The sequence below is a fragment of the Streptomyces sp. JJ38 genome (genome assembly GCF_019303475.1).
Lineage (GTDB): Bacteria > Actinomycetota > Actinomycetes > Streptomycetales > Streptomycetaceae > Streptomyces.
Genome location: NZ_JABLSI010000002.1, coordinates 1 through 56,482 on the forward strand (window position 1 = coordinate 1; position 56,482 = coordinate 56,482).

Annotated in this window: 54 protein-coding genes (1 of these 54 cut by a window edge); 23 read left to right on the top strand and 31 right to left on the bottom strand. The window is 72.7% G+C overall.

The genetic code is table 11. The features are described from left to right. Positions 1-246: 246 nt before the first annotated feature. Positions 247-1,251 (bottom strand): stage II sporulation protein M, encoded by a 1,005-nt coding sequence (locus HPT28_RS01185; RefSeq protein WP_219088325.1) that lies wholly within the window; start codon positions 1,249-1,251, stop codon positions 247-249. Between the two features lie 109 nt (positions 1,252-1,360). On the opposite strand from HPT28_RS01185, the gene HPT28_RS01190 reads away from it, so the two are divergent. Beyond that, positions 1,361-2,305, top strand: coding sequence for an RDD family protein (locus HPT28_RS01190; RefSeq protein ID WP_219088326.1), 945 nt, complete (start codon positions 1,361-1,363; stop codon positions 2,303-2,305). A gap of 33 nt (positions 2,306-2,338) precedes the next feature. Here HPT28_RS01190 and HPT28_RS01195 read toward each other — a convergent pair whose 3' ends face one another. The 8 genes from HPT28_RS01195 to HPT28_RS01230 all read right to left on the bottom strand — a co-directional run bounded on the left by HPT28_RS01195 (position 2,339) and on the right by HPT28_RS01230 (position 10,528). Then, positions 2,339-2,980, bottom strand: a complete 642-nt coding sequence (locus HPT28_RS01195; protein WP_219088327.1) for a hypothetical protein — start codon at positions 2,978-2,980, stop codon at positions 2,339-2,341. Between the two features lie 110 nt (positions 2,981-3,090). Continuing rightward, positions 3,091-4,548 (bottom strand): adenosylhomocysteinase, encoded by a 1,458-nt coding sequence (gene ahcY / locus HPT28_RS01200; RefSeq protein ID WP_219088328.1) that lies wholly within the window; start codon positions 4,546-4,548, stop codon positions 3,091-3,093. Positions 4,549-4,863: 315 nt separating this feature from the next. Further along, entirely contained in the window at positions 4,864-5,808 is a 945-nt protein-coding gene (locus HPT28_RS01205; protein ID WP_219088329.1) for a cation diffusion facilitator family transporter, read from the bottom strand. A 50-nt stretch (positions 5,809-5,858) separates the two neighbouring features. Beyond that, positions 5,859-7,067 (bottom strand): mannose-6-phosphate isomerase, class I, encoded by a 1,209-nt coding sequence (manA, locus tag HPT28_RS01210; RefSeq protein WP_219088330.1) that lies wholly within the window; start codon positions 7,065-7,067, stop codon positions 5,859-5,861. A 65-nt stretch (positions 7,068-7,132) separates the two neighbouring features. Further along, positions 7,133-8,269: an SIS domain-containing protein gene (locus tag HPT28_RS01215; RefSeq protein ID WP_219088331.1), complete on the bottom strand. Its 1,137-nt coding sequence runs from the start codon at positions 8,267-8,269 to the stop codon at positions 7,133-7,135. A gap of 14 nt (positions 8,270-8,283) precedes the next feature. Then, positions 8,284-8,496, bottom strand: a complete 213-nt coding sequence (locus HPT28_RS01220) for a Trm112 family protein (protein ID WP_219088332.1) — start codon at positions 8,494-8,496, stop codon at positions 8,284-8,286. Between the two features lie 118 nt (positions 8,497-8,614). Then, on the bottom strand, positions 8,615-9,964 hold the full coding sequence (locus tag HPT28_RS01225; RefSeq protein ID WP_219088521.1) for a phosphomannomutase/phosphoglucomutase: 1,350 nt from the start codon (positions 9,962-9,964) through the stop codon (positions 8,615-8,617). Between the two features lie 135 nt (positions 9,965-10,099). Further along, the gene (locus tag HPT28_RS01230) at positions 10,100-10,528 is read right to left on the bottom strand and encodes a DUF3499 domain-containing protein (protein ID WP_219088333.1); all 429 of its coding nucleotides are present in this window, start codon (positions 10,526-10,528) and stop codon (positions 10,100-10,102) included. 381 nt (positions 10,529-10,909) lie between these two features. On the opposite strand from HPT28_RS01230, the gene HPT28_RS01235 reads away from it, so the two are divergent. After that, entirely contained in the window at positions 10,910-11,374 is a 465-nt protein-coding gene (locus HPT28_RS01235) for a metallopeptidase family protein (RefSeq protein WP_219088334.1), read from the top strand. Between the two features lie 24 nt (positions 11,375-11,398). Here the strand turns inward: HPT28_RS01235 and HPT28_RS01240 are convergent, their stop codons facing one another. The 3 genes from HPT28_RS01240 to HPT28_RS01250 all read right to left on the bottom strand — a co-directional run bounded on the left by HPT28_RS01240 (position 11,399) and on the right by HPT28_RS01250 (position 17,289). Further along, complete coding sequence (locus HPT28_RS01240; protein WP_219088335.1) at positions 11,399-12,991, bottom strand: DUF5719 family protein; 1,593 nt, start codon at positions 12,989-12,991, stop codon at positions 11,399-11,401. Then, on the bottom strand, positions 12,988-16,566 hold the full coding sequence (locus tag HPT28_RS01245) for a glycosyltransferase family 2 protein (RefSeq protein WP_219088336.1): 3,579 nt from the start codon (positions 16,564-16,566) through the stop codon (positions 12,988-12,990). The genes HPT28_RS01240 and HPT28_RS01245 overlap by 4 nt, the downstream gene beginning before the upstream one ends. A gap of 459 nt (positions 16,567-17,025) precedes the next feature. After that, positions 17,026-17,289, bottom strand: coding sequence for a WhiB family transcriptional regulator (locus HPT28_RS01250; RefSeq protein ID WP_191211831.1), 264 nt, complete (start codon positions 17,287-17,289; stop codon positions 17,026-17,028). A 638-nt stretch (positions 17,290-17,927) separates the two neighbouring features. On the opposite strand from HPT28_RS01250, the gene HPT28_RS01255 reads away from it, so the two are divergent. From HPT28_RS01255 to HPT28_RS01265, 3 genes are read left to right on the top strand one after another with little or no spacing between them, the layout of a single operon-like run. Continuing rightward, positions 17,928-18,533 carry a cysteine dioxygenase gene (locus HPT28_RS01255; protein WP_219088337.1) on the top strand — a complete coding sequence of 202 codons (606 nt, stop codon included), beginning with the start codon at positions 17,928-17,930 and terminating at the stop codon, positions 18,531-18,533. Between the two features lie 13 nt (positions 18,534-18,546). Continuing rightward, the gene (gene cofD / locus HPT28_RS01260) at positions 18,547-19,503 is read left to right on the top strand and encodes a 2-phospho-L-lactate transferase (protein ID WP_219088338.1); all 957 of its coding nucleotides are present in this window, start codon (positions 18,547-18,549) and stop codon (positions 19,501-19,503) included. Next, positions 19,500-20,882, top strand: coding sequence for a coenzyme F420-0:L-glutamate ligase (locus HPT28_RS01265; protein ID WP_219088339.1), 1,383 nt, complete (start codon positions 19,500-19,502; stop codon positions 20,880-20,882). The genes cofD and HPT28_RS01265 overlap by 4 nt, the downstream gene beginning before the upstream one ends. A 30-nt stretch (positions 20,883-20,912) precedes the next feature. Here HPT28_RS01265 and HPT28_RS01270 read toward each other — a convergent pair whose 3' ends face one another. From HPT28_RS01270 to HPT28_RS01280, 3 genes are all read right to left on the bottom strand, one after another. Next, entirely contained in the window at positions 20,913-21,827 is a 915-nt protein-coding gene (locus HPT28_RS01270) for a DNA-3-methyladenine glycosylase (protein ID WP_219088340.1), read from the bottom strand. A gap of 124 nt (positions 21,828-21,951) precedes the next feature. Then, the gene (locus HPT28_RS01275) at positions 21,952-23,037 is read right to left on the bottom strand and encodes a sugar phosphate nucleotidyltransferase (RefSeq protein WP_219088341.1); all 1,086 of its coding nucleotides are present in this window, start codon (positions 23,035-23,037) and stop codon (positions 21,952-21,954) included. Between the two features lie 311 nt (positions 23,038-23,348). Continuing rightward, entirely contained in the window at positions 23,349-24,998 is a 1,650-nt protein-coding gene (locus HPT28_RS01280; RefSeq protein ID WP_219088342.1) for a peptidoglycan recognition protein, read from the bottom strand. A 139-nt stretch (positions 24,999-25,137) separates the two neighbouring features. Between HPT28_RS01280 and HPT28_RS01285 the strand changes: the two genes are divergently transcribed. From HPT28_RS01285 to HPT28_RS01305, 5 genes are all read left to right on the top strand, one after another. Further along, entirely contained in the window at positions 25,138-25,890 is a 753-nt protein-coding gene (locus HPT28_RS01285; protein WP_219088343.1) for a TIGR03089 family protein, read from the top strand. 169 nt (positions 25,891-26,059) lie between these two features. Next, positions 26,060-27,370 (top strand): LCP family protein, encoded by a 1,311-nt coding sequence (locus HPT28_RS01290; RefSeq protein ID WP_219088344.1) that lies wholly within the window; start codon positions 26,060-26,062, stop codon positions 27,368-27,370. 190 nt (positions 27,371-27,560) lie between these two features. Next, positions 27,561-29,336 (top strand): LCP family protein, encoded by a 1,776-nt coding sequence (locus HPT28_RS01295; protein WP_219088345.1) that lies wholly within the window; start codon positions 27,561-27,563, stop codon positions 29,334-29,336. 31 nt (positions 29,337-29,367) lie between these two features. After that, positions 29,368-31,071, top strand: coding sequence for an LCP family protein (locus HPT28_RS01300; RefSeq protein WP_219088346.1), 1,704 nt, complete (start codon positions 29,368-29,370; stop codon positions 31,069-31,071). Between the two features lie 176 nt (positions 31,072-31,247). Continuing rightward, positions 31,248-31,694, top strand: coding sequence for a hypothetical protein (locus tag HPT28_RS01305; RefSeq protein WP_219088347.1), 447 nt, complete (start codon positions 31,248-31,250; stop codon positions 31,692-31,694). A gap of 360 nt (positions 31,695-32,054) precedes the next feature. On the opposite strand, the gene HPT28_RS01310 is transcribed toward HPT28_RS01305, so the two are convergent. After that, entirely contained in the window at positions 32,055-32,282 is a 228-nt protein-coding gene (locus HPT28_RS01310) for a DUF397 domain-containing protein (protein ID WP_219088348.1), read from the bottom strand. After that, positions 32,279-33,103 (bottom strand): helix-turn-helix transcriptional regulator, encoded by an 825-nt coding sequence (locus HPT28_RS01315; protein ID WP_219088349.1) that lies wholly within the window; start codon positions 33,101-33,103, stop codon positions 32,279-32,281. Before HPT28_RS01315 ends, HPT28_RS01310 begins: the two co-directional genes overlap by 4 nt. Before the next feature lie 144 nt (positions 33,104-33,247). Here HPT28_RS01315 and HPT28_RS01320 point away from each other — a divergent pair, with 144 nt between their 5' ends. The 4 genes from HPT28_RS01320 (at position 33,248) to HPT28_RS01335 (ending at position 36,019) form a co-directional block, all read left to right on the top strand. Beyond that, positions 33,248-33,502, top strand: coding sequence for a hypothetical protein (locus tag HPT28_RS01320; RefSeq protein WP_219088350.1), 255 nt, complete (start codon positions 33,248-33,250; stop codon positions 33,500-33,502). A 320-nt stretch (positions 33,503-33,822) separates the two neighbouring features. Then, complete coding sequence (locus HPT28_RS01325; protein WP_219088351.1) at positions 33,823-34,956, top strand: radical SAM protein; 1,134 nt, start codon at positions 33,823-33,825, stop codon at positions 34,954-34,956. Beyond that, entirely contained in the window at positions 34,953-35,117 is a 165-nt protein-coding gene (locus HPT28_RS01330; RefSeq protein WP_219088352.1) for a hypothetical protein, read from the top strand. Before HPT28_RS01325 ends, HPT28_RS01330 begins: the two co-directional genes overlap by 4 nt. A gap of 95 nt (positions 35,118-35,212) precedes the next feature. After that, a complete protein-coding gene (locus HPT28_RS01335; RefSeq protein ID WP_219088353.1) occupies positions 35,213-36,019 on the top strand; it encodes an aminoglycoside phosphotransferase in 807 nt (268 codons plus the stop codon). A gap of 391 nt (positions 36,020-36,410) precedes the next feature. Here the strand turns inward: HPT28_RS01335 and HPT28_RS01340 are convergent, their stop codons facing one another. Next, positions 36,411-37,586, bottom strand: a complete 1,176-nt coding sequence (locus HPT28_RS01340; RefSeq protein ID WP_219088354.1) for an acyl-CoA dehydrogenase family protein — start codon at positions 37,584-37,586, stop codon at positions 36,411-36,413. Positions 37,587-37,762: 176 nt separating this feature from the next. On the opposite strand from HPT28_RS01340, the gene HPT28_RS01345 reads away from it, so the two are divergent. Next, positions 37,763-39,103, top strand: a complete 1,341-nt coding sequence (locus HPT28_RS01345) for a UDP-glucose/GDP-mannose dehydrogenase family protein (protein ID WP_219088355.1) — start codon at positions 37,763-37,765, stop codon at positions 39,101-39,103. A gap of 103 nt (positions 39,104-39,206) precedes the next feature. On the opposite strand, the gene HPT28_RS01350 is transcribed toward HPT28_RS01345, so the two are convergent. The 4 genes from HPT28_RS01350 to HPT28_RS01365 form a co-directional block, all read right to left on the bottom strand. After that, positions 39,207-39,617: a DUF3224 domain-containing protein gene (locus tag HPT28_RS01350; RefSeq protein WP_219088356.1), complete on the bottom strand. Its 411-nt coding sequence runs from the start codon at positions 39,615-39,617 to the stop codon at positions 39,207-39,209. Between the two features lie 135 nt (positions 39,618-39,752). Further along, positions 39,753-40,124, bottom strand: a complete 372-nt coding sequence (locus tag HPT28_RS01355; protein ID WP_219088357.1) for a hypothetical protein — start codon at positions 40,122-40,124, stop codon at positions 39,753-39,755. Then, positions 40,121-40,402: a hypothetical protein gene (locus HPT28_RS01360; RefSeq protein ID WP_219088358.1), complete on the bottom strand. Its 282-nt coding sequence runs from the start codon at positions 40,400-40,402 to the stop codon at positions 40,121-40,123. Before HPT28_RS01360 ends, HPT28_RS01355 begins: the two co-directional genes overlap by 4 nt. Then, on the bottom strand, positions 40,399-40,620 hold the full coding sequence (locus HPT28_RS01365; protein ID WP_219088545.1) for a hypothetical protein: 222 nt from the start codon (positions 40,618-40,620) through the stop codon (positions 40,399-40,401). Before HPT28_RS01365 ends, HPT28_RS01360 begins: the two co-directional genes overlap by 4 nt. 107 nt (positions 40,621-40,727) lie before the next feature. On the opposite strand from HPT28_RS01365, the gene HPT28_RS01370 reads away from it, so the two are divergent. The 4 genes from HPT28_RS01370 (at position 40,728) to HPT28_RS01385 (ending at position 42,576) form a co-directional block, all read left to right on the top strand. After that, positions 40,728-41,555, top strand: coding sequence for a helix-turn-helix transcriptional regulator (locus HPT28_RS01370; RefSeq protein WP_219088359.1), 828 nt, complete (start codon positions 40,728-40,730; stop codon positions 41,553-41,555). Next, positions 41,552-41,761, top strand: a complete 210-nt coding sequence (locus HPT28_RS01375; protein ID WP_219088360.1) for a DUF397 domain-containing protein — start codon at positions 41,552-41,554, stop codon at positions 41,759-41,761. The genes HPT28_RS01370 and HPT28_RS01375 overlap by 4 nt, the downstream gene beginning before the upstream one ends. A gap of 91 nt (positions 41,762-41,852) precedes the next feature. Then, positions 41,853-42,062, top strand: a complete 210-nt coding sequence (locus HPT28_RS01380) for a DUF397 domain-containing protein (RefSeq protein WP_219088361.1) — start codon at positions 41,853-41,855, stop codon at positions 42,060-42,062. Positions 42,063-42,198: 136 nt separating this feature from the next. Further along, positions 42,199-42,576 (top strand): VOC family protein, encoded by a 378-nt coding sequence (locus HPT28_RS01385; RefSeq protein ID WP_219088362.1) that lies wholly within the window; start codon positions 42,199-42,201, stop codon positions 42,574-42,576. A gap of 77 nt (positions 42,577-42,653) precedes the next feature. On the opposite strand, the gene HPT28_RS01390 is transcribed toward HPT28_RS01385, so the two are convergent. Next, positions 42,654-43,988 (bottom strand): LCP family protein, encoded by a 1,335-nt coding sequence (locus HPT28_RS01390; protein ID WP_219088363.1) that lies wholly within the window; start codon positions 43,986-43,988, stop codon positions 42,654-42,656. Positions 43,989-44,117: 129 nt separating this feature from the next. On the opposite strand from HPT28_RS01390, the gene HPT28_RS01395 reads away from it, so the two are divergent. Continuing rightward, positions 44,118-44,672 carry an acyl-CoA thioesterase gene (locus tag HPT28_RS01395; protein ID WP_219088364.1) on the top strand — a complete coding sequence of 185 codons (555 nt, stop codon included), beginning with the start codon at positions 44,118-44,120 and terminating at the stop codon, positions 44,670-44,672. Positions 44,673-44,705: 33 nt separating this feature from the next. On the opposite strand, the gene HPT28_RS01400 is transcribed toward HPT28_RS01395, so the two are convergent. Further along, a complete protein-coding gene (locus HPT28_RS01400) occupies positions 44,706-46,223 on the bottom strand; it encodes an LCP family protein (RefSeq protein ID WP_219088365.1) in 1,518 nt (505 codons plus the stop codon). A 108-nt stretch (positions 46,224-46,331) separates the two neighbouring features. Here HPT28_RS01400 and HPT28_RS01405 point away from each other — a divergent pair, with 108 nt between their 5' ends. After that, positions 46,332-47,372, top strand: a complete 1,041-nt coding sequence (locus tag HPT28_RS01405; RefSeq protein WP_308119035.1) for a glycosyltransferase family 2 protein — start codon at positions 46,332-46,334, stop codon at positions 47,370-47,372. A 45-nt stretch (positions 47,373-47,417) separates the two neighbouring features. Here HPT28_RS01405 and HPT28_RS01410 read toward each other — a convergent pair whose 3' ends face one another. The 5 genes from HPT28_RS01410 to HPT28_RS01430 form a co-directional block, all read right to left on the bottom strand. Next, on the bottom strand, positions 47,418-48,881 hold the full coding sequence (locus HPT28_RS01410) for an ATP-binding protein (RefSeq protein WP_219088366.1): 1,464 nt from the start codon (positions 48,879-48,881) through the stop codon (positions 47,418-47,420). Positions 48,882-48,989: 108 nt separating this feature from the next. After that, the gene (locus HPT28_RS01415; RefSeq protein WP_219088367.1) at positions 48,990-49,589 is read right to left on the bottom strand and encodes a hypothetical protein; all 600 of its coding nucleotides are present in this window, start codon (positions 49,587-49,589) and stop codon (positions 48,990-48,992) included. 45 nt (positions 49,590-49,634) lie between these two features. Continuing rightward, the gene (locus tag HPT28_RS01420; protein ID WP_219088368.1) at positions 49,635-50,822 is read right to left on the bottom strand and encodes a dipeptidase; all 1,188 of its coding nucleotides are present in this window, start codon (positions 50,820-50,822) and stop codon (positions 49,635-49,637) included. A 15-nt stretch (positions 50,823-50,837) separates the two neighbouring features. Beyond that, complete coding sequence (gene purE / locus HPT28_RS01425; RefSeq protein ID WP_219088369.1) at positions 50,838-51,374, bottom strand: 5-(carboxyamino)imidazole ribonucleotide mutase; 537 nt, start codon at positions 51,372-51,374, stop codon at positions 50,838-50,840. Then, positions 51,371-52,510, bottom strand: a complete 1,140-nt coding sequence (locus tag HPT28_RS01430) for a 5-(carboxyamino)imidazole ribonucleotide synthase (protein WP_219088370.1) — start codon at positions 52,508-52,510, stop codon at positions 51,371-51,373. Before HPT28_RS01430 ends, purE begins: the two co-directional genes overlap by 4 nt. 154 nt (positions 52,511-52,664) lie before the next feature. On the opposite strand from HPT28_RS01430, the gene HPT28_RS01435 reads away from it, so the two are divergent. Then, positions 52,665-53,180: a GtrA family protein gene (locus HPT28_RS01435; RefSeq protein WP_219088372.1), complete on the top strand. Its 516-nt coding sequence runs from the start codon at positions 52,665-52,667 to the stop codon at positions 53,178-53,180. Here the strand turns inward: HPT28_RS01435 and HPT28_RS01440 are convergent. Both HPT28_RS01440 and HPT28_RS01445 read right to left on the bottom strand, forming a co-directional pair. Beyond that, positions 53,109-54,371: an ATP-binding protein gene (locus HPT28_RS01440; RefSeq protein ID WP_219088373.1), complete on the bottom strand. Its 1,263-nt coding sequence runs from the start codon at positions 54,369-54,371 to the stop codon at positions 53,109-53,111. The two genes, HPT28_RS01435 and HPT28_RS01440, sit on opposite strands and share 72 nt — an antisense overlap. Positions 54,372-54,391: 20 nt before the next feature. Then, positions 54,392-55,069 (bottom strand): response regulator transcription factor, encoded by a 678-nt coding sequence (locus tag HPT28_RS01445; RefSeq protein ID WP_219088375.1) that lies wholly within the window; start codon positions 55,067-55,069, stop codon positions 54,392-54,394. A gap of 414 nt (positions 55,070-55,483) precedes the next feature. Here HPT28_RS01445 and HPT28_RS01450 point away from each other — a divergent pair, with 414 nt between their 5' ends. Beyond that, positions 55,484-56,482, top strand: the 5' portion of a protein-coding gene (locus tag HPT28_RS01450) for a peptide MFS transporter (RefSeq protein ID WP_219088377.1). It continues 501 nt past the right edge of the window; only the first 999 of its 1,500 coding nucleotides appear in the window; it begins with the start codon at positions 55,484-55,486; its stop codon lies beyond the right edge, outside the window.

The window sequence follows — 56,482 nt, forward strand, 5'->3', positions numbered from 1 at the left end:
CCTTCGGATTCCCTTCCGGGCTTCCTCCGGGCGCTTCCCTTCGGTGTCTCCGACACTATCAGAATCATTTTGGCCGACCTAATCGGCGTGGATTCCAACAGGAATTCGGAAGAAGAAGATTTTCCTCGCTGCTCTGGAGCCTACTGACTTCCAGGCAACTTCTCAAATCTACCTCTGTGCCCGACCCCCGTCAAGGGGTCCGGCAGGTGAAGATGACCTTAGCAGGCCACGGACCCCCGATGCACATCAGGCGGCGGTCGGCACCGCTGCGGGACGGTCGGTCGCCTCGACGTCGCCGGTTTCCCCGGCGCGAACCGCTCGACGGCCGAGCCCGACGACGTAGGCGAGGAAGACCAGCTCCGCGGCGACGCCCACCGTGACACGGGCCCAGGTCGGCAGGCCGGAGGGCGTGACGAAGCCTTCGATGGCTCCCGAGACGAGCAGGACGAGGGCCAGCCCGATCGCCATGCCGAGAGCGCTGCGGCCCTCCTGGGCCAGAGCGTCGCGGCGGGTGCGTGGGCCGGGGTCGACCACCGTCCACCCGAGCCGGAGCCCCGTGCCCGCGGCGACGAAGACCGCTGTGAGTTCGAGGAGGCCGTGGGGCAGGACGAGGCCGAGGAAGACGTCCAGGCGCCCGGCGGCCGCCATGAGGCCGATGCCCACGCCCAGGTTGGCCATGTTGAGGAGCAGCACCCACAGCACCGGGATGCCGAGGAAGGCGCCGAAGATGAGGCAGACGGCGGCGGCCTGGGCGTTGTTGGTCCAGACCCTGGCGGCGAACGAGGCGGCGGGATCGCTGGAGTAGTAGGTCTCGTACCGGCCTCCGGGACGGGTCATCTCCCGCAGCTCCTCGGGGGCGCCGATGGCCGCCTGGACTTCGGGCGTCACGCCGATCCACCAGCCGATCACGGCGGCGAGGCAGAGCGAGAGGACGGCCGTCGGGGCCCACCAGTGCAGCGTGCGGTAGACGGCGGCCGGGAAGCCCGCGGCCAGGAAGTGGCCGACGTCGCGCCAGGACGAGCGGCGCGGGCTGGTGACAGCGCTGCGGGCCCGGGCGACGAGCCCGGTGAGCCTGGCCGTCAGCACGGGGTCGGGTGCGCTGGACCGGATCTGCGACAGATGCGTGGCGGTGCGCTGGTAGAGGCTGACGAGTTCGTCCGCCTCGGCCCCGGAGCGGGGACGGCGGCGCAGCAGCTCCTCCAACCGGTCCCACTCGGGGCGGTGCGCGGAGACGAAGACGTCGAGATCCATGGTGCGAGCTTCGCAGACCGCCGTGGCGGTACGCAGCGCCCGGTCGGCAGACTGTGCGTAGGCGGAGACGCGACCGGGGAGCCGGTCGGCGGAGCAGAGGGGACGCGCTGTGAGCGAGCTGGTGACGGGCGACGCGGTGGTGCTCGGGCTACGGCCCGCGAGGGTGCCGAGCCGGGCGCTGGCCGTCGCCATCGACCTGCTGGTCCTGTGGACCGTCTACCTGCTGTTGTCCGTCTTCCTGACGACGGCGGTGCTCGGGCTGGACGGTGCCGCGGTGGCGGCCGTGTCGGGCGCGCTCGTGATCGTGGTGCTCATGGGTGGCCCGGTGGCCGTGGAGACGCTGACCCGTGGTCGTTCGCTGGGCAAGCTCGTGTGCGGGCTGCGGGTCGTGCGGGTGGACGGCGGCCCCATACGCTTCCGGCACGCGCTGGTGCGCGGGCTGCTGGGTTTCTTCGAGATCCAGCTGACCCTGGGCACGGTGGCCTGCATCGCCTCTCTGGTCTCGGCCCGGGGACGTCGGCTGGGGGACGTCTTCGCCGGGACACTCGTCGTCTCGGAGCGGGTGCCCGCACCGAAGTCGGGCCCGGTGCCGGCTCCCCCGCCGTGGCTGGCCGGGTACTTCGGCGGGCTGGACCTCTCCCGCGTGCCGGACTCGCTGTGGCTGGCGGTGCGGCAGTACCTGACGCGGGCGGGGCAGCTCGATCCGCGGGTCGGTGCCTCGCTGGCGGAGCGGCTGGCCGGTGATGTCGTGGCCGCGACCGGTACGCCGCCGCCCGAGGGGGTCTCCCCCGTCGGCTACCTCTCGGGCGTGCTGAGCGAGCGGCAGCGGCGGGAGGCCAGAAGGCTCTGGGGAGACGGGACCGGGCCCGCCGCGGGATCGGCCGTGCGGGCGGCCTCCGCTGCGGCAGCGGCGCCCGGGGACACCGTCGCACGGCAGCCGGCGACCGCGGCGGGGTGGCACGGCTCGGGGCGTCAGGCGCCGGAGGACACCGGCCCGAAACCCACGAGCCCCGAGCGGTCCGCGGGGGGCGGCGGGTTCGTGCCGCCCGCCTGACGCACCGGGTGTCGCCCCGCGCGGGAGCCGCCGTCAGCCGAAGGACTCAAAGGAGCCCGGGGCCTCGAAGGTGGAGGGCGGGGACTCCAGATCCTCCAGCTCGATCCCCGGTGCCGACAGGACGACGTCGCCCGCGATGTGCACGGTGTGCTGCTCGCCCGTCTCCAGGTCGCCGACCCGGTACTCGTCGACGACGAGTGGGGCGCTGTCGGTGGGGTGTGTTTGGCTGCCGACGAGGGCCCAGGTCTGGTCGAGGGTGCGCGGGGCGAGGACGGGAGGGCTGAAGGCGACGAGGCGCACCCGGGTCCCGGGCGCTCCGGTGGCCGGGCGCAGCAGCCGGGCCGTGGCGACGAGGAAGGCGGGCGAGGCGCCGGTGAAGCCGTGGGCGCGGACGTTGCCCTCCTCCGCGTGCTCGCCCCGGGGGTCGGCGCGGACCCAGGTGACGCCGTCGAGGGCCGCGCCGCGGACGTGCCAGTCGCCCGCGCGGAGTTCCAGCCGGAGGGGGCGGCCGAGTTCGTCCAGGGTGAGGTCGAGGGAGCCGGCCTCCGCTCCCGAGGGCGTGGTGGTCCGTGAGACGTAGCGCCAGCCGGAGGGGCCGGTGGCGCACTGGAAGTGCTCCTCGCCGAGGGGGGTGTGGTCGTGCGGGTCGTGCAGGGAGTAGCGGCCGCGGGGCATGGTGGGTCCTTGATACGGCGAGCCCCCGTCGCCCGGCGGGGCGACGGGGGCCGACGTCCGGCGGAGCCGGCCGCCGTGGGTGATCGGTGCCGGTCGGTCGGTGAGTACCGTCAGTAGCGGTAGTGGTCGGGCTTGTACGGGCCCTCGACCTGGACGCCGATGTAGGCGGCCTGCTCCGGACGCAGCTCGGTGAGGCGCGCGCCGAGGGCGTCGAGGTGGAGGCGTGCCACCTTCTCGTCCAGCAGCTTGGGCAGGACGTACACGCCGGTGGGGTACTCCTCGGTCTTGGTGAACAGCTCGATCTGCGCGATCGTCTGGTTGGCGAAGGAGTTGGACATCACGAACGACGGGTGGCCCGTCGCGTTGCCCAGGTTCAGCAGGCGGCCCTCGGACAGGACGATGATCTTCTTGCCGTCGGCGAAGGTCCAGGTGTGCACCTGGGGCTTCACCTCGTCGCGCACGACGCCCTCGATCTTGGCGAGGCCCGCCATGTCGATCTCGTTGTCGAAGTGGCCGATGTTGCCGACGATCGCCTGGTGCTTCATCCGCGCCATGTCCGAGGCCAGGATGATGTCCTTGTTCCCCGTGGTGGTGATGAAGATGTCGGCGGTCTCGACGAAGTCCTCGAGGCGGGCGACCTGGTAGCCGTCCATCGCCGCCTGGAGGGCGCAGATCGGGTCGATCTCGGTGACGATGACGCGGGCGCCCTGGCCGCGCAGGGACTCCGCGCAGCCCTTGCCCACGTCGCCGTAGCCGCACACGACCGCGACCTTGCCGCCGATCAGCACGTCGGTGGCACGGTTGATCCCGTCCACGAGCGAGTGGCGGCAGCCGTACTTGTTGTCGAACTTGGACTTCGTCACCGCGTCGTTCACGTTGATCGCGGGGAACAGCAGTACACCGTCCTGCTGCATCTCGTACAGGCGGTGGACGCCCGTCGTGGTCTCCTCGGTCACACCGCGGATCTCGGAGGCGAGCCGGGTCCACTTCTGCGGCGACTCGCCGAGCGTGCGGTGGAGCAGTTCCAGGATCACGCGGTGCTCGTCGCTCTCCGCGGTCTCCACGGCCGGGACCTCACCGGCCTTCTCGTACTCCACGCCCTTGTGGACGAGCAGGGTGGCGTCCCCTCCGTCGTCCAGGATCATGTTCGGGCCGCCGGTCTCGGTGCCCGGCCAGGTGAGCGCCTGCTCCGTGCACCACCAGTACTCCTCCAGCGTCTCGCCCTTCCAGGCGAAGACCGGCACGCCCTTCGGGTTCTCGACGGTCCCGTTCGGGCCGACCGCCACGGCGGCCGCCGCGTGGTCCTGGGTGGAGAAGATGTTGCAGGACGCCCAGCGCACCTGCGCGCCCAGCGCCACGAGCGTCTCGATCAGAACCGCCGTCTGCACGGTCATGTGCAGCGAGCCGGTGATCCGCGCGCCGGCCAGCGGCTGCTGTGCGGCGTACTCCTCGCGGATGGCCATCAGACCGGGCATCTCGTGCTCGGCCAGCGAGATCTCCTTGCGGCCGAACTCGGCCAGCGAGAGGTCGGCGACCTTGAAGTCACGCGTGCTGTCGGTCGTCGTCATGGTGTGCTGCTCCTCGGTTGTCGGTCGAGGTACGTGGGCTGGTCTGCGGCAGCGGGCAGGGTACGCGACAGGGTGCGACGCGTTACCGGGTGGCGCTGTGCGCCCGCCCCGGTGCACCCTACGGACCCTCTGGTCCCCTGGCCGCAGCGCAGTCCGTCGGAGGCCCTCTCTCCCTCGACCGCCCCGCGGTGCGGGACGCCCGACCGCCATCAGCAGCGACGTCTGTGCGCTGACGAATCTACACGTTCGGCGCGCTCGTCCCAATGGTGCGTGCTGGGGAGGAGGGCCTGAGCGACGGGTGTCACACCGTCCCGGTCAGGCTCCGACGGTGGCGTCCGCCTCCGGCGTCGGCGAACGCAGCAGGTCGGGTTCGAGGTAGATCACGCGGGCCGCCGGGACGGCGGCGCGGACGCGCTCCTCGGCGGCGTCGATGGCCTCGGCGATCCGCGCGGCGGTGTCGTCGTGCCGGACGGCGATCTTCGCGGCGACGAGGAGCTCCTCGGGGCCGAGGTGCTGGGTGCGCATGTGGATGATGGACGTGACGCCCTCGCCGTCCACCAGCGCGGAGCGGATCTTCCTCAGGTCCTCGGGGCCGACGGCCTCACCGAGCAGCAGGGACTTGGTCTCGACGGCGAGCACGATGGCGATGGCCACCAGCAGCACGCCGATGCAGATCGTGCCGACGCCGTCCCACACGCCGTCGCCCGTGAGCAGGGCGAGTCCGACGCCGCCGAGCGCCAGCACGAGCCCGACGAGGGCGCCGAGGTCCTCCAGCAGGATGACGGGCAGCTCCGGCGCCTTGGCGTGCCGGACGAACTCGCTCCAGGAGCGGTCGCCGCGGACGGCGTTCGCCTCCTGGATGGCGGTGCGGAACGAGAAGGTCTCGGCGATGATGCCGAAGACGAGGACGCCGACGGGCCAGTACCAGTGCTCGATCGGGTGCGGGTCGGAGATCTTGTGGTAGCCCTCGTAGAGGGCGAAGACGCCGCCCAGGCTGAACAGCACGATCGCGACGAGGAAGCTGTAGATGTAGCGCTCCCGGCCGTAGCCGAAGGGGTGTTCCTCCGTCGCCGCCCGCTTGGCCTTCTTGCCGCCGAGGAGCAGCAGGCCCTGGTTGCCGGAGTCGGCGAGGGAGTGCACGCCCTCGGCCAGCATCGAGGACGATCCGCTGAACGCCCAGGCGACGAACTTGGCGACGGCGATGGCCAGGTTGGCGCAGAGGGCGGCCAGGATGGCCTTCGTGCCGCTGTGGGCGCTCATGCGGACGTCCTTCCGGGGTACGGGTCTGCCGCTGCCGTCGGCCGGTTCGCTCAGCGCGGTGTGACGGCCGCCGCAGCGCGGAAGAGCGTACCCTCACCCTCCGCCCGTACCGTGACGTCCGCCCGGATGTAGGCCGACTGGCCGGAAGCGAGCCGGAGTTCGGCCCCGTCGGCGTCCCGCAGCGTGACCTCGCCCTGGGTGCAGAGCAGGATCTGGGCGACGTGCGCGGGCAGGGTGCGGGGGGCCGCGGCGGCCGGGATGACGTGCCGGGAGAGCTGGAACTCGTCGACGGGCGTCGTGTAGACCTCGACCTCGTCCTCCCCGGCCTCGGGGCGCAGCACGGCCGGGTCGCCGGGCTCGAAGCGCACGACGCGCAGGAGCTCGGGGACGTCGACGTGCTTGGGGGTGAAGCCGCAGCGCAGCACGTTGTCGGAGTTGGCCATGAGCTCGACGCCGAGGCCGCTGAGGTAGACGTGCGGTACGCCCGCCCCGAGGTAGAGCGCCTCGCCGGGCTGGAGCACGACGTGGTGGAGCAGCAGGACGGCGAGGAGGCCCGGGTCGCCGGGATGGTGGTGCGCGGCGCGGGCGGCGGCGGCGTAGGCGGCGGCGTGGGGCCCGTCCCCGGCGCCGAGGCGTTCGGCGGCGACGGCGGCCTCGGAGACGGTCTCGGCGATCTCGTGCCGGTCGGCGGTGAGGACGGCGGTCAGCACCTCGCGCAGGGCATCGCCCTCGGGGTGGGCGTGCAGGAGGTCCGCGTAGGGCTTGAGGCCGTCGACCTCCAGCCCGGCGAAGATCTCGGCGGCCTCGTCCGCGTGCCGGAAGCCGCAGAATCCCTCGAAGGGGGTGAGGGCGCAGAGGAGTTCGGGCTTGTGGTTGTCGTCCTTGTAGTTGCGGTGCCGGGCGCCGAGGGGGATGCCCGCGGCCTCCTCGGCCGCGAACCCGTCGCGCGCCTGCTGTCGGTCGGGGTGCACCTGCACGGAGAGCGGGACGGCGGCGGCGAGGACCTTGAACAGGAACGGCAGTGTGGGCCCGAAGGCCTCGACGCTGGGCGCGCCCAGCTCTCCGGCGGGGTCGGCCGCGATGACGTCGGTGAGCGGCCGCGGGCCGTCTCCGCGGTCGATGCGGGAGGGGGCGCCGGGATGGGCGCCCATCCACAGCTCCGCCTGGGGGCTGCCGGTGGGTTCCTCGCCGAGGAGCTCGGGGATGGCCGTGGTGGAGCCCCAGGCGTAGGGACGCACGGTGTTGACGAGCCGGTCCATCGGGCTTCCTCCACGAGGTGTCGAACGGACTCCCGCCTGGCTGTCGGCTGGAGCGGCTGACAGGTCTACGCCTCAGGGGTGAGCGTCAGGTAAACCGTAGCGAAATCCGTTGTGGCGATGAGCTCGGCGGCGCTTTCCAACACGCTGCTGCCGGGGGTGGGTTCCAGTTCGCTGAGACCGGTGTCGTGGGTGAAGGCCAGCTCCCGGGCCGGCTCGGCCGCGCTCTCCGTGCCGCCCGTCAGGTCGCGCAGCAGGACGACGCGGGCCTGGAGTCTGGCCGGCTCCTCGACGCGGTCCCGGAAGAAGTCGTCCTCGTCGGCGCCGGCGGCGAACACGCCGTTGAGGAGCGCCCGGTGGACGGTGAGGGCCTCCGGCAGCTCGGCGGCCAGAGCCGGGCGGCCGGACAGTGCGGCCAGGACGGTGGTGAAGTGCCGGGCGGCCGCGCCCGCGACGGGCCCCTCGCTCCACAGCACGGGCAGTGACTCGGCGAGCTCGGCGGCGAGTGTCTTGGCCGGGTTCGCGTAGGTCTCGTGTGCCGGGCCGCAGCGCTGGGCGACGGCGTCGAGCCGGTCGGCCAGGCCCTGCAGGGCGTGCGGCGGGGCGTGGCCGAGGCCGAGCCGGTCGGTGAGGACCAGCAGCGGCGTGAGCAGCGCCCACAGGGAGCCGGGGACGATGGGCGCCGCCTCGCCCCGCGGCGCGGCGGCGGGCGGGGGCAGGCTGACCGGAACGGTGAGCCCGTGCAGGTCGTGGACGGTCCCCGCGACGGGGGTGCCCTCCCGGGTCACGGCGACGACGGTGCAGCCCCGCCGGTAGGCCTGCTCGGCGAGGGCGCTGAGCCCGGGCTCGGCGCCGTCCGGGGTGACGATGATCAGCAGGTCCAGCGGGCCGGCCCAGCCGGGCAGGGCCCATCGCAGCGCCTGCGGTGCCGCCGCCGCGCCGAAGGGGCGCAGGAGGGACACGGGCAGGACGCCGTGGCTGAAGGCGGCGAGCAGGTCCGTGAGGCAGCCTGCCGCGGGAGCCGGGCCCGCGACGAGGAGGCCGCGCGGGCGGCCGTCGGGGCGGAGTTCGGTCAGGCCCGCGTCGGTCGCGTCGCGGATGGCGGTGCGCACCCGGGCCCCGGCTTCGGCGGTGGCGCGGAGAAGGGCGGCCCGGTCGGCGTCGGCGAGGGCTCGCGGGTCGTCCAGAAGCGGCTCGTCCAGCATGGCGTGCCCCCGTCTCAGGCCGGTCGGCGGGCCTCGTCGACCAGGAGCACCGGGATGCCGTCGCGGACGGGGTAGGCGAGCCCGCAGGCGGCGTCGGTGCACACCAGCTCGGCGTCGGCGGCCGGCGCGGAGCCGGCGGCCTCCCCGGTGGGCGCGGGCTCCTCCCGGAGGGGTGCGTGGCACGCCGGGCAGGCGAGGATCTCCAGGAGGCCGGCTTCGAGCGGCATGACGTCCCTCCAGACGTTGGGCAACTGGCCTCAGCCTACCGCCGCTGGTCAGGGGTGCGCCTGTGCGGCGGAGGCGTCGCTTCCGGTCCGGGCCGGTCCGGAAGCGGGCTGTCGCGGGTCAGGCCCTGACGATGGCGAGGACCTCGTCGCGGATCGCGGCGCAGGTCGTGGCGGACCGGGCCTCCACGTTGAGCCGGAGGAGCGGCTCGGTGTTGGAGGCGCGCAGGTTGAACCACCAGTCCGGCGCGGTGACGGTGAGCCCGTCCAGGTGGTCGAGGGTCACGTCGTCGCGCTGGGCGTAGGCGGCCTCGACGGCGGCGGCGCGGCCCGCCTGGTCGGCGACGCGGCTGTTGATCTCGCCGGAGGCGGCGTAGCGGTCGTAGGCGGTGAAGAGCCGCGAGAGCGGCCCGTCCTGCTCGCCGAGGGCCGCCAGGACGTGCAGCGCGGCCAGCATGCCGGTGTCGGCGTTCCAGAAGTCGCGGAAGTAGTAGTGCGCGGAGTGCTCGCCGCCGAAGATGGCGCCGGTCTTGGCCATCTCCTCCTTGATGAAGGAGTGGCCGACGCGGGTGCGGACGGGTGTGCCCCCGGCCTCCTTGACGACCTCGGGCACGGACCACGAGGTGATGCAGTTGTGGATGATCGTGCCGCCCCCGTGCTTGGCCAGCTCGCGCGAGGCCACCAGGGCGGTGACGGCCGACGGGGAGACGGGCTCGCCGCGCTCGTCCACGACGAAGCAGCGGTCGGCGTCGCCGTCGAAGGCGAGCCCCAGGTCGGCGCCGGTCTCCCGGACGCGGCGCTGGAGGTCGACGATGTTGGCCGGGTCCAGCGGGTTGGCCTCGTGGTTGGGGAACGTGCCGTCGAGCTCGAAGTAGAGGCGGTCCAGCTCGACGGGCAGCCCGGCCAGCACGCTCGGGACGGTGTGGCCGCCCATGCCGTTGCCCGCGTCGACGACGACCCTCAGCGGCCGGATGGCCCTCAGGTCGACGAGGGTGCGCAGGTGGGCGGCGTAGTCGGCGAGGACGTCCCGCTCGGTGACGGTGCCGGGGGCGGCGGCCGGCTCGGGCGGCCCGGTGCGCAGCCACTCCTCGACCAGCGCGCGGATCTCCCCGAGCCCGGTGTCCTGGCCGACGGGGGCGGCTCCGGCCCGGCACAGCTTGATGCCGTTGTACTGGGCCGGGTTGTGGCTGGCGGTGAACATGGCGCCGGGGCGGTCGAGGTGCCCGCTGGCGAAGTAGAGCTGGTCGGTCGAGCACAGCCCGATGAGGGTGACGTCGGCTCCGCGGGCGGCGGCGCCGCGGGCGAAGCTCGCGGCCAGGCCCGGGGACGAGGGCCGCATGTCGTGGCCGACGACGATGGGGGCGGCGCCCGTGATCTCGGCGAAGGCGGCGCCGAACAGGCTGACGAGCTCCTCGTCGAGCTGGTCGGGAACGACACCGCGCACGTCGTACGCCTTGATGATCTGCGACATGTCAGGCACAGCCCGCCCCTTCGTCCGTCGTTTCAGGCGGGCCAATCTACCGCTCCGCGGGGCGGGGCCCGGGCAGCCGGGGTCGGGTTCCGGCCGGTCGGGCCGGCCCGGTGCGCGGGCGGGCCGGGGCGCCGGTCAGGGGTCGGGCGAGCGCAGGACGCGCAGGTGCCCCCGGCGGGCGACCTCCATCGGGTCGGCCTCCTGGCCGGAGACGGCGGGGCGCGGCCGATCCCGTTCGGTGCGCGGGGCGCGGGCCGCCTCACGGACGGCGTCGGCCAGGGCCTCCAGGTCGTCCCCGGAGTGCCGGGCGGGGCCGGTGGGAACGGCGAGCCGGACGACCTCCCAGCCGCGCGGTGCGGTGAGCCGGTCCGAGTGGTCGGAGCACAGGTCGTAGCAGTGCGGCTCGGCATAGGTCGCGAGCGGGCCGAGGACGGCCGTGGAGTCCGCGTAGACGTACGTCAGCGTCGCGACGGCGGGACGACCGCACGCGGTGCGCGAACAGCGACGTACAGGGCTCACGATGTTGGACGGTACCGCACTCCTGAGCGGGCTGCGACGACTCACCCCGGGGTCACCCGGCCGTGTCGTCCCGCTTCGCCGGGAAAGGGTGGCCGGGAGGGACGGACACTGAGCTGGGCAAAGGCCCGGACCCTCTGAAGAATCGTCACTGCAAGAGGCGCGGCGGCGGTCACCCGCAGCCCGGACGGCGCCACCCGCGAGCGGCAAACGGTCGGCCAACTGTCGGAAAACCGCCAGGAACCTCGCCCGACCGGTCATCAGCCGACAGCCGGCGGCCCCCGCGCCTCCTCCGTCCACCGCTTCCCGGTCCACCGCGCCGTTCCGGCCCCCGGGGGAACCGGCGCCCCGCACCCTCCGTCACACCCGCCACGGCACGGCCGCCCGCACCCGGGTGCGGGCGGCCGCCTCCGGATACGCTCAGGGGTGATGAGCAACGCCGTACCGCCGCATCGGCCACCGAACCGGGCGCGCCACCGGGACCGCCACGGCCGGGGCATGCGCGGCCCTCTCGCGCCGCCGCAGGTCCCGCTCGCCGTCAGCCGTGCCGCCTCGTTCGACGACCTCGTGCGCGACTCGGCGGAACGGCTGGAGCGGCAGTGGCCCCAGCTCTCCTCGGTGCGCTTCGGGGTGCAGGACGTGCCGGCGCTCGACGGCCCCGGGCAGGCCCAGGACGTCTGGGAGGGCCTCGGCCACCCCGTGCCGCTCGGCCGGCTGGTCCCGGCGCACGGCGACCGGCCCGACCAGGTGATCGTCTACCGCCGGCCCGTGGAGCTGCGCAGCCGGACCCGCGAGGAACGGGCGCTCCTCGTGCACGAGGTCGTCGTCGAGCAGGTGGCCGAGCTGCTCGGCCTCGCCCCCGAGTCCGTCGACCCCCGGTACGGCCAGGACTGACCGACGGCCCGGCCCCGGCCGGGGCTACCGGCCCAGGACGGCGAGGTCCTGGTTGGCCGGAGGAACGGTCACGGTGCCACCGTCGTCCGACAGCGCCTGCACCGTGAACATCGGGATGCCGTCCTCCTCGCGCTCCAGCATCCGCGACACGTACACCGGGCCGCCCGAGAGGGGTTCGACGGTGAGCGCGAAGCGCCCTTCCCCGTCCTCGGGCAGCAGGTCGTCGACCGCCGTCGTCGATCCCGGCTTCAGGGTGACCGTGCGCTCGGCCGGCGTGCCGCCCTCGCTCCCCGCCGAGGCCGTGACCTTCACCTTCGCGCCGTCCTGCGGTGCCGTCAGGTGGAGGGTGCTGCCCTTCCGCTCGTTCCCCGCGGCCGTGGCGCGCCACTCGACCGGGCCGGTCGACGGGATGAAGGCGACCTCACGCTCGCCCGCGGCCTCCTCGCCGTCGCCGTTTTCGCCGTCCCCGCCGCCGTCCTGGTCGCCGGAGCCGTCCGTGCCGCCCCGGACCACGCGCGCCGCGGCCACCACCGGGGCCTTGCCGTCCCCCTCCTCCGGGGTGAGGACCAGGGACGCCGGCTCCCCGCGGGTGAGTTCCCGGAGGTCCACGGACGTCGTCATACCGCTCTTGACGTGCAGGGTCTCCTGGCCCGCCGGGGTGAAGGAGCCGGACGGGCCGGCCAGCTCGACCGTGAACGTCACGTCCGAGTCGCCGGGCGTGAAGGCGCTGAGCCGCACCTCGGTGGCGTCCCCGGGAAGGCCCGGGATCACCACCTGGCCGGGGCTCTCGGCAGCCGGGGTGAGCCAGTCGGAACCGAGCTTCTCGTCCACGGCCTGAAGCTGCGCGCCGACCCGGCCCGAGCGGACGGCGACGTGCAGCGTCGCGCTCTGGACCGGTTCCGGGGTGAGCGCCGACAGCAGCACCGGCACCGTCGAGTGGGCGGGAACGTTGATGCCCGAGCCGCTCTCGGCCTCGATCGCGCCCTCGGGGCCGTACAGCTTCAGGTCGACGGTGGCCGAGGCCTCGTCGGGGTTGGTGAGGTGGATGTAGTCGTGGCGCTTCTCCGCGGTGCTGACCCCGGGGAACCAGAAGCGGGTGTCGGGCACCGAGCACTGCAGCCCGAGCAGGCCGCGGCCGCCGCCCACGGCGACGAGGGTCGTCTGCTGCACGGTCCAGCCGGGGGCGAGCGCGCCCGTCGCGGTGCCGCTGAGCGCGGGGATGTCGATGCTGTCCGCGGTGTGGGTGGCGGGCCGACCGGGCTGGGTGAGGGCGAGCAGCGGCTTCGCGTCCTCGGGCCGCTTCTCGGAACCGCCGTTGTCGAGGGTCGAGACGGCGGGCAGCAGCCCGGCGCGGCCCTCGGCGTCCTCCTCGCCGCTCTCCGCCGCACCGCTGCCCGGGGCGCCCGGGGAGAAGGCCGTGAAGGTCGTCTCGGCCAGGTCGGAGGGCGCGGGCTGGGGGCAGACGAGGGTGGAGCGCTGGACGGGCCGGCGCTCGGCGTCCGCCAGGGAGCCGGTGCCGGGTTCGGCTCCGGACGTCGTCACCGTGGCGGCCCCGGTGAGGGCGGCGAGCGCGGCGACGGCCGCGGCGAGGGCGGTGACGGGGCGGTTGAGGCTCACTGCTGGCTCCGGTGGTCGTACGTCGTGCCGTCGTGGTGGCCCCGGCCGTCGTCGCGGGCGGCGTGGGCGTCGTGGGTGCCGTACGCGCTGTACGCGTCGTAGGAGCCGTCGTACCCGTGCTGCGGGCCGGGGACGGAGGGCTGGGCCTGCGCCTCCCACCCCGGGTCGCCACCCCAGCCGGAGCCCGCGGGCACCTCGGGAGCCGCGGGCCCCTCGGGAGCCGGGGGCACGCCGGGGGCCGCCGGGTCGGCGGACGGGGTGCGCTCCGCGGCGGCGGCGCGGAGCCGCCGGGCCCGGCGGCCCTCCCCGTCGAAGGGCTGGGCGGGTACGGCCGCGGCCTCCGCCTCGGGCAGGTCGTCGTCGTTGTGCTGCTTGCGGCCCGGCAGGGCCAGCACCAGGACGACGAGCAGCCCGAAGACCTGGGTCCACACCCACACGGTGCGGCTGGTCGGCGTCTCGTACTCGACGGTGACGCGCCCGGCCGACGGGAGCAGCTCGAAGCCCTGGGCCCAGCCGTCCAGCGTGACGGGTTCGAGCTCCCGGCCGTTCTGGGTGGCGCGCCAGCCGTCCGAGGCGGCGTCCGCGAGGCGCAGCACCCGCCCCTCGGGGCCCACCGGGATCTCGGCGGCCACGTCGACCGGCCCGGCGGCCACGGCGACCGGGTCCTCGCCCTCGGCCACGATCGTCACGCGCGCGATGTCCACGCCGGTACCGTCGTCCACACGCCACAGGTGGCCGCCGTGCTGGTCGCTGAGGCGCTGGAGTCCCGGCGTACCGCCCAGGACGCGGACGAGGTCGCGGGAGGCGTCGCCGCGCACGAAGACGTAGCGGACGCCGTATCCGGCCAGCTGGTCGCGCTGGTCGGCTCCGGACCCGGCGACGAGGTTGGCCACGGTGTCCGCGAGGTGCTCGGGCTCCTCGGCGCCCCGGAGGACGTCGCCGTCGCCGAGCCGGGCACCGGAGCCGCGGACGAGCATGTAGCGGACCTCCTCGCCGCCGCCCTCCAGGACGAGCGTGCGGGGGCGGTCGGCCGTGGCCGCCTCCTCCGCGACGAAGGCCGGCACCTGCACGGGGCTGCGCCGCTGGAGTGGTCCGTCGGCGCCGTGCACCATCCAGCCGACCGCCGAGACGGCGGGCGCGAGCGCGGCCAGCGCGGCGACCAGCACGGCCACCGGCTGCCGCCAGCCGAAGGACTGGGCGGCGACGCGGGTGCGGGCGCCCTCCGCGCCCAGCAGGGCGGCCGCGATCAGGGCGAGGCCGTAGACGAGCGACGCGGGCCCGGCCCAGCCGGAACCGGCCGAGAGGACGGCGAACAGCAGCCCGGTGAGGGCCACGCCCCACAGCCCGCGGACGGCCGGCTGCCGCTCGGGGCGCAGCAGGGCCGCCAGGGCGGCCAGGAGCAGTCCGACGAGGACCAGCCCGCCGTACGTGCCGGGGCCGCCCGGGTCCAGGGTGAGCAGGCCGAGCGCGGAGGCGGTACCGCCGTCGTAGGGCAGACCGGCCTCGTCGAGCAGCGATCCAGGGCTGGTCAGCAGCGTCAGCGACCAGGGGGCGAGCAGCAGGAGCGGGGTGCCCAGGAGCAGCAGCGCCCGCGGCCCGAGCGTGCCGACCCCGGCGCCCTGTCGCAGCCTGGCACCGAGGAGAGCCAGGGCCAGGACGGCGGCGACGGCCCAGACGACGGGCGTGAACGCGGTGACGAGCGTCAGCAGGAGCACGCAGGCCCACAGGGCACGCCAGGTGGGCCGTCCCGTCCGCCCGATCCCGGCGGCGGCCACGGCCGTGCGGGCGAGCGGTGGCAGCAGCACGGCGAGCACGGCCGTGCCGACCCGGCCCGAGGCCAGCGCGCCGGTGGCGGCGGGCAGGAAGGCGTAGGCGACGGCGCCCCAGGCGCGCAGCAGCCGGGAGTCGACGAGCGGGCGGGAGACGAAGTACGCGGAGAAGCCGGCGAGCGGGACGGAGCACACGAGCAGCAGCGTCATGGCGAGCCCGGGGCTGCCGAAGAGGAGTGCGGCCAGCCCGGCGAGGAGCGCGAGGTAGGGCGGCGCGGTCTCGGTGCCGCCGATGCCGACGGGCTGCCAGGCGTCGGCGTAGCGCGACCACAGCCCAAAGACGTCTCCGGGGGCGGGCAGCAGCGCGCCCCCGGCGAGGGCGCCGGAGTCCAGCAGCGCCCGGCAGGCGACGAGCGAGACGAGCAGCAGGGCGGCGAAGAGCATGGGCCCGGGGCGGCGGGCGATGCGCTTGACCCGGGCGAACTGTTCGACTTCCAGGAAGTCGGCGTCCTCGGCGCCGGGGCCCGACTCGACGGCACCGTGCCGGCCGCCGCCTCCGGGCGGCGTCTCGGTGCCGGCGCGCCGGGAGATGCTGGACGCGGCCTGTTCCAGGGTGGCCCGCACGGTGGCGCCGGGCGGCGGGAACAGGGGCCGCAGCTCCTTCGGTTCGGGTGGGGACTCTCCCGGCGGCAGGGCCGGGTTCCGCTTCCCGCGCCGCCGCCGGGCCGCGAGGATCAGTCCGGGGCGCAGCAGCGTGCGGGAGAGGCCGGTGATCTCTTCGAGCGCCTGTCCCGGCACCTTGCCGACGACGTAGGCGAGGGTGCGCACGAGCGTGCCGAGGACGAGCCGCAGGAACACCCACGGCAACGCCCGTCCGGGGGCGTTGACGAGCAGCGTGTAGACGGCACCCGCCTTGTCCACCCGGTGCGGCCCGGCCACGGTGCGGCCCGCGCAGTCGATGGGACGCCGTTCCCGGGACGCCGCCTCGGCATGCCGCAGCACGGCCTGCGGGGCGATGAGCACGGAGTGTCCGGCGGCGTTGGCGCGCCAGCACAGGTCGACGTCGTCCCGCATGAGGGGCAGGCGCCGGTCGAAGCCGCCGAGCCGCTCGAAGACGTCGCGCCGGATGAGCATGCCCGCGGTGGACACGGCGAGCACCTGGCGTACCTGGTCGTGCTGGCCCTGGTCCTGTTCCCGGCGGTCCAGGCCGGTCCACCGGCGGCCGCTGGGGGCGATCGTGACGCCGGTCTCCAGGAGTTGGCGGCGGTTGTACCAGCTGCGCAGTTTGGGGCCGACGACGCAGGCCGAGGGGCTGGAGTCGGCGACGCGCAGCAGTTCGAGCAGGGCGTCGGGCTCGGGAGCGCAGTCGTCGTGCAGGAGCCACAGCCAGTGCACCGGCTCCCCGTAGGGGAGTTCGGGCATGTCGTAGGCATCCATGCGCCAGGTGCGGGTGGCCGGGTCCCAGGCGCTGGGGCGCTTCAGGTACGGCAGGTCGTCGGGGGTCAGGACGGGCGCGGTGCGGGCCGCCTCGCCCACGGCGTTGCCGAAGCCGGTGCGACGGGCGAGGTGCAGGACGCGGTCGGGTCCGAAGGCGTCCGCGAGAAGCTCGGCGGAGCCGTCGGCGCTGCCGGTGTCGGCCGCGATGACGTCCTGCGGAGGGCGCGTCTGGCCGGTGACTCCGGCCAGGGCGTCGGGAAGCCAGCGCTCACCGTCGTGGGAGACGAGCACGGCGGTGACGACATGCTGGGGGAACTCGGGCGCGGCCTGCTCGTACTGGGCCGCCGACGACTGGCTGTGCACGGACATCGAGCTGTGGGCCCCGGTCGGTGGGTGCGGTCGACGCGGCTGCGTCGTGGACGGTGGCCCACACTAGCGCTGCGCCGCGTCGCGGCACCCCGTGCGGGGTTCCCCGCCCGCACGGCCGTTCGCCCCGCCGCTCCCCGGGTGACCTCCGGTCGCTCTCCGGTTCGTTCGCACCCGGTCGTTCGCCCGGTCGTTGCCCGGTCGCTCTCCGGTTCGTTCGCCGAGGGGAACGGCCCGGGCCCGGCCCGCCCGCGTGCAGCGCGCGGCCCCGGGCACGCGCGGGGCCGCGGAGGCCGGTCCAGGTTCCCGGCTCCCGCGGCCCCGGGCACGCACCCCGTCGGCGGGACGTGCGGCGCCGCCGGACCGGCGTCCGACGGCCTGCCCTCGCCCGTCGTCCCGCGGCCGCGGCCGGCGCCCCACAGCGGGCGGCCGACGCCGCCCGTCCGACCCCGGCGCCCGCCGTCAGACGGCGGCCTTCTTCAGGCGGCGGCGTTCCCGCTCGGAAAGTCCGCCCCAGATCCCGAAGCGCTCGTCATTGGCGAGTGCGTACTCGAGGCATTCGGATCGCACCTCGCAGGCGAGGCAGACCTTCTTGGCCTCGCGGGTGGAGCCGCCTTTCTCCGGGAAGAAGGACTCGGGATCCGTCTGCGCGCACAAGGCGCGCTCCTGCCAGCCGAGCTCCTCGTCTGCCTCCTGCACCAGCAGCTGCTGGAACGGCTCGGTCATGTGCGCGCCCCTTGTCGTCTTAATGTCCCCGTGATGCCGTCGTTATCTCCCGCGAACGACACGAGTGAAATTACAAGTGTGCCGATCCGGACCAGTCAAGCCGGGTTCTGCTAGCGGGCCCGTTATTCACTCTGCGGAACCAAGCCCCCGCAGTAAGTGTTGAAATCGCCCCAAACGATGACAACCGAATCCGGCCTCCCCCGCTTGTACCCGCCACCGGAGGAGGTCGCGACGGACCCCGGCCGCAGCGCGCGACGACACCCGAAGCGACCAAGATCACAGATCGGTCACGGATCGACAACGCCACCCGCGTGCGTGGTTGCTGCGGCATGTATCCCCCAACGAGGGGCACAAACCTTTCCTCACGGCCCCTCACCGGATGGAGTGACAGCGGCCACCAAACGGGCGGAGTCGGTTGACAAGGGAACGAACGACACGCTGTTCTTGCTCCCATGGCCGAGCCGACAGCGAGCGCTGCGAACCGCCCGCCCCGCAGCCGTGGGGCCCTTCGCGCTGCCCTGGCTCCCTGCCGCTGTTGTTCCTGTCGCTGTTGTTGAGACGTTCCGTCTCCTCCTCCAGCCCGCCCGTCGCCCGCCGCCCGGGCGGCCTTCGCACCGCACCCACAGGAACCGCACACCGTGAACAGCGACGTCGAGATCGCCGGCGACATCCTCGCCGTACCCCACCTGCTGCCGCCCGCCCCGAAGCACCCCCGCACCGTCGCCGACCTGGCCGGGCTCGCCGCACGCTTCGCGGCCGACCGCGAGAGCTGGGAGCCGCTCGTCCGCTATGACGCCGGCTCCCGCCGGTACCGCCGCCTGCGCAGCGGGCCCAGCCACGAGGTGTGGCTGCTCAGCTGGGTGCCGGGGCAGGGCACCACCCCGAACGCGCCCGGGGACGAGCCCGTGGGCCCGGTCGCGGACGATGCCGCCGGAGCCGCGCCCGGGGCGGCCGCCACCGGAGCCGGGGACGTGCCCGCGCTCAGCGCCGGCGTCCTGGCCGTGCTCGCCGGCCGACTGACCGAGCGCACCGGCCCGTTGACGCGGACGCTGACGCCGGGCACGCGGCGGGTGTTCGCGGCCGGCCCCGCCCGCGAACTCGTCAACGACGCGCTGGAGCCCGCCGTCGCCCTGCTCGTCGTCCCGCGGCCCACGCCGGGGGCGGACCCCCTCCCCGGCCGGGGTGCGGCGTCAGCGTACGCACCGCACCGCTCGCCCGCGGCCCGGGACCTCGCCCTCGGCTGACAGACTGGGCCGCATGCGCATTGTGGTTCTGGCCGGAGGCATCGGTGGCGCCCGGTTCCTGCGCGGCCTCAGACAGGCCGCGCCTGACGCGGACATCACCGTCATCGGCAACACCGGGGACGATATTCACCTGTTCGGCTTGAAGGTGTGCCCGGATCTCGACACCGTCATGTACACCCTCGGTGGCGGCATCCACGAGGAGCAGGGTTGGGGCCGGGCGGACGAGACCTTCGCGGTGAAGGAGGAGCTGGCCGCCTACGGCGTCGGCCCCGAGTGGTTCGGCCTGGGCGACCGCGACGTCGCCACCCACATCGTGCGCACCCAGATGCTCGGCGCCGGGTACCCCCTCAGCGCCGTCACCGAGGCCCTGTGCGAGCGGTGGCAGCCGGGCGTGCGGCTGCTGCCGATGACGGACGACCGGGTGGAGACGCATGTCGTCGTCGACACCGAGGAGGGCCGCAAGGCCGTCCACTTCCAGGAGTACTGGGTCGGGATGCGGGCCGAGCCGAAGGCGCACGCCGTGGTCCCGGTCGGTGCCGAACAGGCCACGCCCGCCCCCGGAGTGGTGGAGGCCGTCGCCGCGGCCGACGTCATCCTCTTCCCGCCGTCGAACCCCGTCGTGAGCATCGGCACCATCCTGGCCGTGCCCGGCGTGCGTGAGGCCATCGCGGACGCCGGGGTCCCGGTCGTCGGGCTCTCCCCGATCATCGGGGGCGCACCCGTGCGCGGGATGGCCGACAAGGTGCTGGCCGCCATCGGGGTCGAGTCCAGCGCCGCCGCCGTGGCCGCGCACTACGGCTCCGGGCTGCTGGACGGCTGGCTGGTGGACGAGTCCGACGCGGGAGCCGTGGCCGAGGTCGAGTCGGCGGGGATCCGCTGCCGCGCGGTGCCCCTGCTGATGTCGGACGCCGAGGCCACCGCGGCCATGGCACGGGCCGCCCTGACCGTGGCCGAGGAGGTCCGCGCGTGACGCCCCGGCCGGGCACGTCCGGGGCGGACGTGCCCGCCTATCAGGTGTGGGCCCCGCCCGGAATCCCCGAAGTCCGGCCCGGCGACGACCTGGTGAAGCTCATCGCCGACGCCGTGACCGGGAACGGGCTGCCCGGCCTCGCCGACGGCGACGTCCTCGTCGTCACGTCCAAGATCGTCAGCAAGGCCGAGGGCCGGGTGGTCAGGGCCGCCGACCGGGAAGCGGCCATCGACGCCGAGACCGTGCGCGTCGTGGCCCGGCGCGGGGCCGCCCGCATCGTGCAGAGCCGCCTCGGGTTCGTCATGGCCGCCGCCGGGGTCGACGCCTCCAACACTCCCTCGGGCACCGTGCTGTTGCTGCCCGAGGACCCGGACGCCTCGGCGCGCCGCATCCGCCGGGGCCTGCGGGACGTGCTCGGCGTCGAGGTCGGCGTCGTCGTCACCGACACCTTCGGCCGGCCCTGGCGCGAGGGGCAGACGGATGTGGCCGTCGGTGCCTCGGGCGTCCGCGTCCTGGACGACCTGCGCGGCGGGACCGACTCCCACGGGAATCCGCTGGGGGTGACGGTCACCGCCGTCGCCGACGAACTGGCGGCCGCCGCGGAGCTGGTGAAGGGCAAGGCGGACGGCCGCCCCGTCGCCGTCGTGCGCGGGCTGCCCCAGCACGTCCACGGGCTCCTTCCCGCCGCGGGCGGCGGTCCGCACACAGACGCGCACCCCGACCTCGGCGCCGCCGCCCTCGTCAGGACGCCGGAGAACGACATGTTCCGGCTCGGCACCTCCGAGGCGGTGCGGCAGGCCGTCGCGCAGCGGCGCACGGTCCGTGAGTTCGCCGACGCCCCCGTCGACGCCGCCGCGGTGCGCCGTGCCGTGGACCTCGCCGTCACCGCGCCCGCCCCGCACCACACCACGCCCTGGCGGTTCGTGCTGCTGGAGAGCGCGGAGAGCAGGCTGCGGCTGCTGGACGCCATGCGCGACGCCTGGATCACCGACCTGCGCGCCGACGGCAGGGACGAGGCGGCCATCGCGCGCCGCGTCCGCCGGGGCGACGTGCTGCGCCGCGCGCCGTATCTGGTCGTGCCCTGCCTCGTCGCCGACGGCGCCCACCGCTACCCCGACGAGCGGCGCGCGACCGCCGAGCGGGAGATGTTCGTCGTGGCGGCCGGCGCGGGGGTGCAGAACCTCCTCGTCGCGCTGGCCGGCGAGGGTCTCGGATCGGCCTGGGTGTCCTCCACGATGTTCTGCCGGGACGTCGTCCGCGACGTACTGGACCTCCCCGCCACGTGGGACCCCATGGGCACCGTGGCGGTCGGCCACCCCGCGCACGCCCCGCTCCCCCGACCGCCCCGCTCCGGCGCGGACTTCACCGTCGTCCGCTGACCACACCCGCCCGGTGCGCGCGGCGGACCGTCAGAACCGGGCGATGTCGTGGGCGTACATGCGCGGGGCGCGGCGGGGCATGCGGGGTCCGCCGGCCAGGATGAGCTGCGCCGCACGGTGCCGCTGCCCCACATAGGGGGCGAGGAGGGCGAGCATGCCGGCGTCGTCGGTGTCCCTCCGGCCGGTCAGCGCGTAGCCGACCTGCCGGGGCAGGTGCAGATCGCCGACCGTGATGGCGTCCGGCTCGCCGTTGGAACGCTGCACCGTCTCGGCCGCCGTCCACGGGCCGACCCCGGGGACGAGCTGGAGCCGCGCCAGCGCCTCGGGCAGCGCCATCGCGGCGGCCTCCTCCAGCCGCCCCGCCACCCGTGCCGCGCGGACGACGGTGGCCGCGCGCTTGCCGTCCACCCCGGCCCGGTGCCACTCCCAGGACGGGACGAGGGCCCAGCCGCGCGGATCAGGCATGACGTACAGGCCCTTTGGCCGCCTCTCCGCCGGGCCCGGTGCGGGCTCGCCGAAGCGCCGGAGGAGCCGCCCCCAAGCCCGGTACGCCTCGATCGCCGTCACCTTCTGCTCCAGCACGGCGGGGATCAGCGACTCCAGCACCAGCCCGGTGCGGGCCAGCCGCAGCCCGGGCAGCCGCCGGTGCGCCTCGCGGGTGAGTCGGTGGTGGGGAACGAACTCCTCCGGACGATCCGCCGCGCCGAGCAGTGCGGGCAGCCGGTCCAGCGCCCACTCGGCGCCGGGCCCCCAGGCCGTCCCCGTCACCCGTGCCCGCCCCTGGACCAGCCGCAGCGTCACCGGGCCCTGCGGCGTGCGGCTCGCCCGCCACACCGCGCCCGGGGCCACCTGGCAGGCCGGATCGTGGGGGCCGCGTTGCAGCACGCCGAGGCTGCGGCGCAGGTCGTACGGGCCGGGCGGAGCCCAGCTTCGGGTGAGGGACACGCGTTCAGGCTAGCCCCGGGCGGTGACAGGCCGCGCCGACGCCAGCGACCACTGCCGGTCCAGGCCGGGCCGGGCCCGCCCGGCGGGGGGGCGCCGCCCGGGCGGGGCGCCCCCCGGGCCGGCGTCAGGAGCAGTCGGCGGAGAAGCGCACGGCGGCGTCGGCTATGCGCGCCCCGCACCACACGCGAATGCCGTCCCGCAGCTCGTTGTCGGCCCCGACGACAGCACCGTCACCGATGACCGCGCCGTCCAGCACGGTACGGGCGCCCACCCGGGCCCCGGCACCGACCAGGGAGTCCCGCACGACGGCGCCGGGCTCGATGACGGCGTCCCGCAGCACGGTGCTGCCCTCGACCAGGGCACCCGCGCGGACCGCGGCACCGGAGCCGACCGCCGTGCCCCCGGAGAGCTTGGCGTCCGGGGCGACCTCGGCGCCGTCCAGCACCAGGAACTCCCCGCGCCGCCCCGGCACGGCCGGGGAGGGGGCGCGGCCGAGGACGAGGTCGGCCGAGCCGCGGACGAAGGCCTGCGGGGTGCCGAGGTCCAGCCAGTAGGTCGAGTCGACCATGCCCTGGAGGTGGGCTCCCTCGGCGAGCAGCCCGGGGAACGTCTCGCGCTCGACGGAGACGGGCCGCCCCTCGGGGATCGTGTCCAGCACGGACCGGGTGAAGACGTAGGCCCCCGCGTTGATCTGGTCGGTGACGATCTCCTCGGGGGTCTGCGGCTTCTCCAGGAAGGCGGTGACGCGGCCGGTGTCGTCGGTGGGCACGAGCCCGAACGCCCGGGGGTCCGGGACGCGGGTGAGGTGCAGGGAGACGTCCGCCCCGGTGCTGCGGTGGGTGGACACCAGCGCGGCGATGTCGAGGCCGGTGAGGATGTCGCCGTTGAAGACGAGGACGGGCTCGTCGGCGGCGGAGTGCAGCCGGGAGGCCACGTTGCGCAGGGCGCCGCCGGTGCCGAGGGGCTCCCGCTCGGTGACGTACTCCAGGTGCAGGCCCAGCGCCGAGCCGTCCCCGAAGTACGGCTCGAACACCTCGGCCAGGTAGGAGGTGGCCAGCACCACGTGCTCCACGCCCGCGGCGCGGGCGCGGGCGAGCTGGTGGGTCAGGAACGGCACGCCGGCCGCCGGCACCATCGGCTTCGGCGTGTTGACCGTCAGCGGGCGCAACCGGGTGCCCTTCCCTCCGACGAGGAGGATCGCTTCTGTCACGTTTGTCCTGCTTCCTGCCGAGGTTTTGCCGAAGGTTACTGCCCGGTTAGCTGGTCGGCCAGTGTAGGCGGAGCTAAAAACACGCCCTTCCACGGACCGGGACGCACGGCCCGCCGGAACACTCCGACAAGGACGAGGCAGAGCCCGGTGAGGTTGCGGCGGACGCGAGCGCGCCCCCACGCCACAGCCCGGGCACTCCGGTGGGGCCGGAGGGACACCAGGCCGGACGCGGGGGCGCGCACGGACGGCGGGACGACGGAGCGGACGAAACGGACGCGGACGACGTGGACGCGGATGGGACGGGGCGCGGGCTACCGCCCCTGGAGTCGGGCGGCCAGCGAGCGGATGCCGCCGAGCGCGCTGTAGAGACGGGCGCCGGGACAGGCGGTGGCGTAGCCGTCCCGGTGACCGGAGACGGCCTCCATCCGCACCCGCGTACCCCTCGGGTACTTGCCGCCGCCCGACGTCAGGGTGACGCTGCCGGCCGGGTTGATGCCGAAGAGGCCGAGCTTCCACGCCGTCAGCTTGGCCACGGCGTCGGTGGCCTGCTTGGTCGGGCTGACGCCGCCGAACGAGCCGAGTACGGCGATCCCCATCGTGGCCTGGTTGAAGCCGTAGGTGTGGGCGCCCATCACCGCCCGCCGCACACCTCCGGCCCGGCCCTCGTAGATCTGGCCGCACTTGTCGATGAGGAAGTTGTAACCGATGTCCCGCCAGCCCAGGCTGATCGTGTGGTAGCGGTAGATGCTGCGGATGATGGACGGCGACTGCGAGCAGCTGTAGGAGTTGCTGCCGCCGGTGTGGTGGACGAAGGCCGCCTTGACGGTGTTCGTGTAGAGGAACCCGCCATCGCGCAGGCTTTCGTCGGCTCCCCAGCCGCGCCGGGTGACGATGCCCGGGCGCGGCCCCACGTGGTCACGAGAGGCCCCGCCGTGGGCGTCGGCCAGCCCGGCGGCGGTCTGCTTGCGGTTGAGCGCGGGGATCAGCTTGGCGCCGAGCTCGGCGACGCGTGCGTTGGCCGCACTGGCCGCCGAGGCGGCCGGGGAGAGGTCCCGCGCCTTGCCCTCGGGCTCGGCACCGGGCTTGGCCCCGGGCCCGGCTGACGGCGCTTCGGGGGACGCCGCCTCAGGCCCGGCGGCCCTGGCCGCGGCCGCCCCGGGCCCGGCCGCCCCGGGTCCGGCCGCCTCAGGCCCGGCCGCCTCGGCCGAACCCGCCGAGGTCAACGCGCGGGTCGAGGGGAGGTCGCCGCCGGAGCCGGTGTCCGGCCCGGCCATGGCGTCGGCGTCGGCGTCGGCGGACAGCCGACCGCCGGGGTCCACCATCTCCAGCCGCAGCCCCTCGGGCAGCTCCGCCGCCTCCCGGCCCGCCTCCGGGAGCACCCGGACGGCGACGCCGTCCGACGTCCCGACCCACAGGGGGGCGGTGCTTCCCCGGACCGGGCCGCCACCCTCGGCCGAGCCGGGGTCGGGGGCCTCGTCGGTGTGGTGGGCCAGTTCCCTCCAGTCGGACCACTGGCCGGTCTGCGCGTCCCTGGTCCGCACCTGGACGCGGCTGTGCAGTTCCTCCCGGGCGTCCGCCCAGGCGACGCCGAGCAACGAGAAGCGCGCGACCTCACGCGGGGCGATCCCGGCCAGGGCGTCGACCGCCCCGGTGCCGAGTTCGATCGTCACGGGGTCGTTCGGGGTGGTCGGCTCCAGCGGAAGCGACCGGTTTCCGGCCGGGCGGACGGCGCCGGCTTCGGCCGTGGACCCGGCACCGGCACCGGCGTCGGCGTCGGCGTCGTACCCGGAGTTGGACTCGGCGTGCCCGGGAGCGGTGCCCTCGGCCGGTGGCACCGCGGAGGCGGGGGCAGGGACGGGGGCGGAGGGCGCGGCCGGGGTCGCGACGGAGGACGAGGCGAGGGGGACGAGGAGCGCGGCCGAGCAGACCACTCCGATCGAGGACGTCAGAAGTGCACGCATAGTCATGATGGTGTTCATAACCCGTTACGTCTGTCTATCTGGCATTTGCCAGATATAAGACCTGAAATGCCGTCAACATCCCTCACTCGGCAGACCCGCTGACGGAACGCCAGCGGAGCCGGGTCGTACGCTGACGCGCATGAACGCCACCGACCGAACCCCTGCCGACCTGCTGAGATCCGCCCTCGCCGAGGACGCGGCACGCCCGCTGCTGACCTTCTACGACGACGCGACGGGCGAGCGCGTCGAACTCTCCGTGGCGACGTTCGCCAATTGGGTGGCCAAGACCGCCAACCTGGTCCAGGACGAGCTGTCCGCCGAGCCCGGCGACCGGGTGGCGCTGCTGCTGCCCGCGCACTGGCAGACGGCGGTGTGGATGCTGGCCTGTGCCTCGACGGGCGTCGTCGCCGCCCCCCAGGGAGACCCGGCCGCCGCCGACGTCGTCGTCGCCGGACCGGACGCGCTGGCCGAGGCCCGGGCGTGCACGGGGCCGCGCATCGCGATGAGCCTGCGCCCCCTGGGCGCCCGGTTCCCGGAGCCGCCGGAGGGCTTCGCGGACTACGCCGTCGAGGTCCCCGGCCAGGGGGACCACTTCACGCCCTATGTTCCGCCCGCGCCGGGCGACGTCGCCCTGGCGGTCTCGGGCGAGGAGCTGACGGCGGCCCAGGTCGTCGAACGCGCCCGTGCCGACGCCGCCGCCCTCGGGCTCACGCCCGGCTCCCGCGTCCTGTCCGGGCTCGGCTACGCGGACTGGGACGGCCTGTCCCGCGGCCTGCTCGCCCCGCTGGCCGCCGGGGGCTCGGTCGTCCTGTGCCGGAATCTCGACCGCCTGGACGCGGCCTCGCTCGCGTCCCGCAAGGACAGCGAGCGCGTCACCCACACGGCGCAGTAGCGGTCGCCGCGGGCTCGCCAGGCGTCGGCCCTGGTTTCACGATGGGTGGAGGACCTGCCCGCGACCGCCCCAACCAGGCGGCCGGAACCCGGGCTCGCCCGGCCGGGCCGCGTGGTACCCCGACGCGGCCCTCCGCCGTCGGCCCGGGCCACGCCGCCGCAAGCGAGGGATGGACGCCGTGACCAACGACGACGACGCAGGCGGCCCGCGGCCGGAGCCGGGCCGGGAGGACGGCCCGGCTCCCATGGAGCAGCCACGGGACGGCGAGCCGGGCACGCAGCCGCGCGGCGAGCCGGGGTCGGCCCCGCACAGCGAGGCCGCCGACACTCCGGCGCCACGCTCCCGCCGTCGGCGCTGGCTGCGCTGGGCCGCCGTCGGCGGGGCCTTCGTCGTGCTGACCGCCACCGGGATCGGCGCCGCCCTCTACCTCAAGTTCGAGGACAACATCACCACGGACACCCGTACCGCCGAGATCCTCAAGCGCTACGACAAGGAGCGGCCCATCCCGGAGGTGCACGACGCCAAGAACATCCTCCTCATCGGCTCCGACAGCCGCGAGGGCGACAACAGGCGCTATGGGGAGGACGACGGCCAGGCCCGCTCGGACACCGCGATCCTGCTGCACCTCTCGGCCGACCGGAAGAGCGCGACGGCCGTGTCCCTGCCCCGGGACCTGATGGTCACCGTCCCCCGCTGCGTGGACCGGCGGGAGGGCGAGGAGTCGCCCGAGCAGTTCGCCCAGTTCAACTGGGCCTACGAGTTCGGCGGCGCGTCCTGCACGATCCGCACCGTGGAGGAGCTGACGGGCATCCGCGTCGACCACCACGTGGTGATCGACTTCCAGGGCTTCAAGAGGCTGGTGAACGCGGTGGACGGCGTGGAGGTCTGCCTGCCGAAGCCCGTCGTGGACCGGGACGCGAAGCTGCGGCTCCCCGCCGGACGGCAGACCCTGCGGGGAGAGGACGCGCTCGGCTACGTCCGCGCCCGGCACGCGCTGGGCGACGGCAGCGACACGGAGCGCATGGAGCGGCAGCAGGAGTTCCTGGCCTCGCTGTTCCGGAAGGTGCGCGGCACCGGCGTGCTGATGAACCCGGCCAAGCTGGTGCCGGTCCTGGACGCCGCGACCTCCTCCCTCACCGCGGACGAAGGGCTCAACTCGCTCACCGAGCTGTACGACCTCGTCCGCAGTCTGCGCGAACTGCCCGAGGAGGGCCTCGTCTTCCTCACCGTGCCGCGGCAGCCCTACAGCCAGGACCCGAACCGGGACGAGCTGGTGCAGCCGGAGGCTGACCGGCTGTTCACCCTGATCCGCAAGGACCGCCCGGTGGACGTCGTCCAGCAGTCCGAGGACGCGGAGAGGCGGCAGGAGGCGGACGGGTCGCGCGGAGAGCGCGACACAGGGGATGACGACGACCGGAGCGAGCCGACTCCGACGCCGACCTACAGCGGAGCGACCGCCGAGCACGAAACGTGTGACTGACCCCACGGAACCGATCTACCCGCTTGACCGTCTACGTCCCGTAGTGCCGGATTCACACCCCCAGGGATGTGTCACCGGCATGGCTGTGCGCTGAACTGGGCGGATAGTGTGAGCGCTCGAATCGACCGCCCTGACCACCGGAGCGCTCAGAGGGGGCTGGCGCGACCCGGACGACGGAGGACGCACGCGAGTGGACGCGCAAGGCCGTGGGCACGCGGGAAACATCGATCCCGCAGACCAGTGGGTGTACAACCCCCACACGGGCAGCTACGAGCTGCGCCTGCCCGCCACCGGTGACGCCAGACCGGCCGCCGGTGACGCTCCCCGGCAGGGCCACACGGCCGCGCCGTCTCCCCGGCAGGCGGCGGGCGGCGACAGCGACGCCCCGACCGTCTCCGGGCTCGGCACCGGCTCCCGTCCGTCCGAGGGCTCCTCCGCGACCGGGGCCGGGCGCCGCCGCGTCCCGGGGCAGCGTCCCCGTCCCGCCGCCGAAAGCAAGGCCGGCACCGGCCCGCACCGGCGCCGCAAGCCCAAGCCGAAGCCGTCCGGGAAGAAGCGCGTGCTGCGCTGGGGCGGCGGCACCCTGGCCCTGCTCGTGCTCTCCGGGTGCACGACCGCCTACCTGCTCTACCAGGAGCTCAACGGCAACATCGACAAGGTCGACACCGGCATCGACAACCCGGCGACGTCGGGCGAGCCGGTGAACATCCTGCTCATCGGCACCGACACGCGGGCCGGGAAGGGCAACGGCAGTTACGGCGACCGGGACAGCGTGGGCCACGCGGACACCACGCTGCTCCTGCACGTCTCCGAGGACCGCTCGAACGCCACGGTGCTGAGCATCCCGCGCGACATGATCGTCGATATCCCCGACTGCCCCACGAAGCAGGAGAACGGCACCGAGACACTCATCCCCGGCTCCCAGGGCGTCCGGTTCAACGAGAGCCTGGGCCAGAACGGCCGCGACCCCGGCTGCACCTGGCGGACGGTGGAGCAGGTCACCGGGATAAAGATCAACCACTTCATGATGGCGGACTTCAATGCCGTCAAGGAGCTGTCCACGGCCGTCGGCGGCGTGGAGGTCTGCGTCGCCAAGGACATCGACGACCCGAAGTCGCATCTGAAGCTGGAGGCGGGCACACACCGCGTCCAGGGCGAGCAGGCGCTGGCCTTCGTCCGCACCCGCAACAGCGTCGGGCTCGGCAGCGACCTCAGCCGGATCGAGCTCCAGCAGCAGTTCCTCGGCTCGATGTTCCGGCAGATGAAGTCGCGGGACACCCTCACCGACCCGGGCAAGGTCCTCGACCTGGCCCGCGCCGCCACGAAGGCGCTCACCGTGGACACCGGCATCGGCTCGGTGAAGAAGCTCTCCGACCTGGCCCGGGACCTGTCGCAGGTGAACCCGAAGAACATCACCTTCGCCACCGTGCCGGTGCTCGACAACCCGGCCGAGAAGGTCAAGGCGACGGTCGTGCTGGACGAGGCCAAGGCACGACCGCTGTTCCAGATGATCAGGGCCGACAAGTCGCTGACGGACACCGGCGGAGAGGGCGGGAAGAAGGACGACGCGAAGCCCGTGGCGAAGGCGCCCGCCGGGCAGGTGCGGGTGAACGTGCTCAACGGCGGCGGGCCGGTCGGCGCGGCCCAGACGACGGTCACCTGGCTGCAGAACGTCCAGGGCGTGCCGCTGTCCACCAACGCGGGCAACGCGGACGCCAAGCAGCCGACGACGACGTTGACCTTCGGCTCCGACCAGGCCGGCCAGGCCGCGACGCTGGCCGAGATGATGGGCCTGCCGGAGTCCGCGCTGAAGGAGCAGGACGCGCCCGCGGGCGAGGGTGTACCGATGACCCTGGTCCTGGGGAGGGACTACGTGGCCGCCGGTACGCCGCTTGAGGCACCAGACAAGGCGCCCGAGGGCGTCCAGAAGATCAACGGCGGGGACGAGAACGTCTGCGCCAAGTGATCGCTGACCGGACTGGCGAGGGGGAGATCCGGTGGGACCGACGGAACGCGATTCCGGAACCGGCGTCCGGCCGCACGAGGGCGGCGATCCCGCCCACGGCGGGCGGGGCCCGGGCCACGACCGGGAGACGGTGCCGCGGCAGCGGCGGCCGGAGCCCGGCCGGGGCGGCGCCGACGGCCGGGCCCGGACGACGCGGCGCGCACCGCTCGCCCGCCGCGTCCTGCGTTGGTCGGCGATCGTGCTGTGCGTGCTCATACTCGGCACCGCGGGCGCGGGCTACCTCTGGTACGACAGCCTGAACGACAACCTCCGCAAGGCGGCCCTGCACCTGGGCGACGACAAGCTGGACCCCGTCGAGCCCAACGCCGCCGGGCAGACGCCGCTCAACATCCTGCTCCTCGGCTCCGACAGCCGGAACTCGGACGAGAACGTGCGGCTGGGCGGGGCCCGCGCCGACCGCGGCCGGCCGCCCCTGGCCGACGTCCAGATGCTGCTGCACCTGTCCGCCGACCGCGGTGACATGTCGGTCCTGTCGATCCCGCGCGACACCCGGGTGACGATCCCGCGCTGCACGGACCCGGAGGACGGCACCGTCTACCAGGAGCGCGTCGACCGGATCAACGCCAGCCTCCAGAACGGCGGTCCGGGCTGCACGGTGGCCACCTGGGAGCGGCTCACGGGCATCCCGGTCGACCACTTCATGATGATCGACTTCGCCGGAGTCGTCTCGATGGCGGACGCCGTCGGCGGCGTCCCGGTGTGCGTGGACGCCAACGTGTACGACCGCCGTTCCGGTCTGCGCCTCGAACAGGGCGAGACGACGATCCGGGGCGAGCAGGCCCTGCAGTGGCTGCGCACCCGGTACGGCTTCGAGGACGGCAGCGACATCGGCCGGGCCAGGGCCCAGCACATGTACATGTCCTCGATGGTCCGGCAGTTGAAGTCCGGGACGAAGCTGAGCAACCCGAACCGGCTGCGCCGGCTGGCCGAGGAGGCCACCAGCGCGCTGACCGTGGACCACGGCCTGGACCGGGTCGAGAAGCTCTTCGACCTGGCGAACGAGCTGAAGAAGGTGCCCTCCGAGCGCATCACGATGGCGACGATGCCGTGGGTCTACTCCCCCGGCGGCAGTTACGTCCTGCCGAAGGAGGGCGAGGCCGAGCAGGTGTTCTCGATGCTCCGCCGCGACGTCGCCCTCGACGGCGAGGACGGCGGGAAGCCCGCCCAGGCCGCCGACCCGACCGGCCCCGAGTCCCCCTCCGAGGAGCCGTCCACGGAAGCCACCGAACCCGCGGTGGACCCCTCATCCGTCCCCGTGCGCGTGTTCAACGGCACCGGCGGCGTGGGACACGCGTCGGTCTCCGGGCGGGCCGCGGCCGTCACGGGCGAGCTCCGGTCGGCCGGTTTCGCCCAGGCGGTGGCCGACGCCACACCCCGCTCCCGACAGGACACCGTCCTCACCTACGCCGAGCCCGGGCAGCGCGCGGCCGCCCTCACCGTGGCGAAGGCGCTCGGGCTGCCCGAGGACGCGGTACGGCACTCCCCCGTCGACCCCGGACTGGCACTCACCGTGGGCGCCGACTGGCCCGAGGGCACGACGTACCCGGGCGCCCGGGACCCCGCGAACCCCTCGCCGCGCCAGGAGGACGACAACCGTCCCCCGCCGGAGCTGGACGGCATCAACGGCGAGGACGAGACCGCCTGCATGCACGTCAACCCGGCCGCCACCTGGTGACGGTCACGGGGCGTCAGCGCTCCGGTGTTCGAGCATCACTCCATCGTGCGATCTCCTGGGCTCCACCCTTGCACATCCGCTACGGAGCGTGATGAAATCCAACCGAACGTAGTCACGGCAGTGCCATTCACCTATGCCCTCGGGCTCGGATGGCACACGCGTAGTGGAGCCCACACATGAGACTCGGCCACCTCCTGCGTACCGGAGCCATCGCACTCAGCACCGCCAGCGTCCTCACCTTCGCCGGCCCACCGGGCCAGGCCCCCGCCACGGCACATGACGCCACTGCCGCACGGAACACGCTGGCGGCGCCGGAGGGCCCGGCGCCGCCCAGCGCCGCCGCCGGAAGGGTGGTCGTGGCCCAGCACGCCCGCCCGCACCTCAACGTCCGCAGCGGCCACGGATGGCCCGGGGGCCCTCCGGGCCGGGTCGTCGGCACGCTGCGCCCTGGAAGCCCCATGCGCGGGTACTGCCACATCACCGACGGAGCCATCCTGCGCGCGTGGGGGCGCACCAGCTCGGAGTGGGTCCAGATCTACTGGCTGCCCTCCCGCACCGGGACGGCATGGGTCTGGGCGGGCGGGCTCAACCCCTACGACAAGGGCCTGATCCCGCCGTGCTGACCCCCTGCTGACCCGCCCCCCTGCGCAGCACCCCGCCGGAGACCTCTGGTCGGTCACCTGGCGACAGCAAGGCGCCCGGCCGGGAAACCCCGGCCGGGCGCCTTGGGTGGGTCGCTGAACCCGGGCAACCGCCTTACGGCAGGTTGCGGGCCATCACGATGCGCTGGACCTGGTTGGCGACCTCGCAGATCTGGGCGCTTGACGGAGAACACGCCTCTGACCTGCGCGAAGACCCCTTTCGTGGGGTGCCTGCCCAGGATTCCCCCATGATCACTACCGCCACGAGATGAGGAAGGGGGAGCCTCCGTTCCTCCGGATGCTCCCCCACTCGTTCGGCTCGTGCGCCGCCAGTTGAACGGATCAGACGGCGCCCAGGTCGCCGTTCTTGACCGCAGTGACGAACCCGGCCCAGCCTGCGGGCGAGACTCGGAGACCGGCCCGCTGAGGGGCCTTGCTGTCGCGGACGGGAACGACGCCATGCGCCGCAGCGTGCGCGGGCGCCCACTCGATGCACTGCCCGCCTTCGCCGCCGCTGTACGTGCTCTTGACCCACACGGTGGTGTTACCGGGGTCTGGGGTGCTGCTCATGGGGCGTATTCCTCCGCGATCTGTCGGATTAGGGCCTGTGACTCCTCCGGTGACAGGGCCGCCGCCCGCAGCCGCTCGTAGGTCGTCTGCGCGCTGGCTACGGCTGTCACGGAGTCGGACACGTTCCCCTTCTCCCTGGTCTCCGAGTACAGGACGGTTGACCCGTCTTCCTGCGTAAGCAGGGTAAACGGAAGGGAGGAGGCCGGGGCACCCGCCCGCGAGGGCAGAACTTGAAGCGTGATGTGCGGAGTTGCCCCTTCGGCGGCCAAGTGCTCAAGCTGGCCGCGCATGACGGCCGGGCTACCGACCACGGTCCGAAGCGTCGCTTCGTGGAGGATGACCCACAGGAGCGGCAGCGCCTCCCGGTCCATCACCTCTCGCCGTCGCAGTCGAGCCTCAACCCGCATCTTGATCTGGTCATCGGTCTCACGGGGGTGGGTGGCCCGGAAGGTGCCTTCCGCGTAGTCCGAGGTCTGCAACATGCCCATGATCAGGGCGTTGCTGAAGTCCTCAACCTTGGCGGCGCTCTTCTCCAGCTCGACGTATGGGATGAACCATTCGGGGTGACCCTGCTTGCTTAGCTTGTTCCGCAGACGGACGTACACGCCCGGAGTACCAGCCACCCGATCCATGGCTTCCGCGAACGCTTCCGACGCGAGCACGGTCCCGTTCTCCACCTTGCTGACCTGGGCCTGTTGGTAGTGCAGCAGTTCGGCGAACTTTTCTTGGGACCGTCCCAGGGACTCCCGTAGCGCCCTCACCTCTTGCCCGAAGTAGGCGGCACCGTTCGCGGGTTCCTGTGCCTCGTCGGACTCGTTCACTTGTTCAACTCCCCGGTATTCCAGATCCGTTGGAATGGCTCCGCCCCTGTTGAGAGTACGTCGCAGCGGTGATGGTGGGAGTACACAACGTAAGCACCCGCCCCACAAGAGGGGACGAACAAGACGGCGTACGGAGTGACGAGCATGACGACGGCAGCGAAGAGCCAGCAGGCGGCAACCGACGAGATCGAGGACGCCGAGGCGGTCTGTGACGACCTGGAGGACGCGCTTGGCACCCTGGGCCTCACCCTGCCGTCACTGGAGGTGGACCTTGGCCCGGGGGGCGAGTGGCGGCCCGCTTCGCCGCTTCCTATCGAGCTGGGGCGCTGCAACGTGGAAACCGCCCGCGCCTTGGTCGCTGCTCTCCGGTCTGGTGCGGCCGTGGGGGTGACACGGTGACCGAACAGCCCCACGCGCCCCACGGAGCAGGACGACGCCGAGACAGCGACGAGGTGCAGTTGGCCGCCCTGGTGAACGGTCGGCACATCAGCGTCAACGCGGGCGGCCCCGACCGCGTATGGGGGCGGTGTGACGCGGATGTCTATTACTCCCTGTCATACCGGCCGATCGCTCTCGCCTTCCTGACCGACTGGAGATGAGTAGCACCGCAGTACGTGCACGCCTGACAGACTCCCGCCCCCTGCCGGGGAGGAAACCGCACATCTCCCACGGCACGGCCCCCAGCAGGGGGCGGGTCCAACTGGTCCAGCGGAGGACACATGCACCAGGTGATCGCCAGCCCGCAGCACGACAGGTTCGTCATCGTGCGGCCCGGCTCCCGCAAAGGGATGCAGATCCCCAGCACCATGTACCGCGACCTTGCGGAAGCGGTTCAGAACGGGGCGCCGGTTCCTGGTTGGCTCGCTGACGCCGCCCGCACGGCATGGGGCGTTGACATCTCCGGCGAGCCCAGCAAGGGAACGGTCCTCGTGCGCCCGGTCACCCGGCTCAACTACAGCCGCGCCACCTGGGAAATCAACAAGGGCTGCAACTTCAACTGCGAGCACTGCTACTTGGCGGAGCGGAAATTCGGAGGGCTTCCCCGCGATGAGAAATCCCGCCTGCTCGAAATGCTTCGGGACGCGGGTGTTCTCTGGCTTCAGTTCACGGGCGGGGAACCGGCCATCGACCGGGACTTCCGGGAAGCCTACCGGGAAGCCTACCGGGAAGCCTACGGAATGGGGATGATGATCGAGATCCTGACCAACGGATCTCGACTTCACCAGGCGGAAACCATCGAACTGCTTTCGGCGATGCCGCCGCACAAGGTGACCGTCTCGCTCTACGGCGCGTCCCCGCAAAGCTTCGACTCTCTGACGCGAAAGCCGGGAGCCTTCAAGCTCCTATCGAAAGGGCTCAAGGCGGCGAAGGAAGCCGGGGTTTCACTTGAGCTTGCCTTGATTATCACGAAACACAACGCGCACGAAGTCGAAGCAATGCGCGCCATGGCGGAGGAGTACGCCACAACGTACAGCGAGTACGGGAACATCTCCCCGACGTACGATGGCAACCCGGAGCCATTGGCCGCGCAAGCGCCGGGATTCCTGAACAAGTCCACCGTATTCAAGGGCTGTCCGGCCGGACACACATTCTTTCACGTGGACCCGCATGGCTTCGTCACCATGTGCAAAGTCGGCCGGGAAAACCCCATCAACCTGATGGTTGAAGGACTTCCGGGCCTCCTGCGTCTGCCGGGTATCGCAGACACCCAAATGCTTCGCTCCGGTGACTGTAGCGGGTGCAAGCTCTCGGCAACCTGCCGAGTATGCCGACCACTCGCAAAGGCTTACCAGGACGCGAAGGCACCACTGGAAACATACTGTCAGCACGGAAATGGAGGAAAAGCCGCATGACCGCAGTAGCCGTAGAGATCACGCCCCGCCCCCTGGCGGCGGAGCCGGAGCCGCTTCGTCCGGTGAGCCCCGAGCCTGCCGGGCTCGTCATCGTGGACGATGTCGAGACGCTGGCCGAGGGCACGGCAGCCGCCTGCAACGACGACAACCCGTACCGGTAAGCGCTCGGCGCACCGGTCGCGTGTCCCGCGTGGGCTCCACGGCGTTCACTCGTCGTGGGGTCCGCGCGGCCCGTCGTGTGAGAGTGTGAGGAACCATGCCGACGACTCGTATCGCCTTCCAAGAGCTGCCGCCCGCAGTGATCGCAGCGGTTGAAAGGCACACCGGCCCGATCCTCAAAGTTGAGCCCGCAAGCGAAGGGTTTAATAGTGAGGTCGCAGCACGGGTGTTCACTGAGAACGACGGCTGTTTCGTCAAAGGAATGCGATCCGATCACAGGCGCATCTGGACACAGTGGCGGGAAATTGAAGTCAGCCGGTTCCTTACGGATCTTGCACCCGAGCTTCTCTGGCACGCAGAAGAGGGCGGGTGGAATCTTCTGGGATTCGAACTCCTGGAAGGCTGCCACGCCGACTACTCGCCTGGCTCTCCGGATCTACCCAAGGTCGCTGATTTGCTGCGCCGCCTGAGTGAAACTCCTTGCCCTGGAGTCGAATTGCGGCAGGCAGAGCAGCGCTTGGAAAGCTATGCGGCGACGCCAACCGATCTCGATTTCTTCGCCGGTAATGCCTTGCTGCACACCGACCTGAACAACGCAAATGTACTCGTTGACGACTCCGCGCGCCTTGTTGATTGGGCATGGGCGACTCGCGGAGCCCCGTGGCTGGACGCCGGATATTGGGTCATCTGGTTGATGGCAGCCGGAGGTCACACGCCGGAGTCAGCGGAACAATGGGCGAGCCATATTCCGACATGGCGCGCAGCGCCTTCCGCAGGCCTAACGGCTTTCGCCGTTGCCAACGCGGCCATGTGGCAAGAAATCGGCGGAGACAGTCCGGACCCGTGGACGGATCGCCTGGTCATTGCTTCGCGCGACTGGGCAAGGTATCGCAGTTCCCTTTAGGTTTTACTGCTTACGCTCGACGGGATCGACGCCAGCCCCGAGCGCATTCACAGCGTGGGGGTTCCCACGGCGGAAGCGGGGTAGAGCGGCGTTGGCCAGCACTCCCGAACCAAGGAACACCCACAAGTGGCCCGGGGGGAGGAGCGCCATCGTCTCGATGCTCAGTCCTGGCGCGGACGACCCCGGCGCGGCGGCGAGCGAGGTGGCCTGAACCGACAGACGAACGACCCCCGGCGTGGTGCCGGGGGTCGTCGCGTTTGGGCAGGTCACGGGCGGCTTTCCAGGCTTGGGCTCCCCAGGATGACACCGGGAAACAGGCGGCAACAGGAGGAAGCGCAACACCGCTCGCTGAAGGCCGCTAAACCTCTGTTGACCTGCGGGAACTCTGCTGCTAAGGCAGGTTCCTCGCCATGACGATCCGCTGGACCTGGTTCGTGCCTTCGTAAATCTGGGTGATCTTCGCGTCGCGCATCATGCGCTCCAGCGGGTAGTCCCGGGTGTAGCCGTAGCCGCCGAGGAGCTGGACGGCGTCGGTGGTGACCTCCATCGCCGCGTCGGAGGCGTAGCACTTGGCGGCGGCGCCGAAGAACGTCAGGTCCTCGCTCGCGCCACCGAGGGCGACGCGCTCGGAGCGGGCCGCGGCGGCGTAGGTGAGCTGACGGGCGGCCTCGATCTTCATCGCCATGTCGGCCAGCATGAACTGGACGCCCTGGAAGTCGCCGATCGGCTTGCCGAACTGCTTGCGCTCGCGGACGTAGCCCTTGGCGTAGTCCAGCGCGCCCTGGGCGACACCGAGGGCCTGGGCGGCGATGGTGATGCGGGTGTGGTCGAGGGTCTTCATCGCGGTGGCGAAGCCGGTGCCCTCGTCGCCGATCATGCGGTCGGCCGGGATGCGCACGTTGTCGAGGTACACCTCGCGGGTGGGCGAGCCCTTGATGCCGAGCTTCTTCTCCGGGGCGCCGAAGGACACGCCCTCGTCGCCCTTCTCCACCACGAAGGCGGAGATGCCGCCGCGGGTCTTCTTCTCCGGGTCGGTGACGGCCATCACCGTGTAGTACTCGGAGACGCCGGCGTTGGTGATCCAGCGCTTGACGCCGTTGAGCACCCAGTGGTCGCCGTCCCGCACCGCGCGGGTCGTCATGCCGCCCGCGTCCGAGCCCGCGTCGGGCTCGGAGAGGCAGTAGGAGAACATGGCGTCGCCCTTGGCCAGGGGGCCCAGGTACTTCTTCTTCAGGTCCTCGGAGCCGGAGAGGATGACCGGCAGCGAACCCAGCTTGTTCACGGCGGGGATCAGCGAGGAGGAGCAGCAGACGCGGGCCACCTCCTCGATGACGATGCAGGTCGCCAGCGCGTCGGCCCCGGCGCCGCCGTAGGACTCGGGGACGTGCACGGCGTGCAGGTCGTTGGCGACGAGGGCGTCCAGCGCCTCCTGCGGGAAGCGGGCCTCCTCGTCGACGGCCGTCGCGAAGGGTGCGATCTTCGCCTCGGCGAGCGCGCGCACCGAGTCGCGAAGCATGTCGTGCTCTTCGGCCGGCCGGTACAGGTCGAAATCAGCGGCTCCCGCCACGGTGACTCACTCCCTTGGAGATGGGTTGCTCAGTGCCAGTGCTAGTTACCGTTAAGTAACCGAATTCTACTGGTCAGCGCCCTCACGGGTACACGTGAGCTTGCCGACAGTGCGCGACGCGGCCCGGCTATGCTCGGGCCCCGTCGCCGTCACCCGCTTGTCAGGGAGTACCCCGCATGGCCCCCAGGATCACCGTGATCGGTACCGGTTACCTCGGTGCGACGCATGCCGCCGCCATGGCCGAGCTGGGCTTCGAGGTGCTGGGCGTGGACGTGGTGGCCGAGAAGGTCGAGCTGCTGTCCCAGGGCCGGGCGGCCATGTACGAGCCGGGCCTTGAGGACCTCCTGGCCCGCCACGTGACAGGGGTCGAGGGCTCCTCCGGGCGGCTGCGCTTCACCACGTCCTACGCCGAGGCGGCGGAGTTCGGCGACATCCACTTCGTCTGCGTGAACACTCCGCAGCGGCACGGCGAGTACGCCTGTGACATGAGCTACGTCGACGCCGCGATCGAGTCGCTGGCACCGCTGCTGACCCGGCCCGCCCTGGTCGTGGGCAAGTCGACGGTGCCGGTGGGCAGCGCGGAGCGGCTGGCCGCCCGGCTCGCCGAGCTGGCCCCCGTCGGCGCCGAGGCCGAGCTCGCCTGGAACCCGGAGTTCCTGCGCGAGGGCTTCGCCGTCCAGGACACCCTGCACCCGGACCGCATCGTCGTCGGCGTCCGCTCCGAGCGCGCCGAGCACCTGCTGCGCGCCGTCTACGAGCGGCCTCTCGCCGAGGGCTCCCCCTTCGTCGTCACCGACTTCCCCACCGCCGAGCTGGTGAAGACGGCGGCGAACTCCTTCCTCGCCACCAAGATCTCCTTCATCAACGCCATGGCCGAGGTGTGCGAGGCCGCCGACGGCGACGTGGTCAAGCTCGCCGAGGCCATCGGGCACGACGACCGCATCGGCGCCAAGTTCCTGCGGGCCGGGATCGGCTTCGGCGGCGGCTGCCTGCCCAAGGACATCCGCGCCTTCATGGCCCGCGCCGGCGAGCTGGGCGCCTCCCAGGCCCTGACCTTCCTGCGCGAGGTCGACTCGATCAACATGCGCCGCCGCGGCCACATGGTCGAGCTGACCCGTGAGGCCGTCGGCGGCGCCCTGCTCGGCAAGCGGATCGCCGTCCTCGGCGCCACCTTCAAGCCCGACTCCGACGACGTCCGGGACTCTCCCGCCCTCAACGTCGCCGGGCAGCTCCACCTCCAGGGCGCGCAGGTCACCGTCTACGACCCGAAGGGCATGGACAACGCCCGCGCCCTCTTCCCCACCCTCGGCTACGCCCCGAGCGCGCTCGCGGCCGTGCACGGCGCGGATGTCGTCCTCCACCTCACCGAGTGGCGCGAGTTCCGCGAGCTCGACCCCGAGCGGCTGGCCGAGGAGGTCTCCGAGCGCCATATCCTCGACGGCCGCAACGCGCTCGACCCCGCCCTGTGGCGCAAGGCAGGCTGGACCTTCCGCGCGCTGGGCCGCCCCACCGCGTAGGGAACGCCCCCGCCGGGGCCAGGGGGCTCCCGGGACCGCCGGGGCGCGCCGAGCCGCCGACGTCGCGGCCCTCCGCCTTCGGCCTCGCGCCGGACGTGTGGCGTCACTGACCGAGGTCGTAGTCGAACCAGATCCGGTGCGTGCCGTCCGCGTCGACCGCCATGCCTCCGGCTCCGGTGATCCCGGCCAGGTCGTCCGTCCCACTGCCCGGAACGATGACGAAGAACTCGTCCTTACGGCCACCGTCACCCAGGGTGGTCGCTGCGTGAGCGAAGTTGAACGAGCCCGCCCGGCCACGCAGCGTCCCTTCGAAGGACTCCATGGCGACGTACGTACCCGTGGCGGCGGCCTCGTCGAACGCAGCGGTGAACAGTGTGGTCGAGCGGCCGGCCACCTCGCCTTCGTACGTCTTCTCCATCGTGGACACACCCACGGGCACCGCGGTCCCGATCTGCGCGCCGGGCACCGGCGCGGGCGTGAAGTCGGCGACTGTGAACGTTCCTGAAGCTCGCATGCCCGGATCGTATGGCGCACCACTGACATCAGCCCCGACCAGACGTCAGCACCCGCCGGACAGGCTCCAGTCGGAGTCGGTGCCACGCCAGGACAGAGCGAGTCACAGGCCCTTGCCCCGTGCCGTGCGGCGGGGCTACTGACGCAGGCTCAGGGCGGCGAGAGGCCGGACCGTGAGGTGATACCAGCAGGCGTCGTCGTGGACGACGAACGCGTACGGGCGTCCGTCGGCGAGCCGCCGAAGGGCGGACTCCTGGACGTGAACATCCTCCGCCCACGCCCGGAGTTCGGTCGGGGCGTCCTGGTCGGCGTGTGTGACGCACTGGAGCGCGAGCGGCGGAATCCAGGGGGTGGAGGGGTCCGGGTCGAGGGCGTCCGCGAAGCGCCGGGCCCGCTGCCTGAGCCACCGCAGGGCGAGCCGCCGAGTGGGGGCGAGGTGGCTGCCGAGCGGGACCGTCGTCCGGGCGTCGCCCCCGTGCGCCTCGGCCAGGTACCGCGTCCCGTTCACCGGGCCCGCTCGTCGTTGTCGGGGCTCAGCAGGTCAAGGAGTTGTCCTGCTGCCGTGTCCACGGCCTCCAGCTCCGCCGTACGCCGTTCCTCCCGCGCGACGATCTCCTGGTCCAGCTCGGCGAGGAAGGCCGCGCGGAACGCCGGGTCCGCCTCCAGCCGTTGCAGCTCGGCGAAGGCCACGCGCGGCCGTGCGACGCGGGCCCGGCGGCGCCAAGCCAGTGCGGCTCCAGCGGTTGCGGCGAGGGCGAGCGCGATGCGCCAACGGATCGGAGTCATGGCGCCCACCGAACGGATCGGCGCATCCGGTTCTCCTCGTTCACCTGCGCCCGCAGCCTCCGCAACAGCGGCGACTCGTCGTCTCCGGGGTCCAGTTCGGCCTGCTCACGGGCCTGGGGTTCGTCGTCCCCGTCCTCAGCGCCCGGGGCCCGTACCTCGCCGTCTGCCGCGGGCGTCCGGGACTTCTGCTGCTTCGCGGGGCTGTCCATGTCTGACACCGCCCACTCCTCTCCGTAGTGATGGGACTACCAAGCGGTGTCAGAGTGACCTACAGTCGGAAGCTCATCAACGTTTCACGAAAGGACGGAAGGTTGGTGTTACTCCTTTGAACATCAAGGAGTTGACCCCGGAGAGTTCGCCTCAGGCAGCCTTCGGAGCACGTCTGCGCAGGTTGCGAACGGAACGCGGCTGGACGCAAGATCACCTCGGCGACCAGATGGGATATTCCAGCACGCATATCTCGTCGGTCGAAACTGGCAACAAGCTCCCAACCTTGCGTTTTGCGCGGCGTGCTGACGCAGCGCTGGTCACTGGAGACGCGTTCGAGCGGGAGTGGCGCGAGATGCGGCACGGCACGCTGCTGGAGGGCTTCCCGCAGTTCCTTGACCATGAGGGCCAGGCCGCAGAGGTCCGCATCTACGAAGTGGGTGTCATTCCTGGGCTGCTCCAGACACCGGGATACGCGAAGGCACTCGCGGAGAGCGCGGTCAAGCGGGGAACGATCACATCCGACCAAGCCAACGAGCGGGTGACGCTCATCGCCGAAAGGCAAGCGACGCTCGTCCGGACGCCCCCGCCGCTCGTGTTCGTCGTACTGGACGAGAGCTGCATCCGACGGCCCGTCGGTGAACCGAACGTGATGGACGAGCAGTTGGCGCGGTTGCTCGACTTCGCGGAGCTGCCGAACACCGTGGTCCAGGTCGCCCCGTTCGACATGGGGACCCGTCGTCCGTTCAACCTGCCGATAACGGTACTGACGGCACCGGATCGATCGCTCATGTCGTACGCCGAATCCGCCCAGCGGGGTCACCTTGAGCGGGACAGCGCTTTCGTGCTGCCCATACTGACGGCATACCATCAACTCCAGGCCGAGGCGCCCTCCCAGGCGGAATCCCTGGCCATGATCGAGCAGCTTCGAAGGGGCACCCTGTGACGACCGAATCCCCCCGCTGGTACAAGTCCTCCTACAGTGACAACGGCGGCCACTGCATCGAGGTCGCCGCCAACCTCACCGCCACGCGCGGCGTCGTCCCCGTCCGCGACTCCAAGAACCCGAACGGCTCGGTGCTGGCCGTCCCCGCCGACGCGTTCTCCTCTTTTGTGGCAGCCGTCAAGGCCGAGGAGTTCCGGGCCATCTGACTGTCCATCCGCGTCTCGGCTTCACCCACGCCAACCCCGCCACTCCGAACGGGACGTGGCGGGGCCGCCACTCGTGACGAAAGGGCACCCCGTGACGACCGAATCCCCCCGCTGGTACAAGTCCTCCTACAGCAACAACGGCGGCAACTGCATCGAGATCGCCGCCAACCTCACCGCCACGCACGGCATCGTCCCCGTCCGCGACTCCAAGAACCCGAACGGCCCGGTGCTGACCATCCCCGCCGAGGCGTTCTCCACCTTCGTGGCGGGCCTCAAGACCGGGGAGCTCGGGGCTGGCTGACCGTCGGTCCCGCGACACGACCCGGTGGGCGTAATTGGCTCGACCCGGCGGTGGGCGTTAGGGCAGGCTGGCCCCTTTCGGGCGCTGGGACGGTCCGCCGCCCGAGGAACGAGCCTCACGAGGGAGACCATTCCGTATGGCTATCGCCGAGTTCGGACTGACCGCGATCGACTGCCCCGAGCCGCGGGTGCTCGCCGACTTCTACTCCGCCGTGCTGGGTTGGGAGACGGACCCGGAGAGCCGGGAGCACGACTGGATCGAGATCGTCGGCCCGGACGGGCGGCGGCTCGCCTTCCAGCGTTCCGAGGGCTACCGGGCGCCGAAGTGGCCGTCGACCGAGCACGCCCAGCAGATGCACCTGGACTTCGACGTGCCGCGCGAGCGGCTGGAGGAGGCCGAGCGGGCGGTGCTGGAGCTGGGGGCGACCCTGCTGGAGGGTGACGACGGGGGCCAGCGCAACTGGCGGGTCTACGCGGACCCCGTCGGTCACCCCTTCTGCCTCTGCGCCCAGTGAGGCGTAACCGGCGAGCGTGACACCGGCCCCGGCGGGCACTCCGCCGGGGCCGGTTCGCGGTCAGGCCGCCGCCGGAATCACATCCCGCCCTTGACGGTGACCTTCTCGTCGTTCTTCAGCTGCTCCATCAGCGGCTTCACGCGTTCCATGTCCCACTTGAGCGCGCTCTGCCCGCCCGGGGCGGCGTAGAAGCCGGACAGCGGCATGTTCATCTGCGTGCCGTCGCCGCCGGTGAGGCCCTTCATGGCCCAGAACATGGAGGCCAGGTCGAAGAGGCCCATGTCCTTGTCGACGATGAGCGAGTCCAGGCCGGCGCCCATCGTCGGGTAGAGGGAGAAGGGGTTGAGCACGGTGGAGGGGGTCGCGCTCTCCTTGGCGAGGGCCGCCAGGAGCTTCTGCTGGTTCTGGGTGCGGCCGAGGTCGCCGCCCTCGACGTTGTAGCGGTTGCGGACGAAGGCGAGGGACTCGGCGCCGTCCAGCCGGTGACAGCCCTTGGCGAAGTCCGCGCCGGAGTTCTTGTCCTTGACCGGCTTGTCGAAGCACATCTCGACGCCGCCGAGGGCGTCGACGATGTTCGCGAAACCGCCGAAGCCGATCTCCGCGTAGTGGTCGATGCGCAGCCCGGTGTTGTACTCGACGGTGCGAACGAGCAGCTCGGGGCCCTGGATGGAAAACGAGGTGTTCAGCTTCTGCTGCTGCGCGGGTATGCGGTTGCCGGACTCGGAGCCGGTGAACTCGGGGATCGTCACCCAGGAGTCGCGCGGGAGGCTGATGAGACTGTTCCCGTTGTCGCCGACGTGCAGGATCATCATGGAGTCGGTCCGCCGGCCGTCGGCGGAGCCGGTCCGCAGGCGGTCCTTGTCCTCGTCGCTGAGGCCCTCGCGGCTGTCGGAGCCGACGATCAGATAGTTCGTACCCTTGCCCGCCTCCGGGCGGTCCTCGACCTTCGCGAGGTCCACGTCGCGCCGGAGCTTGCCGTCCGCCCAGAAGTAGGTGCCGACGCCGATGACGAGCAGGGCGGCGAGGCAGACGACGAGGCCCACCGTGATGCGACGGCGCCAGTTCGGCCGGGGGCGCGGCGCGGGCCCGGGTACGCCGCCCGGGCCGCCGGAGCCGTGGCCGGGCCCGGCCTGGCGGGGGATGCCGGGCTGGCCCGGGGCCCCCGCGTCGTACCCGGGGTCGTACCCGGGCGCGGGAGCGGCGGGCGCGGAGCCGTACGTGGTGGGCTGCCCGTACCCGTCGTGCCCCTGGGCCTGACCGGCGTCGTAACCGCCGGGTGGCTGGGACGGCACCCCGGGAGCGCCCCGGACGGTCCGCATGACGCGGGCGCCCTCGGGCTCGGCTCTGCTCGCCCCGCGGCCGTACTGCTCACGGTCGCGGCCTCCGGTCGGTCCCTGCGGCCAGTCGCTCATGGCTGGCAGTGTGCCCTGCCCCACGCGCGGGCGACACACCCGGGTACGGAACCGGGGCAGGGCTGTTGCAGAGCCGCAGCATTCGACCCGCCGCGCCCGAATTGCGGGCCGCCGCTTACGCTGGGCGGCATGACCGACCCTGCGAAGGCCGCCGCGGAGAGCGAACTCCCGGCGAAGCCGACATCGGCGTCTCGTACGACGCTGAGCCACATCATGACGCATAACGACGCCAACCTCCTCGGCACCGTGCACGGTGGCGTGATCATGAGGCTGGTGGACGACGCCGCCGGGGCGGTGGCGGGGCGGCACTCGGAGGGCCCGGCGGTCACGGCGTCGATGGACGAGATGGTGTTCCTGGAGCCGGTCCGCGTGGGCGACCTCGTTCATGTGAAAGCCCAGGTCAACTGGACAGGCCGGACCTCGATGGAGGTCGGGGTGCGGGTCCTGGCCGAGCGCTGGAACGAATCCTCTCCCCCGACCCAGGTCGGCACCGCGTACCTGGTGTTCGCGGCCGTGGACACGGACGGCAAGCCGCGCAGCGTGCCGCCGGTGATGCCGGAGACGGAGCGGGACCGGCGTCGGTACCAGGAGGCCCACATCCGCCGTACCCACCGGCTGGCCCGCCGCCGCGCCATCCGCGAGCTGCGCGAGCGCCGCACCGCCGAGGGCCTGCACGACGGCTGACGGCGACCTGCGCACCCGGGGCCCGAGGGGCGCTCAGTCCGGGCAGACGACCTGGTCACCGGTGACGACGGTGTAGCCCCTGCGCCGCTCGGCCTCCCGGTCCGGCCGCGGCTCGGCCGCGCGCACCGGGGTGACGTCGCGGAAGTCCTTGCCGAGGGTGACGCGCATCAGGGGGCCCTGCCCCTCGACCTCGCGCAGTTCGGCGCCGGGCAGGGCCGCGGCCAGTGAGCGGGCCGAGCGGTCCCAGCGGGGGTCGTAGGCGATCTCGGTCTTCTCGGCGTCCTGCTTCTTCGCGTTGCCCGGGATGCCCGTGGTGGCGAAGCCGGTGGCGGCCAGCTCCCGGTCGGCCCGGTGGCCGAGCCCCGCCTCCTCGGTCCCGTTGTCGACCTGGACCCGGATGTTGCGCGGGGGCACCGCCACCGGCACGGCCCGCTCCGGCGGCTCCCCGTCGCGCTCGTCGGTGCCCCCTGCGCCGTCGCCGCCGTCCTTGCCCCCCTCGCCGACCTCGGCCGGGGCACGCTCGGCGAGCGGCTCGTCCCGGCGCAGGGCGGTGAACAGCTTCTTCGCCTTCACCTCGTCCCACAGAACGGTTTCGCCAAGCTCGGGCACCCGGTGGCGGGCGTTGGCGATGGGCACTGTGGCGAACTCCGAGGACGCCGGGCCGAGGCCGCGCATGGCCCTGCCCAGGGCCAGCATCTCCTCCGAGCCGAAGCCGTGGTCGGCCCGCACGGAGGAGAGGGCGGCGTCGGTGACCTTCCGCAGCCTCCCGGGGTTCATCAGCACGCCGCCGCGGGTCGCCTGGTCGATCAGGGAGGCGACGAAACGTTGCTGTCGCTCCATCCGGCCGAGGTCGGCGCTGCCGTCGACGTGGCGGGCGCGGACGTACTGGAGCGCCTCGCCGCCGCCGAGCACGCTCGTGCCCGCCGGGAGGTCCAGGCCCGAGTGGCTGTCCTTGAGCGGCTTCACCGTGCACACCGGCACACCGCCCACGGCGTCGACCGTCCGCATGAAGCTGGTGAAGTCCACCTCCAGGTAGTGGTGGACGTGGACGCCGGTCATGCGTTCCACGGTCTCCACGGTGAGCCGGGGCCCGCCGTGGGTGTAGGCGGCGTTGAGCTTGCTGGGCAGCGCCCCGTGCCGCACGTCCCCCTCCCGGTCGGTGTGCGGCGGGAGGGTGGTGTAGCTGTCCCTCGGCAGGCTGATGACGGAGGCGCGGTCACGGTCCTCGGAGAGGTGGACGAGCATCATCGTGTCCGTGCACCGGCAGGGCGCGCCGCCGAGGTGGTACGCGCGGCGCTGCTTCTCGGAGATCTTGTCCCGGCCGTCCACCCCGACGACGAGGAAGTTGAGGCCCTTGCCCGCCTCGGGCCGGTCCGTGAGGTCGTCGAAGGGGTCCACCCGGCCGATGCCGTCCACCACGCCCGTCATGACGACGTGCCCGAAGCCGCTGACGGCGAGGACGGTCCCTGCCGTGGCCAGGCTGATCCGCAGCCCCCACCGGGGCGGCCGGCACGCCGGGCGGCGCCGGGAGGGGCGCGGCGTAGGGGGCACGGATGGGACCTCCGGGCAGGGGTCGGGCTGTCGGTCACAGTACGACCCGGCCGGTCGCGGGGGCGGCTGCCGTGCGGCGCGTTCCCCCGTTCGCGGTAACGTGACGGGGTGACTTCCGCAGTACCCGGCGCGGCGCGCCCGGCGCCCCCCGTCTCCGTGATCATGCCCGTGCTCAACGAGGAGCGGCACCTGAGGGAATCGGTGCGGGCCATCCTCGCCCAGGAGTACCCGGGCGAGCTGGAGGTCGTGATCGCGCTCGGCCCGTCCACGGACCGCACGGACGAGATCGCCGCCGCACTGGTGGCCGAGGACGCGCGGGTGCACACCGTGCCGAACCCGACGGGCCGTACGCCGGCCGGGCTGAACGCGGCGATCAAGGCGTCCCGGCACCCCGTCGTCGTCCGGGTGGACGGGCACGGCATGCTCTCGCCGAACTACATCGCGACGGCGGTGCGGCTGCTGGACGAGCAGGACGCGGCCAACGTCGGCGGGATCATGCACGCCGAGGGTGAGAACGCCTGGGAGCAGGCCGTCGCCGCGGCGATGACGTCGAGGATCGGCGTCGGCAACGCCGCCTTCCACACCGGTGGCGAGGCGGGCGAGGCCGAGACGGTGTACCTGGGCGTCTTCCGCCGGGAGGTCCTGGAGCAGCAGGGCGGCTACAACGAGGAGTTCATCCGGGCCCAGGACTGGGAGCTGAACTACCGCATCCGTTCGGCGGGCGGCCGGATCTGGTTCTCCCCCGAGCTGCTGGTGTCCTACCGGCCGCGGCCGAGCGTGCGGGCGCTGGCCAAGCAGTACCGCAACTACGGCCGCTGGCGGCACGTCGTCGCCCGCTACCACCCGGGCTCCATCAACCCGCGCTACCTCGCTCCGCCGACGGCGCTGCTGGCCATCGCCGCGGGCGCGGTGCTGGGTGCCGTCGTCACCCCGTGGGCGCTCGTCGTTCCGGGCGGGTACCTCGCGGCCATCACGGCGGGCTCGGTTCCGGCGGGCCGGGGGCTGCCTCTCGCGGCCCGGGCCCGCATCCCGGTGGCGCTGGCCACAATGCACATGGCGTGGGGCTGGGGCTATCTGACGAGCCCGCGCTCGCTGGCCCGCAAGGTGATCGCCTCCCGCCGCGCCCCGGCCCCGGCCGACGCGGGCTGACGGCAGGTACGCCGGGGCTGAGCCGCTGGCGTGCCGTCGCCGGGATCAGCCCTGCCGAGGTCCTGACGGCCGCCAGGCCGCGATCACGTCCTCGGGCCGCCAGACGAGGCCGACACCCTCGGTGTCCAGGCCGGGGGCGACGCCGGATGCCGACGCGATCACGAGGCCGGTGCGTGCGGCATCGAACCCGGGCACCTGGACGGCTCCCCGGCGCAGGGCCGCGAGGTCACGGCCGTCGAACGCGGTGTTCAGCCACTTCACCGATCCGGCGAAACGGATGGCCCCGGCCACGGGCGCCCGGTCGGCGCCGATGAGGTCGATCTCCGGGTCGAACTGTCGGTTCCACCAGCCGCCGACGGCCTCCACCTCCGCCCACGGCAGATCACCATCGAGAGCTGCGAGTTCCAGGGACTCGCGGACGACGGGTTCCACCGCGCGACCGCGCCAGGTGGCCCACCGGCGTTCGATGAGACGGTAGCCGACCTCGGGACGGCCTCGTCGGGTCTGCTCCTGGGCCGCCCGGAGTGCGGCCAGATACAGCCGGAGATTGCTGTCGGCCACTCGGTACAGGGCGGGCTTGCCGGGACGCGTGGACAGCGGCTCGTCCAGGGCGAGCACGCGCTTCTCGCCGACCAGGCGGCGCAGCAGTGGAGACAGCGAGCCGGAGGGCAGCGCGCCTTCTCGCCCTCCAGCCGTGGCGGCGATGTTGGCAAAGGTGCGGTCGCCGCTCCCCACCGCCTCCAGCGCCCGTCGGGCCTGATCCGGACCCGGGAACTCCGCCATCAGCGCGGACTCCGGAATGCTGAACACCGGAGACGCCGGGTCCTGGCATTCGGCCTCCAGGAACGCCAGGGCGGGCGTCCCGTGTGGCCAGGCGCGCAGGATGCCCGGCAGGCCGCCGGAGACCAGGGAGGCGTCGATGGCGTCGGCGGCGGACAGCCCCAGGGCGCGGCCCACTTCGGCGGGGTTCAGCGGGCCGAGCACCAGATGGTCCGCGCGGCCGTAGAAGGGCCGGTCGTAGGCGGTCAGCCGCTCCATCATGTGGATGTCGCCGCCGAGCAGGAGCAGCAGGACCGGGCGCCTGGACAGCAGCCGGTCCCATGCGGTCTGCAAGGCCCCGTCGAAGGCGGCATCCTGCTCGGTGAGCCAGGGCACCTCATCGAGCACAACGACCGACGGGGTGTCGGGGAGCGCGCTCGCGAGGGCACGGAAAGCCTCCGGCCACCCCCGGCCGCCCGTGGGCAGCAGCTCCGGCTCCTCGGAAACGCCGGAGTCCCGCAGTTCGGTGAGGAAGGACTCCACCGCCTCGACGGGAGACGCGCCCTTGGTGGCGGTCGAGAAGACGTAGGGAACCCCGGCCCGGTCGCAGAACTCCTGGACGAGCCGGGACTTGCCGACCTGTCGGCGCCCCCGGATCGCGACGGCCGCCCCCGCCCGCGCGGAGGACACGCGGTCGAGCCTCTTGCGCAGCAAGGCCAGCTCGCTCGCGCGCCCGATGAACTCGTCCATCGGCCAGCCCCCTGGGGTAGGCAGCATTTACGTAGACCAAATCTAGGTAGATTGAATCTACCTAGATGGATACTACCTTGAAGCCCAGCACTCTGGGCATGCCGGAGGTCAGCCGCCGACGCCGGGTGGGTCCTGTGGGGCGGCGTCGCCGTGCTCGGGGATGTCGCCGCGCTCGATGGGCGCGGGGGCGTCGGAGAGCGGCGGCAGGACGCCGTCGAGCTCGGAGTCGTCCGCGCGGTGGGCGGCCTCGGCGGCCTTGCGCAGCGTCTCGCGGTCGGTGCCGTCCGGTGCCGAGCTGACCCGGATGACGTGGCCGTCCGCCCCGCGCTCGTAGCCGTGCTCCGAGGGCCCGGTGCGGTAGAAGAGCTCACCGTCGGCCTCGCAGGTGCCCTCGCCGGCGTCCTGCGCGGCGGGCTGGTCGCAGCCCGCCGCGCCGCGGTCGACGGTGAGCATGAACGTGGCGCCCCGCTCCCGCGAGAAGTAGGCCGCGCTGAAGCCGTCACCGCCGTAGACACCCACGGACTGCTCGGCGAGGGTGTAGCCGTCGGCCTCGGTGAGGTAGATCAGCTCCGGGGCGCTGCCGATGGCCTTCGCACGCTGCTCCAGCTCGGCGCGGTCCGGCGCGGTGCCGGTCTCGGTGCCGCAGGCACCCAGGGCGAGGGACAGGGGGAGGAGGAACAGGGCGGCCCGACGTCTGTGCGCGATCATGCGCCCATCCTTCCCCGCCCCCTCCCGGCGCGGTCAACGGGGGTTTCAGCCGTCCAGCTGGCCGATGGTCGCGTTGGACGGGGGCGTGGTGGCGGTGAGCTCGCGGGCGACGGCCTCGGCGTCCCGGAGCACCCGCACCGCGTTGTGCCAGGTCAGCTTGGCGAGGTCGGCCTCGGACCAGCGGCGGTCGAGGAGCTCGGCGATCAGGTTGGGGTATCCGGCGACGCTGTCCAGCCCGGCGGGGAGGAAGGCGGTGCCGTCGAAGTCGCCGCCGATGCCGAGGTGGTCGACGCCGGCGACCTCGCGCATGTGGTCCAGGTGGTCGGCGACGGTGGCCGGGGTGGCGACGGGGCGCGGCTCGGCCTCCTCGAAGGCCCGGTGCAGGGCCATGGCCTCGGGCGTGGTGTCGAGGTGGTGGAAGCCGTGGGCGCGCAGGTTCTCGTCCGCCCGCCGCGTCCAGTCGACGGCGGCGGGGAGGATGAACTTGGGCACGAACGTGGCCATGGCGATGCCGCCGTTGGCGGGGAGCTGGGCCAGGACGTCGTCGGGGATGTTGCGCGGGTGGTCGCACACGGCCCGGGCCGATGAGTGGGAGAAGACCACGGGGGCCCGGGTGACGCGCAGCGCATCCCGCATGGTGGTGGCGGCGACGTGGGAGAGGTCCACCAGCATGCCGGCGCGGTTCATCTCGCGGACGACCTGCTCGCCGAAGGCGGTCAGCCCGTCGTGCCGGGGCTCGTCCGTGGCGGAGTCGGCCCAGTCGATGGTGTCGTTGTGCGTGAGCGTCATGTAGCGGACGCCGAGCTGGTGGAGCTGGCGCAGGGTGCCCAGCGAGTTGGCGATGCTGTGGCCGCCCTCGGCGCCCATCAGGGAGGCGATGCGGCCGCGGCGCCGGGCCGCCTCCATGTCGTCCGCGGTGAAGGCGAGTTCGAGGTCCTCGGGGTGCCGGGCGGCGAGCTGCCGTACGACGTCGATCTGCTCCAGGCAGGCGCTGACGGCGGCGTCTCCGGTGAGGTCGGTGCGGACGTAGACCGACCAGAACTGCGCGCCGACGCCCCCGGCGCGCAGCCGGGGCAGGTCGGTGTGCAGGTGGGCGGACTGGTCGGCGGCGATGTCGCGGGCGTCCAGGTCGTAGCGGACCTGCACGCGCAGCGCCCAGGGCAGGTCGTTGTGGCCGTCGACGACGGGGAAGTCGGCCAGGAGCTTGTGGGCGCGGGTCAGGGTGTCCGTCACGGCTGTCCCCCGGCCTCAGCGGGCGAAGCCGAAGCCGTCGGCGTTCGCGACCTTGTTGCGCAGGCGGCGGCCCTTCTCGGTCGCCTGCTCGTTCAGCTCCTCCTGGAAGGCGGTGACGCGCTCCCGCAGGCTCGGGTCGTGGGCGGCGAGCATGCGCACCGCCAGCAGCCCGGCGTTGCGGGCGCCGCCCACGGAGACGGTGGCAACGGGGACCCCGGCGGGCATCTGCACGATGGACAGCAGCGAGTCCATGCCGTCGAGGTACTTCAGCGGGACGGGGACGCCGATGACGGGCAGGGGGGTGACGGAGGCGAGCATGCCCGGCAGGTGGGCGGCGCCCCCGGCGCCCGCGATGATGGCCTTGAGACCGCGGTCGGCGGCGTTCTCGCCGTACTCGATCATCTCGCGCGGCATGCGGTGCGCCGAGACGACGTCGACCTCGTGGGGCACCTCGAACTCCGCGAGCGCCTGCGCCGCGGCCTCCATGACGGGCCAGTCGGAGTCGGAGCCCATGACGATGCCGACGAGGGGGGCGGGGCGGGCGTCGCTCATTCGGTGATCGTTCCTCGCAGGTAGTCGGCGGCGTGCCGGGCGCGCTCGCGCACGTCGGCGAGGTCGGCGCCGTAGGTGTTGACGTGGCCGACCTTGCGGCCGGGCTTCACGTCCTTGCCGTACATGTGGATCTTGAGCTGGGGGTCACGGGCCATGCAGTGCAGGTAGGCGCCGTACATGTCGGGGTAGTCGCCACCGAGGACGTTGGCCATGACCGTCCAGGGGGCGCGGGGGCGCGGGTCGCCGAGCGGGAGGTCGAGCACGGCGCGCACGTGGTTGGCGAACTGCGAGGTGACGGCGCCGTCCATCGTCCAGTGGCCCGAGTTGTGGGGGCGCATGGCGAGCTCGTTGACGAGGGTGCGGCCGTCGCGGGTCTCGAAGAGTTCGACGGCGAGGTGTCCGACGACGTCGAGTTCCCGGGCGATGCGCAGCGCGAGCTCCTGGGCGCCGGCCGATTGCTCGGCGCTGAGCCCGGGCGCGGGGGCGATCACGGTGTCGCAGACGCCGCCGACCTGGATGGACTCGACGACGGGGTAGGCGACGGCCTGTCCGTGCGGGGAGCGGACGACGTTGGCGGCCAGCTCGCGGACGAAGTCGACCTTCTCCTCGGCGAGCACCGGCACCCCGGCCTTGAACGGGTCGGCGGCCTGCTCCTCGTCGTCCACGACCCACACGCCCTTGCCGTCGTAGCCGCCGCGCACGGTCTTGAGGACGACGGGGAAGCCGCCGCCCTCGGCCGCGAAGGCGGTGACGTCCGCCGGGTCGGCGACGACGCGGTGCCGGGGACAGGGGATGCCGAGGGCGTCGAGCCGGGCCCGCATGACGCCCTTGTCCTGGGCGTGGACGAGCGCGTCGGGCCCGGGCCGCACGGGGATGCCCTCGGCCTGGAGGGCGCGCAGGTGCTCGGTGGGGACGTGCTCGTGGTCGAAGGTGATCACGTCGCAGCCGTGGGCGAAGTCACGCAGGGTGTCCAGGTCGCGGTAGTCGCCGACGACGACGTCGCCGACCACCTGCGCGGCCGAGTCCTGCGGGGTGTCACTGAGGAGCTTGAAACGGATGCCGAACGGGATGCCAGCCTCGTGGGTCATACGGGCGAGCTGGCCACCGCCGACCATGCCGACTACCGGAAACGTCACGCCACCAGGGTAAGGGGCGCGCGGAGCGCTGACGCACGGGTATCGAACACGCGGGTACCCCAGAGCGGGAACGCGCGACTCGGCCGACCCTCGCCCCAGGCCCTAGCATGAGGTGCTGGGGGGCCGAGCTGACCGAACGGGGCTGAAGATCACTATGGGTGAACATCCGAAGCCGGCCGTCCGGCTGAAGCGGCTGAAACGCCTGCTGCGGGAACTGGCGAAGTTCGGGACGGTCGGGGCCTTCGGCTTCCTGGTCAACGTCGCCGTCTTCAACCTGTGCATCCACACCTTCCAGCTCGCCCCCGTGCGCTCCGGTGTGATCGCGACGGCGGTGGCCGTCGCGACGAACTACCTCGGCAACCGCTACTGGACCTACCAGCACTCCGACAAGCGCCGGATATCGAAGGAAGCCTCGCTGTTCCTGCTGTTCAGCGCGGTGGGGCTGGTGATTGAGAACGGGGCGCTGGCCATCTCGCACTACGGTTTCGGCTTCACCTCCCCGCTGGCCGACAACATCGCCAAGTACGGGATCGGGCTCGGCCTGGGCACGGCCTTCCGGTTCTGGTCCTACCGCACCTGGGTGTTCCGGCGCCGGGCCTCAGCCCTCGGCCGGGGCGCTGACGACCTCACGGCTGAGGAACAGCGCGAACACGGGCGGGTGCTGCTGTAGCAGTTCCAGGCGGCCGCCGTCGGCCTCCGCGAGGTCGCGGGCGACGGCGAGGCCCAGCCCGGTGGAGTTGTGCCCGCTGACCGTGCGCTCGAAGACGCGCGAGCCCAGCTCCGGCGCGACGCCGGGGCCCTCGTCGGTGACCTCCACGACGACCTGGTTCCCGGCGATCCGGGTGCGCAGGGCGACGGTGCCGTCCCCGTGCATGAGGGAGTTCTCGACCAGCGTGGCCAGGACGGTGGCCACGGCTCCCGGGGTGCCGACGGCGCGCAGCCCGGGCTTGCCGGAGTGCACGATGGCCCGGCCGGCGCCGCGGTAGGCGGGCCGCCACTCCTCGACCTGCTGGAGGACGACCTCGTCCAGGTCGAAACCGACGGCGGAGGTGGAGCGGGGGTCGCGGCTGTTGGTGAGGAGCCGCTCGACGACGTCGGTGAGCCGTTCCACCTGGGCGAGGGCGATGGCGGCCTCCTCGCGGACGGTGTCGGGATCGGTGTCCCCGACGCTGTGGACGATCTCCTCCAGCCGCATCGACAGGGCGGTCAGCGGGGTGCGGAGCTGGTGTGAGGCGTCGGCCGCCAGCCGCCGTTCGGCGGTGAGCATGCGGGCGATGCGCTCGGCGCTGGCGTCCAGCACGTCGGCGACGCGGTCCAGCTCGGGGACGCCGTAGCGGCGGTGGCGGGGGCGCGGGTCGCCGGAGCCGAGGCGTTCGGCGGTCTCGGCGAGGTCGGTGAGGGGGGCCGCGACGCGGCGGGCCTGGCGGACGGCGAGCAGGGCGGCGGCCAGCACCGTCACCAGCGCCACCGCGATGATGATCATGAGGATGCGGCCGATCTCGTCGGTGACGACGCTGCGCGGCTGCTGGACGACGACGGTCTCCCCGGAGCCGCCCTGGGCCCGGCCCTGGATGACACCGCCCTGGGGGCGCTCCCCGAGGGCGATGGACTCCTGCCCCGGCAGTTCGATCCGCACGTACCGGTCGGCGGGGACGGCGCTGCGCATCGTGGCGGCGGTGACCTGCTCGCCCGCCGCGAGCCGCGCCTCGACGACGGCGACCAGCCGGGCGGCCTCGGAGCTGGTCGTCTCCCGCGCGCTGCGCTCGATGGCCTGGGTCTCGATGACGACCAGGGAGATGCCGAAGACGGCGATGACGACGACCACCACGGCGAGCGTGGAGTTGATCAGGCGGCGGCGCATGGCGGTCTGGGGTCCCGGGGCTAGTTCTTCTCGAACCGGAAGCCGACGCCGCGCACGGTGGAGATGTAGCGCGGGTTGGCGGCGTCGTCACCGAGCTTCTTGCGCAGCCAGGAGATGTGCATGTCGAGCGTCTTGGTCGACGACCACCAGGTGGTGTCCCAGACCTCGCGCATGAGCTGGTCGCGGGTGACGACGCGGCCGGCGTCCCGGACCAGCACCCGCAGGAGGTCGAACTCCTTCGCGGTGAGCTGGAGTTCCTCCTCACCGATCCAGGCGCGGTGGGACTCGACGTCGATGCGCACGCCGTGGGTCGTCATCGGGTGCGGGGGCTCGGCGGTGCCCCGGCGCAGCAGGGCCCGGACCCGGGCGAGCAGTTCGGCGAGCCGGAAGGGCTTCGTCACGTAGTCGTCCGCGCCCGCGTCCAGGCCGACGACGGTGTCCACCTCGTCGGCGCGGGCGGTGAGCACGAGCACGGGGAAGCCGAAGCCCTCGGTGCGGAGCCGGCGGCAGACCTCCAGGCCGTCCATGCCGGGCAGACCCAGGTCCAGCACGACGAGGTCGACCTCCCCGTGGAGTCCGGCCTCCAGGGCACTCGGCCCGTCCTCCCGGACCTCCACCTCGTAGCCCTCCCGGCGCAGGGCCCGGGCGAGCGGCTCGGAGATGGAGGCGTCGTCCTCGGCGAGCAGTACTCGGGTCATGGCCCGATGGTAGTCCTGCCCGGCTGACCTGCGGGCCAGTAGGGGAGAGAGGCGGTCGCACAGCGTGAACCACCTCTGGTCTAGCCCGCACTATCGAGGGATGAAACGGTGATGAACCTGGGAAGCGATAGTGAAAGCTGATTTTCTCCTGTGATCCATCCCTCATTGGCCTTCGAATGGCGGTGGAACCTCGCGTAGGGTGAGCGCGCCTCCCCCGTGGGGCCAGGGCCGCCACGCGCGGCGCCCGGCGTGCAGCGCGCCGCGGTGCCCCGTGCCGGGCCCCTGCCGGGACCGGGAAACGACCAGCCCGGCCCCTCTCCGCGCGGACCGGCGCCACCGGCCCCGTGGCATCCCCCCGTCCGGGCGCGTGCCCCCACCCTCCGGCGCGCGTCGCGAACCCACAAGGAAACCCCCATGGCGTCCAGCACGACGAAGGCCGACGCCGCGAACGGCGGCAGGACCTTCTTCGGCCACCCCCGAGGGATGGCCACCCTCTTCATGACGGAGATGTGGGAGCGCTTCTCCTGGTACGGAATGCGCGCCATCCTCGTCCTGTACCTCATCGCCGGGGTACTCGACGGCCCCCTGGAGGACCGCGAGGCGCTCGCCGCCGCGATCTACGGCGTCTACAACGCCGTCGTCTACATGACCTCGATGCCGGGCGGCTGGGTCGCCGACCGGCTCTGGGGCGCCCGCAAGGCCGTCCTCGTCGGCGGCGTCGTCATCGCCTCCGGCCACTACGTCCTGGCGATCCCGAACGACACGACGTTCTTCCTCGGCCTCGGCCTCATCGCCATCGGCACGGGCCTGCTGAAGCCCAACATCTCCGCCATGGTCGGCGGGCTGTACGAGGGCCAGTCCGGCGCGCGCCGGGACGCCGGCTTCACCCTCTTCTACATGGCGATCAACATCGGCGCCCTGGCCGCGCCGCTGGTCGTCGGCACCCTCGGCGAGAACGTCAACTGGCACCTGGGCTTCGGCATCGCCGGCGTCGGCATGACCCTGGCCGTCGTCCAGTACGTGCTCGGCGCGCGGCACCTGGGCGAGGTCGGCCGCCACCCGGCCAACCCGGCCACCCCCGAGGAGAAGCGGCGCGTCCTGAACCGGACGCTGCTGTGGAGCGGGATCGCGGTCGGTGCCCTCGTCCTGGACGTGGCTCTGGGCACGTTCGACATCGAGCACGTCGTCAACGCGCTGGCCGTCCTCGGCATCGTCCTTCCCGTCGGCTACTTCTGGCTGATGTTCCGCAGCCCGAAGCTGACGGCCCAGGACCGGCCGAAGATCGTCGCCTTCGTGTGGTTCTTCGTCACCGCGGTGCTGTTCTGGATGATCTACGACCAGTCCGGCTCGCTGCTGACGATCTTCGCCGACCAGAAGACGGACCGCGGCATCGGCGGCTGGGAGTTCCCGGCC

Coding starts and splice junctions, on each gene's coding strand:
- HPT28_RS01185 (WP_219088325.1), bottom strand. CDS start 1,251: ATGGATCTCGACGTCTTCGTCTCCGCGCACCGCCCCGAGTGGGACCGG.
- HPT28_RS01195 (WP_219088327.1), bottom strand. CDS start 2,980: ATGCCCCGCGGCCGCTACTCCCTGCACGACCCGCACGACCACACCCCC.
- ahcY (WP_219088328.1), bottom strand. CDS start 4,548: ATGACGACGACCGACAGCACGCGTGACTTCAAGGTCGCCGACCTCTCG.
- HPT28_RS01205 (WP_219088329.1), bottom strand. CDS start 5,808: ATGAGCGCCCACAGCGGCACGAAGGCCATCCTGGCCGCCCTCTGCGCC.
- manA (WP_219088330.1), bottom strand. CDS start 7,067: ATGGACCGGCTCGTCAACACCGTGCGTCCCTACGCCTGGGGCTCCACC.
- HPT28_RS01215 (WP_219088331.1), bottom strand. CDS start 8,269: ATGCTGGACGAGCCGCTTCTGGACGACCCGCGAGCCCTCGCCGACGCC.
- HPT28_RS01220 (WP_219088332.1), bottom strand. CDS start 8,496: ATGCCGCTCGAAGCCGGCCTCCTGGAGATCCTCGCCTGCCCGGCGTGC.
- HPT28_RS01225 (WP_219088521.1), bottom strand. CDS start 9,964: ATGTCGCAGATCATCAAGGCGTACGACGTGCGCGGTGTCGTTCCCGAC.
- HPT28_RS01235 (WP_219088334.1), top strand. CDS start 10,910: ATGAGCAACGCCGTACCGCCGCATCGGCCACCGAACCGGGCGCGCCAC.
- HPT28_RS01245 (WP_219088336.1), bottom strand. CDS start 16,566: ATGTCCGTGCACAGCCAGTCGTCGGCGGCCCAGTACGAGCAGGCCGCG.
- HPT28_RS01250 (WP_191211831.1), bottom strand. CDS start 17,289: ATGACCGAGCCGTTCCAGCAGCTGCTGGTGCAGGAGGCAGACGAGGAG.
- cofD (WP_219088338.1), top strand. CDS start 18,547: ATGCGCATTGTGGTTCTGGCCGGAGGCATCGGTGGCGCCCGGTTCCTG.
- HPT28_RS01280 (WP_219088342.1), bottom strand. CDS start 24,998: ATGCGTGCACTTCTGACGTCCTCGATCGGAGTGGTCTGCTCGGCCGCG.
- HPT28_RS01285 (WP_219088343.1), top strand. CDS start 25,138: ATGAACGCCACCGACCGAACCCCTGCCGACCTGCTGAGATCCGCCCTC.
- HPT28_RS01290 (WP_219088344.1), top strand. CDS start 26,060: ATGGACGCCGTGACCAACGACGACGACGCAGGCGGCCCGCGGCCGGAG.
- HPT28_RS01305 (WP_219088347.1), top strand. CDS start 31,248: ATGAGACTCGGCCACCTCCTGCGTACCGGAGCCATCGCACTCAGCACC.
- HPT28_RS01310 (WP_219088348.1), bottom strand. CDS start 32,282: ATGAGCAGCACCCCAGACCCCGGTAACACCACCGTGTGGGTCAAGAGC.
- HPT28_RS01320 (WP_219088350.1), top strand. CDS start 33,248: ATGACGACGGCAGCGAAGAGCCAGCAGGCGGCAACCGACGAGATCGAG.
- HPT28_RS01325 (WP_219088351.1), top strand. CDS start 33,823: ATGCACCAGGTGATCGCCAGCCCGCAGCACGACAGGTTCGTCATCGTG.
- HPT28_RS01330 (WP_219088352.1), top strand. CDS start 34,953: ATGACCGCAGTAGCCGTAGAGATCACGCCCCGCCCCCTGGCGGCGGAG.
- HPT28_RS01335 (WP_219088353.1), top strand. CDS start 35,213: ATGCCGACGACTCGTATCGCCTTCCAAGAGCTGCCGCCCGCAGTGATC.
- HPT28_RS01345 (WP_219088355.1), top strand. CDS start 37,763: ATGGCCCCCAGGATCACCGTGATCGGTACCGGTTACCTCGGTGCGACG.
- HPT28_RS01350 (WP_219088356.1), bottom strand. CDS start 39,617: ATGCGAGCTTCAGGAACGTTCACAGTCGCCGACTTCACGCCCGCGCCG.
- HPT28_RS01360 (WP_219088358.1), bottom strand. CDS start 40,402: ATGACTCCGATCCGTTGGCGCATCGCGCTCGCCCTCGCCGCAACCGCT.
- HPT28_RS01385 (WP_219088362.1), top strand. CDS start 42,199: ATGGCTATCGCCGAGTTCGGACTGACCGCGATCGACTGCCCCGAGCCG.
- HPT28_RS01390 (WP_219088363.1), bottom strand. CDS start 43,988: ATGAGCGACTGGCCGCAGGGACCGACCGGAGGCCGCGACCGTGAGCAG.
- HPT28_RS01395 (WP_219088364.1), top strand. CDS start 44,118: ATGACCGACCCTGCGAAGGCCGCCGCGGAGAGCGAACTCCCGGCGAAG.
- HPT28_RS01410 (WP_219088366.1), bottom strand. CDS start 48,881: ATGGACGAGTTCATCGGGCGCGCGAGCGAGCTGGCCTTGCTGCGCAAG.
- HPT28_RS01415 (WP_219088367.1), bottom strand. CDS start 49,589: ATGATCGCGCACAGACGTCGGGCCGCCCTGTTCCTCCTCCCCCTGTCC.
- purE (WP_219088369.1), bottom strand. CDS start 51,374: ATGAGCGACGCCCGCCCCGCCCCCCTCGTCGGCATCGTCATGGGCTCC.
- HPT28_RS01435 (WP_219088372.1), top strand. CDS start 52,665: ATGGGTGAACATCCGAAGCCGGCCGTCCGGCTGAAGCGGCTGAAACGC.
- HPT28_RS01440 (WP_219088373.1), bottom strand. CDS start 54,371: ATGCGCCGCCGCCTGATCAACTCCACGCTCGCCGTGGTGGTCGTCGTC.
- HPT28_RS01445 (WP_219088375.1), bottom strand. CDS start 55,069: ATGACCCGAGTACTGCTCGCCGAGGACGACGCCTCCATCTCCGAGCCG.